The sequence below is a fragment of the Pseudomonas sp. 43mfcvi1.1 genome (assembly GCF_900115935.1).
GTDB classification, from domain to species: Bacteria; Pseudomonadota; Gammaproteobacteria; order Pseudomonadales; family Pseudomonadaceae; genus Aquipseudomonas; species Aquipseudomonas bijieensis.
The window spans coordinates 173015-230685 of sequence record NZ_UETT01000005.1; the positions used below are offsets into that span (position 1 = coordinate 173015).

Here is a 57671-nt window from a genome sequence, read left to right on the forward strand (position 1 = left end):
AATTGCCCGGTTTCATGGGCGCTGCGGGCCAGGTTACTGCCCAGGCCACCGGTGATCTGTGCGTCGTAGCCCTTGCTGCGCAGGTATTGCGCGGTGATTTCCGCCAGCAGCGTCTGTTCGGTGAACACCCGCGCGCCGAGGCGGATCAGCGGTTTTTCAGCGGCTTGGGCCAATCCCGCGAACAGCAGGACACAGCCCAGTATCAAGCTCAACTTCTTCATAACGATTTCCTTTATCCGGCCAGGCTTATGACGGGCGCAGGCCGCGTTCCAGCCAGAGGCGGCTGGCCAGTGTCACCAGGCCGTCGAGCAGCAACGCCAGCAGGGCGGTGCAGGCCGCGCCGAGCAGCAACTGCGGCTGGTTGTTCAAGGCAATGCCGGGGAAGATCAGGCTGCCGAGGCTGTTGGCGCCGATCAGGAACGCCAGGGGCGCGGTGCCGACGTTGATCGCCAGGGCCACGCGCACGCCACCGATGATGATCGGCACGGCATTGGGCAACTCGACTTTCCACAGCACTTGGCGCGGGGTCATGCCGATGCCGACGGCGGCTTCCTTGAGGGAGCCCTGGACATTCTTCAGGCCTTCATAGGTGTTGCGCACGATGGGCAGCAACGAGGCGAGGAACAGGGCGAAGATGGCGGGCCCGCTGCCGATGCCCAGGATGCCCAGGGCGATGGCCAGTACGGCCAGGGGCGGTACGGTGTTACCGATGTTGAACACTTGCATGAAGCGTTCGGCGCGCCCGACCAGGCTGGGGCGGCTTAAGGCGATGCCGGCGGGGATGCCGACAATCAGGGCCGCCAGCATGGAGGCCAATACAAGCATCAGGTGCGCTTGCAGGTAAAACAGCAGATCGTCTTGGTAGCGTTGGATCGTATCGATGCCGATCCAGTGGACCAACAGGGCCAGGAGCGCGACGACGACCGCCCCCCCGATAAGCCCTTTGCCATAGCGGATAGCCACAGGCGGACTCCTTTGTCTTTCAGTCGGCGCACGCTTTCCCGGGCGGCGAACCATCACTGGTTGCCGGGAAAACGTTCGCGAGAAGCAGCTCTTTGGATGCCGGTAAACGGCCGCCAAATCGAGCCATGAGCGCAGCCTCGTCAGGCTAACTTGCTGATTTTTCAGACCCTGACGAATAGCCGTAACAGGGGGGTGGACGCCTCCACGCGGCAAAAGGTTCCCATGCCAGGGAAGATCTGGCCACCCTGGATGTGCTCAACGGTTCGGTTCCTGGCGCAAGTTGAGCTATAATCGCCGCCCTTTTTTGAATCACCTGCCAGGCGATTTCCCATGACCAAACAGGCCGCCGAAGTCGCGAAACGCCGCACTTTCGCCATTATTTCCCACCCCGATGCCGGTAAGACCACCATCACCGAGAAGCTCTTGCTGATGGGCAAGGCGATTGCGGTCGCCGGCACGGTGAAATCTCGCAAGTCCGACCGCCATGCCACCTCCGACTGGATGGAAATGGAAAAACAACGGGGTATTTCCATTACCACGTCGGTCATGCAGTTCCCGTATCGCGATCACATGATCAACCTGCTCGACACCCCGGGCCACGAAGACTTCTCCGAAGACACCTACCGCACCCTGACGGCGGTGGACTCGGCGCTGATGGTCCTCGACGGCGGTAAAGGCGTCGAGCCACGGACCATCGCGCTGATGGACGTCTGCCGTCTGCGGGACACGCCGATTGTCAGCTTCATCAACAAACTCGACCGCGACATCCGCGACCCGATCGAACTGCTCGACGAGATCGAAGCGGTCCTGAAGATCAAGGCGGCGCCGATCACCTGGCCGATCGGTTGCTACCGCGACTTCAAGGGCGTGTACCACCTGGCCGACGACTACATCATCGTCTACACCGCCGGTCACGGCCATGAGCGCACCGAAGTCAAGATCATCGAGAAGCTCGACTCCGACGAGGCTCGCGCGCACTTGGGCGACGAGTACGAGCGTTTTGTCGAGCAACTGGAACTGGTGCAGGGCGCCTGCCATGAATTCGACCAGCAGGAATTCCTCGACGGCCAACTGACCCCGGTGTTCTTCGGTACCGCCCTGGGCAACTTCGGTGTCGACCATGTGCTCGACGCCGTGGTCGATTGGGCCCCGCGCCCGCTGGCCCGCGTCGCCAACGAGCGCACCGTGGAACCGGTGGAGGAGAAGTTCTCGGGCTTCGTGTTCAAGATCCAGGCGAACATGGACCCCAAGCACCGCGACCGCATCGCCTTCATGCGCATCTGCTCCGGCAAGTACGAAAAAGGCATGAAGATGCGCCACGTGCGTACCGGCAAGGACGTGCGCATCGGCGACGCCCTGACCTTCTTCTCCTCGGAACGCGAGCAACTGGAAGAGGCCTTCGCCGGCGACATCATCGGTTTGCATAACCACGGCACTATCCAGATCGGCGACACCTTCACCGAAGGCGAAGCCCTGGGTTTCACCGGCATCCCGCACTTCGCCCCGGAACTGTTCCGCCGCGTGCGCCTGAAAGACCCGCTCAAGTCCAAGCAACTGCGCCAGGGCCTGCAGCAACTGGCCGAGGAGGGCGCCACCCAGGTGTTCTTCCCGGAGCGCAGCAACGACATCATCCTCGGCGCCGTCGGTGTGCTGCAGTTCGACGTCGTCGCCAGCCGCTTGAAAGAGGAATACAAGGTCGAGTGCTCCTACGAGCCGATCACCGTGTATTCCGCCCGTTGGGTTGAATGTGGTGACAAGAAGAAACTCGAGGAGTTTTCCAACAAGGCCGTGGAAAACCTTGCTTTGGACGGCGGTGGTCACCTGACCTACCTGGCCCCGACCCGGGTCAACCTGGCGCTGATGGAAGAGCGCTGGCCGGACGTGAAATTCCGCGCGACCCGCGAGCATCACTAAACGCTGAGCTGCAAATCAAAACCCCCGTTGTGAAAACAGCGGGGGTTTTTTATGGCTTGTCCCATGTCCTGAACATAAATAACTCACTGTGGGAGCGAGCCTGCTCGCGATAGCGGTGGGTCAGTCAGCACCTATGTCGGATGTGCCGCCGTCATCGCGAGCAGGCTCGCTCCCACACTGGATCTTCATGGGCAAATACTTGTGTTCGGCACAGATCTCCTTGTGAGAGCAAACCTGCCCCCATACGGGCGTTAGTAGGTTTGGAGATAACCCTTATTCGAAACCAATCTGTCGGGCAGCGGCATTTCTGGTTGTTCTTAAGCGTCCTATCTGGTGAACCGGCCTGTTCAGAACTAGATTTTCTTGAGCGCCGTCAGGCCCCGGCTTTATCCGGAAAAGAAGGAATTGGCTATGAACAAGCTTCTACGCATGATGTTTTTGCTGAAGGTGCTGGTGATGCTGTCTCTGGGGTCTACGGCTGCGTGGGCGGAATGCGATGAGCACGAGCAGCACGCGTCGAGTGGCTCGGTGGTGCACGGTGAGTGGATGCTTGCCGCGACCGATGCGGACGCAGGTGATTCGGACGATGGCGAGGACGATGATGGTGCGCCAATCGACACGCCAGATGACGATGAGGATGCAGAGGGCGATAGCCAGACGTAGATTTCTGACCTAAAGAAAACCCCTCCAGCCCCAACTGATACTCAGTCGGGACTGGAGGGGTTTTTTAGGCCGGGCGCATGACCCCAGGCGAAGACTTACCCTTGTGGCGAGTGCTGGCTGTTACGCCGCGCCTTCGAGGAACTGCTCGGCGTAGTGACACGCTACCTGCCGGTTATCGAGCAAGCGCAGGGCCGGTTCTTCCGTCTTGCAGCGCTCGGTTGCGTACGGGCAGCGCTTGTGGAAGGCGCAGCCGGACGGTGGGTTGAGCGGGTTGGGCAGTTCGCCGACGATCTTGATCTTCGGCTTGTTCGGGTCCGGGTGGATGGTCGGGGTGGCCGACAGCAGCGCCTGGGTGTACGGGTGCAGCGGGCGACTGTAGATCGACTCGTTGGGGCCCATTTCCACCGGGCGACCGAGGTACATCACCATCACGTCGTCGGCCACGTGTTGCACCACCGCCAGGTTGTGGGAAATGAATACGTAGGCGGTGTTGAATTCCTCCTGCAAGTCCATGAACAGGTTCAGCACCTGGGCCTGGATCGACACGTCCAGCGCCGACGTCGGTTCGTCCGCCACCAGCACCTTGGGTTGCAACATCATGGCGCGGGCCAGGGCGATGCGCTGGCGCTGGCCGCCGGAGAACATGTGCGGGTAGCGCTGGTAATGCTCGGGGCGCAGGCCCACCTGCTTCATCATCGCCTGGACTTTTTCCCGCCGCTCGGTGGCCGACAGGCTGGTGTTGATCAGCAACGGCTCGGCCAGCTGATCACCGATTTTCTGCCGCGGGTTGAGGGACGCATACGGGCTCTGGAAGACCATCTGCACGTCTTTACGCAATTGCTTGCGCTCGGCCTTGTTGGCACCGGTCACTTCCTGGCCGGCGATTTTCAAGGAGCCGGAGGACGGTTCTTCGATCAGCGTCAGGGCCCGGGCGAGGGTGGATTTGCCGCAGCCGGATTCACCCACCACGGCCAGGGTCTTGCCAGCTTCCAGTTCGAATGACACACCGTTGAGGGCGCGCACGGTCGCATGGCCCTTGAACATGCCACGGGACACTTCGTAATGACGGGTCAGGTCACGGGCGGTAAGTACGACGGCCATCACGCCACCTCCTGGTTCAACGGGTAGAAGCAGCGGGCGAGGCTGTTGGATTTCGGATCAAGGGCCGGGCGTTGCTGGCGGCAGTTGTCCTGCACATAGGGGCAGCGCGGTGACAGCAGGCAGCCTTGCGGACGGTCGTAGCGACCGGGGACGATGCCGGGCAAGGTCGCCAGGCGCTCGGCGCCCATGCTGTGCTCCGGAATCGCCGCCAGCAACGCTTCGCTGTACGGGTGGGCGGGGATGTCGAACAGCTCCGGCACCTTGCCCACTTCCACCGCTTGGCCGGCGTACATCACGCACACGCGCTGGGCGGTTTCAGCCACCACGGCCAGGTCGTGGGTGATCAGCACCAGGCCCATGTCCTGCTCTTTTTGCAGGGCCAGCAGCAGGTCCATGATCTGCGCCTGGATGGTCACGTCCAGGGCGGTGGTCGGTTCGTCGGCGATCAACAGTTTCGGCTCGCCGGCAATCGCCATGGCAATCGCCACGCGCTGGCTCATGCCGCCGGACAGTTGATGCGGGTAGGCGTCCATGCGGCTGGCCGCGCCGGGGATCTCGACCTTTTCCAGCAGCTCGATGGCGCGCTTGCGGGCGGCCTTGCCGGACATCTTCAGGTGCAGGCGCAGCACTTCTTCAATCTGGAAACCCACGGTGTAGCTGGGGTTGAGCGCGGTCATCGGGTCCTGGAAGACCATCGCCAGGTCCTTGCCGACGATCTGCCGGCGCTGGCGGCTGCTCAGCTTGAGCATGTTCTTGCCGTCGAAGTTCAGTGCATCGGCGGTGACGATGCCGGGGTGCTCGATCAGGCCCATCAGCGCCATCATGGTCACGGATTTGCCCGAGCCCGATTCGCCGACGATGGCCAGTACTTCGCCCTTTTCCACGGTCAGGTCCAGGCCGTCGACCACCGGCACGGCGGTGGCGTCGCCGAAGCGAACGTTGAGATTCTTGATTTCTAGCAGTGACATGGGAATCTCCTCAGGCGGCATTCTTGAGTTTCGGGTCCAGCGCATCGCGCAAACCGTCGCCCATCAGGTTGATTGCCAGCACGCTGAGCAAAATGGTCAAGCCAGGCAGGCTCACGACCCACCAGGCGCGTTCGATGTAGTCGCGGGCCGAGGCCAGCATGGTGCCCCACTCCGGGGTTGGCGGTTGTACGCCGAGGCCGAGGAAGCCCAGGGCGGCGGCGTCGAGGATCGCCGAGGAAAAGCTCAGGGTCGCCTGCACGATCAGCGGCGCCATGCAGTTGGGCAGCACGGTGATGAACATCAGGCGTGGCAGGCCGGCACCGGCGAGGCGGGCGGCGGTCACGTAGTCGCGGTTCAGCTCGCCCATCACGGCGGCGCGGGTCAGGCGCACGTAGGACGGCAGCGAGACGATGGCGATGGCGATCACGGTGTTGATCAGGCCTGGGCCGAGGATGGCGACGATCGCCACGGCCAGCAGCAGCGAGGGCAGGGCCAGCATGATGTCCATCAAGCGCATGATGGTCGGGCCGAGCAGGCGCGGGAAGAACCCGGCGAACAGCCCCAGCAGGATGCCCGGGATCAGCGACATCACCACCGACGACAAGCCGATCAGCAGCGACAGGCGCGAGCCCTGGATCAGGCGCGAGAGCAAATCGCGGCCCAGCTCGTCGGTGCCCAGCAGGAACTGGATCTGCCCGCCCTCGAGCCACGCCGGCGGCGTCAGCAGGAAGTCGCGGTATTGCTCGCTCGGGTCGTGAGGCGCGACCCACGGCGCGAAGATCGCACAGAACACCACCAGGATCATGAACAGCAGCCCGGCCACGGCGCCCTTGTTACGGGAAAACGCCTGCCAGAATTCTTTGTACGGGGACGGATACAGCAGGCTTTGATCGACTGCTACCGCGGTAGTTGGAGTACTCATGGTTTTGATCTCAGCGCTGGTGACGGATGCGTGGGTTGGCAAAGCCGTAGAGGATGTCCACGACGAAGTTGACCAGAATCACCAGGCAGGCGATTAACAGGATGCCGTTCTGCACCACGGGGTAGTCCCGGGCGCCGATGGCTTCGATCAGCCACTTGCCGATGCCCGGCCAGGAGAAGATCGTTTCAGTCAGGACCGCACCGGCCAGCAGCGTGCCGACTTGCAGGCCGACCACGGTCAGCACCGGGATCAGCGCGTTGCGCAGGCCATGCACGAATACCACGCGCGAAGGCGACAGGCCCTTGGCTCGGGCGGTACGGATGTAGTCTTCGCGCAGCACTTCGAGCATCGAGGAGCGGGTCATGCGGGCGATTACCGCCAGCGGAATGGTGCCCAGCACGATGGCCGGCAGGATCAGGTGGTGCAGCGCATCGAGGAACGCGCCGGGCTCATCGGCCAGCAGCGTGTCGATCAGCATGAAGCCGGTCCGCGGCTCGATGTCGTAGAGCAGGTCGATCCGCCCCGACACCGGCGTCCAGCCCAGGGACACCGAGAAGAACATGATCAGGATCAGGCCCCACCAGAAGATCGGCATCGAATACCCCGCCAGGGAGACGCCCATCACCCCATGGTCGAACAGGGATCCTCGCTTGAGTGCCGCGATCACCCCGGCCAAAAGGCCCAGGATGCCGGCGAACAACAGGGCGGCCATGGACAGTTCCAGGGTCGCGGGAAACAGAGAGCTGAACTCGGTCCATACGCTTTCACGGGTACGCAGCGATTCGCCGAGGTCGCCGTGGGCCAGTTTGCCGATGTAGTCCAGGTACTGGGCATACAGCGGTTTATTGAGGCCAAGGCGTTCCATTGCCTGTGCATGCATTTCGGGATCGACCCGACGTTCGCCCATCATCACTTCCACGGGATCGCCGGGGATCATGCGAATCAACGCGAAGGTCAGCAAGGTGATGCCGAAGAACGTGGGGATCAGTAATCCCAGTCGGCGGGCAATAAAACTAAACATCTTCAGGTGTACCTCATCAGCCGGTTAGGCGTGCCCGGCAACTCTTGGGTCAAGAGCGGCCGGGCGTTTTCTTATCTACTTCACCTGGGTGGTGGCGAAGTTGTTGGTGGTGAGCGGGCTAATCACATAACCCTCTACGTTGTTGCGCATTGCGGTGAACATGCGGGTGTGGGCCATGCTGATCCATGGCAGGTCCTGGTTGAAAAGCACCTGGGCCTGTTCATAGAGCTTGATGCGTTCCTCAGGGTTCACTGTGGCGCGAGCCTGGTCGATCAGCGCCTGGAATTTCTCATTGCACCAGCGCGCGTAGTTTTCGCCGTTCTTGGCCGCCTCGCAACTGAGCATAGGCGTCAGGAAGTTATCCGGGTCGCCGTTGTCGCCCGCCCATCCGGCGGAAACCATGTCGTGCTCGCCGTTTTTCGCGCGCTTGAGCATTTCGCCCCATTCCATCACGCGGATGTCGACCTTGATTCCGACCTTGGCCAGGTCGGCCTGCATCATCTGCGCGCCGAGCATCGGGTTGGGGTTGGTCGGGCCGCCACCGTTGCGGGTGAACAGGGTGAATACGGTGCCTTCCGGCACACCGGCTTCCTTGAGCAACTCACGGGCCTTGTCCAGGTTGCGAGGCGGGTTCTTCAGGTCGTGGTTGAAGCCCAGCAGGGTTGGCGGATACGGGTTGACGGCCACGGTGGCGTTGCCCTTGCCGAACAGCGCGTTGACGTAGGCTTCCTTGTCGAAGGCCAGGTCGATGGCTTTGCGCACCCGCACGTCGCTCATGTATTTGTGGCTGGTGTTCAGGGCGGTGTAGGAGACGGTCATCGCGTCCAGTTCAGCGACCTTCAGGTTCGGGTCTTTCTTGATGCTGGGGATGTCATCCGGTTTTGGATACAGCGCGATCTGGCACTCGTTGGTCTTGAGTTTTTGCATGCGCACGTTGTTGTCGGTGGCGATGGCCAGCACCAGGGCATCGGCCGGCGGCTTGCCACGGAAGTAGTCCGGGTTGGCCTTGAAGCGCACCTGGGCGTCCTTGTTGTAGCGCTGGAAGATGAACGGCCCGGTGCCGACCGGCTTGCTGTTGAGATCGCCGGCCTTGCCTGCCTTGAGCAACTGGTCGGCGTATTCGGCCGGGTAGATCGAGGAGAAGGCCATGGCGATGTCGGCCAGGAACGGCGCTTCGCGGCGGGTCAGGCTGAACTTGACCGTGTGCTCGTCGACTTTCTCGACGCTCTTGAGCAGCTCTTTGAAGCCCATGCTTTCAAAGTACGGGAAGCCCACGCTCGACAGCTTGTGCCATGGGTGATTCGGGTCCAGCTGGCGCTGGAAGCTCCAGACCACGTCGTCGGCGTTCATGTCGCGGGTCGGCTTGAAGTATTCGGTGGTATGGAACTTGATGCCCTTGCGCAGGTGGAAGGTGTACGTCAGGCCATCGTCACTGATGTCCCAGGATTCGGCCAGGGCCGGAATCACTTCGGTGGTGCCGGGCTTGAAGTCGGCCAGGCGGTTGAAAATGGTTTCTGCCACGGCGTCGGCAGTGACTGCAGTCGTGTACTGGACCATGTCGAAGCCTTCCGGGCTGGCTTCTGTACAAACCACCAGGGGTTTGGCCGCGGCGCCAACGGCGACACTCAGCAACGCAGCGGCGATGGCTGCGCGTAGGGGGATCATGTTCATCGTCAATCCTCTGCAATCGGGTAAATGGCAAAAGACCGGGCGGTTGACCTTGTGAGTCGACCGCCCGGTGGGAGTTTAGAGAATGTTGAACGGAATGGTGGTGACCAGGCGGAACTCGTTGAGGCTGCCGTCGGCCTGGTTTTCGCTGGCGCGGTGTGCGGTGTAGGTCGCACGGATCGCGGTGGCTTTCAAAGGACCGCTCTGTACGGCATAGGACGCGCCGACGCCGTATTCATAGTGGTGCTCACCGTCCATGGCCCGCACGTCGCTATAGCCAGTGCTGTTGTAGTGGGTACCGTCGATGCCCCAGCCGCGCGCCTGGTAGATGTTGAACTTCAGGCCAGGCACGCCGTATTCGGCCATGTTCAGGCCGTAGGCGATCTGGAAGGATTTCTCGTTCGGGCCGTTGAAGTCCGACAGCAGGGAGTTGGCCAGGTAGATGCCGTTGGTTTCGTGCAGGTAGTCGAAGTACTCGTTGCCGTTCACTTCCTGGTACGAGAAGGTCAGGCTGTGGGCTTGGTGCGTCAGGCCGAACGACAGGGAGTAGGTGTCGTTGTCGATCTCGCCGAGCTTGCTTTTGCCCGAGTCCACGGTCTTGTAGTAGTTCAGGCCGGTGGTCAGGCTCAGCACCGAGCTGTCGCCCAGTTCATGGGTGGCGCCGAAGTAGTACTGGTTCCACATGTCCTCGGCCTGGGTCGCCCAGAGGCTGGTCTTCAGGCTGGCCAGGGGCTGGTAGGTGATACCGGCGGTGTTGACGTGATCGGTTTCAACGCTGCTGTCGCCGTATTCGGAACGGAACTTGCGCAGGCTCTCTTCGGTACGCGGCGAGTTGCGGTCGAAGGTGGCGATGTCAAAGCCCAGGTTTTCGAACTCTTCGCTGTGCAGGCTCACACCCTGGAAGCTGGAAGGCAGGGCACGGTTGCCGATGACGTCGACCATCGGGCTGCTGAAGTTCTGGCGGCCAGCGGTCAGGGTGGTGTTGGAAACGCGGGCCTTGACGTTGGCCAGGCCCAGTTTGCTCCACTGGCCTACGGCGTCACCGCCTTCGCGGGTCAGGGTACGGTTGTTGCCGGCGCCAGGACGGGTGGTCGGTGCGCCGCCATTGTTGGACGCCAGGTCCTTGCGGTCCTGGTCCAGGGCGATGGCGTTGTAGGCGGCCAATTCGGTGCTGAAGCCTACGGTGCCTTCGGTGAAGCCCGAGTTGTACTTGATGATAGTGCCTTGCACCCAGTTGATACGCCGGTCGGTCTCGCGTGCTTCGCCGTTCTTGCGATAGGTGAGTTTCGCGCCGCGCTTGAATTGCTCGTTGGCGTACCAGTTGCGAGTGGTGCCACTGATGGACTGGCCTTCGATGAAGCCCTTGGCTTCGCTTTGCTCGCTGGTGGTCTTGAGGGTCACTGGAGTGACCGCCTGGCTCTGGGATTCTGCATAGGCTGTCGCGGTGATGCTGCTGATGGCCAGGGCCAGTATCGCGGTGCTGCTCAGTTTCATGGGTAAAGCTCCTTTTCTTTCTTTTTTATGCCGGTCTTTTTTGGTGATACGGCTATTGGTTTTTACAACTCATTCACAGCTGGCAAACGTTTGCATGGCGCCTGATCGGCGAATTCAGGCAAGACGTCTGCGTGAGGGCTTCCAGAGGAAACCCTAGCTGCGTGGCTATACGGTTATGGGTTCAGGCTGACGCCCGAGAACACGTTGCGACCGAAGGGGCTGACTTTGAACCCTTCGACTTTGGCACTCAGCGGCTGGTTGACCGTCGAGTGGGCAACAGGGGTGATCGGCACTTGCTGCTTGAGCAACTGCTGGGCCTGTTTGTAGAGCACGGTGCGCTGGTCGCGGTCGGTGACGACCTTGGCCTGCTTGATCAGCTTGTCGTAATCCTGGTCACACCACATGGAGTAGTTGTTGCCACCAATGGCGTCGCAGCTGTACAGCGTGCCCAGCCAGTTGTCCGGGTCGCCATTGTCGCCGGTCCAGCCGATCAGGCTGATGTCGTGCTCGCCGTTCTTGGTGCGCTTGATGTACTCGCCCCATTCGTAGCTGACGATCTTCACCTTCAGGCCGATCTTCGCCCAGTCGGCCTGGAGCATCTCGGCCATCAGTTTGGCGTTGGGGTTGTACGGGCGTTGCACGGGCATGGCCCAGAGGGTGATTTCGGTACCTTCCTTGACCCCGGCGGCCTTGAGCAATTCCTTGGCCTTTTCCGGGTTGTAGGCGGTGTCCTTGATCGTATCGTCGTAGGACCATTGGGTTGGCGGCATGGCGTTGACCGCCAGTTGCCCCGCGCCCTGGTACACGGCATTGAGAATGCCCTGCTTGTTCACCGCCATGTCCAGCGCCCGCCGCACCTCGACCTGGTCGAACGGCTTGTGGCGGGTGTTATAGGCGATGTAGCCAAGGTTGAAGCCGGGCTTCTCGATCAACTGCAGCTTGGGGTCGTTTTTCAAGGCCGGCACGTCGGCCGGGCGCGGATGCAGGGTGACCTGGCATTCGTTGGCCTTGAGCTTCTGCACCCGTACCGAGGCATCGGTGTTGATGGAGAAGATCAGGTTGTTCAGCTTGACCCGTTCCGGCGCCCAGTACTGCTTGTTGGCGACGTAGCGGATGTTGGAGTCTTTCTGGTAGCTCTTGAACTCGAATGGCCCGGTGCCGATCGGTTTCTGGTTGATGTCGCTCGGCTTGCCGTTCTTGAGCAACTGGTCGGCGTATTCGGCCGACAGGATCGCGGCGAAACTCATGGCGATGTTCTGGATGAACGCGGCGTCCACGCTGTTGAGGGTCATGACCACCGTCAACGGCCCGGTCGCTTCCACCTTGGCGATGTTCTTGTTCAGGCTCATGCCGTTGAAGTACGGGAACTCGGTGGGGTAGGCCTTGCGGAACGGATGCTGCGGATCGAGCATGCGGTTGAAGGTGAACAGCACGTCGTCGGCGTTGAAGTCCCGGGTCGGGGTGAAGTAGTCGGTGGTATGAAACTTCACGCCTTCACGCAGGTGAAAGGTGTATTTCAGGCCGTCCTCGGAAATGTCCCAGCTGGTCGCCAGGCCCGGAACGACATTGGTCGCGCCTTTTTCGAACTCGGCCAGGCGGTTGTACAGCGGTTCGGCGGCATCGTTGTCGGTGGCCGTGGTGTATTGCGCGGTGTCGAAACCGGCGGGGCTGCCTTCGGAACAGAACACCAGGCTGCCGTCAGCGGCCTGGGCTGCGGATGTCGCGGCCAGCAGGCCGGTGCCCAGCAATGCGGATAAAACCAAGGTATGGCGCATGTGGCTCCCTCTCTCGTTCGGGGTGTTTTAACAGTGAACCGGTATTTGTCCGGGGACAGGTCCGGAGCACTGAGCTCATTCCATTGCGTAGCGATGCCGCAGGGCAGGCAAGCCGTCCAGGCCTCGACGGTATGAGTCGTGGACCGGTCGGTAAATGCGTAATGCCTGAAAGACTTGTGGGAAAAGGCGATACGTCCTAAACCAACTGCTGTGGTACGCAGTGTTTTTGGATGTAGGCGATTTCCTGAGTCTTGGTCTCGGCCGATAAAGCAACGGCGACGTTGAAGACGCCGCCGTTGCCTATCTTTATTTGCTGACGCTGACGCCGTAGAAGGAGTTCAAGCCGAATGGGCTGATCTTGAAATCCTGCACGTTGGCGCGCATGGGTTGATACACCGTCGAGTGAGCGATAGGTGTCATCGGCACGGCATCCTTGAGGACGTGTTGTGCCTGTTTGTACAGTTCGGTGCGCTTGGACTGGTCGGTGGTGCGCTTGGCTTCCTTGACCAGGCCATCGAACTTCTTGTCGCACCATTTGGAGAAGTTGTTACCGGCCAGCGAGTCGCAGCCGAACAGCACGTTGAGCCAGTTGTCCGGGTCACCGTTGTCACCGCTCCAGCCGATGATCATCGCCTGGTTCTCGCCGCCTTTGGAGCGCTTGATGTACTCACCCCATTCATAGCTGACGATGTTGACGTTCAGGCCGATCTTCTTCCAGTCGGACTGCAGCATCTCGGCCATCAACTTGGCGTTCGGGTTATACGGACGCTGGACCGGCATCGCCCACAGGGTGATGTTGGTGCCTTCCTTGACGCCGGCTTCCTTGAGCAGCGCCTTGGCTTTCTCAGGGTCGTACTTGGCGTCCTTGATGGTGGTGTCGTAGGACCATTGGGTCGGTGGCATGGCGTTGACGGCCAACTGGCCGGCACCCTGGTAGACCGAATCGATGATCTGCGGCTTGTTGACCGCCATGTCCAGCGCCTGGCGGACTTTCAGGTCAGCCAGCACGTTCGGCTCGTTGCTGCCCTTGATCTTGTCCATCACGTTATAGGCGATGTAGCCCAGGTTGAAACCGGCCTGGTCAGGCATCTTCAGCGTCTTGTCTTCCTTCAGGGCCTTGAGGTCGGCCGGGCGTGGGAAGAGGGTGATCTGGCATTCGTTTTTCTTGAGTTTCTGCATGCGCACCGACGGGTCGGTGGTGATGGCGAAGATCAGGTTGTCGATCTTCACGTCCTCAGGCTTCCAGTAATCCTTGTTCCCGGTGTAGCGGATGTTGGAGTCTTTCTGGTAGCTCTTGAACACGAACGGGCCGGTGCCGACCGGCTTCTGGTTGATGTCGGGTGCCTTGCCTTCCTTGAGCAGCTGGGCAGCGTACTCGGCGGACTGGATCGAGGCGAAGCTCATGGCCATGTTCTGGATGAACGCGGCGTCGACATCCTTGAGGGTGAACTTGACGGTGTGGTCGTCGACTTTGTCGATCTTGGTGATGTTGGTGTCCATCCCCATGTCGGTGAAGTACGGGAATTCGGTCGGGTACGCCTTACGGAACGGGTCGTCCTTGTTGATCATGCGGTTGAAGGTGAACAGCACGTCGTCGGCGTTGAATTCGCGGGTCGGCTTGAAGTACGGGGTGGTGTGGAACTTGACGCCTTCACGCAGGTGGAAGGTGTAGGTCAGGCCGTCTTGGGAAATATCCCACTTGGTCGCCAGGCCAGGAATCACAGCGGTGCCGCCGCGTTCGAACTGGGTCAGGCGGTTGAACATGGTCTCTGCAGAGGCGTCGAAGTCGGTTCCGGTGGTGTACTGACCAGGGTCAAAACCGGCCGGGCTCCCTTCGGAGCAGAACACCAGGTTAGTCGCGGCTTGGGCGAAAGGTGCGCTGGCTAGTAAGCTGGCACCGACTAAAAACGGAATGACCGCTTGTTTAAGCATGTTGGCCTCATGATTTGTTGTCATTTTTGGATTTGAGGGCGACCTCGTGAGTCGTCCTGCGGATACTTATGCAGGCCCCATACCCAATGCAAGATCCAGAGCGGTCACAAGTCCGAAACAGTGGCACGAACGTACCTTAATGTCGCATCTGTGTAACTTCCGACGCATTTGATCGTTTGCGCGTGTTTTTTTGAGGAAAAACGCGCCCTTTCCCGGTGCGCTGCGCAGCCGCAATGCACCGGAAATGGGCGGGTGTTACTTCTTCAAACCCACGCCGTAGAAGGGTGTGAGGCCGAATGGGCTGAGTTTGAAATCCACCACTTGCCTGTTTATTGGCTGGAATACCGTGGAGTTGGCGATCGGGGTGATCGGCACCTGTTGCTTGAGGATTTTCTGCGCTTGTCGGTACAAATCGATACGTTGCTGGCGGTCGGTCGAGACCTTGGCTTGCTGGATCAAGCGGTCATACGCCGGGTCGCACCACTTGGCGTAGTTGCTGCCCTTGACCGCCGCGCAGCTGTACAGCACGCCCAGCCAGTTGTCGGGGTCGCCGTTGTCGCCGGTCCAGCCGTAGATCATTGCATCGTGTTCGCCATTTTTTGCACGCTTGATGTACTCGCCCCATTCATAACTGACAATGTTGGCCTTGATCCCGATCTTGGCCCAATCCTGCTGGATCATCTGCGCAGACATTCGTGCATTGGGGTTGGAGGCACGTTGCACCGTCATCGCCCATAAATCGATGGTGGTACCCGGTGCAACCCCGGCCTCCTTGAGTAGCGCCTTGGCCTTGGTCACGTCGTGGGGCGCGTCCTGGATGGTCGGGTCGAACGACCACTGGGCCGGCGGCAAGGCGTTCTGTGCCAATTGCCCGGCGCTCTGGTACACGGCCTTGATGATCGCCGGCTTGTCGATGGCCATGTCCAGCGCCTGACGGACCTTGAGCTGGTCCAGGGGCGGGTGCGTGACGTTGTAGGCCAGGAAACCCAGGTTGAAACCGGGCTGCTTGAGCACTTGCAGGTTCGGGTCTTGCTCGATCACTTCGATGTCGGCCGGGCGTGGGTAACCACTGACCTGGCATTCGCCACGCTTGAGTTTTTGCAGGCGTACGGCGGCGTCCGGGGTGATGGAGAAAATCAGGTTGTCGAGCTTCACGTCCTCGGGTTTCCAGTACGCCGGATTGGCGGCGTAGCGGATCTGCGAGTCCTTCTGGTAGCGCTTGAACACGAACGGACCGGTGCCGACGGGTTTCTGGTTGAGGTCGCTGGCCTTGCCTTCCTTCAGCAACTGCGCGGCGTACTCGGCGGATTGTACGGATGCAAAACTCATCGCCAGGTTTTGCACGAAAGCCGCGTCGACGTTGTTCAGGTTGAAGCGCACGGTGTGCTCGTCGACTTTCTCGACGCTCTTGATCGTGGTGTTCAGGCCCATGTCGGTGAAGTACGGCGACTCGGTGGGGTAGGCCTGGCGGAATGGGTGTTGCGGGTCGAGCAGGCGCTGGAAGGTGAACAGCACGTCGTCGGCGTTGAACTCGCGGGTGGGGGTGAAGTAGTCGGTGGTGTGGAATTTCACGCCTTCACGCAGGTGGAAGGTGTAGGCCAGGCCGTCGGGTGACACGTCCCAGCTCGTGGCCAACCCGGGTTCGACCTCGGTGCCGCCGCGCTTGAATTGGGTGAGGCGGTTGAAGACGGTTTCGGCCGAGGCATCGAAGTCGGTGCCGCTGGTGTATTGGCTGGGGTCGAATCCGGCGGGGCTGGCTTCGGAGCAGTAGACCAGGGTGGTGGCGGCTTGGGCTATTGGGGCGCTGCTGATCAGGGCTAGGGTGAGCAGGAGGGGCTTGAAGGTGGTTCTGTCCATGAAATCCCTTGGGGTGGTGACGGTTTTCAGGAGGGTAGCGTTGTGGGTGGGGGTGTTGGAAATATCGAAAAGTGAGGGGGACTGTTGGGTTTGGGTATAGCGCTTTGGACGAGGCGGCCTGACAGCCGGCCAGGATGTTGTTGACCGGGTACATATCCATTGCTGCGGTAACGGCCACTTATGGTTTCGCTTTTACAGCGACTCACTTTCGAAGAGCGCGAAAGTAAGCAAAGCGCTTTTGCCCCACCACTCGGCACCTCACTCCGGCATTGCTCCGTGGGCCCGCCGCGAAGGGCCATCCATGGCCCAGCGCGGCTATCCCGGCATCCATGCCGGGATGCCCACTCCACAATGCCTGCGTTCGGCCATCGTGGTTAACGGGGCGCCGAGATCAACGTCCACCGCGAGGCGGCCTAACAGCCGACCTGGTTCTTGGTGGGACCGCGTTCCCCTGTGGGAGCGAGCTTGCTCGCGATGGCGGCCTGAGGGCCAACCTCAAATTGCTGGCCGACCACAAAATCGTGGCGAGGGAGCTTGCTCCCGCTGGGGCGCGAAGCGGCCCCAACAGCAGCGACTGCATCCAGCTGATACACCGAGGTGTCAGGTTTGGGGCTGCTGCGCAGCCCAGCGGGGATAAATCCTCTCGCCACCGGGTTTCTCCTCGCAAGTTTGAGCGGTTCGGTCTGTATGGGCGTCCACCTGTCAGCTCTGACAGTAGACGGTCTCGGGGGCGTGGTTAGGATGCTGGATACGGGCGTGCTTTATTCAAAGCAGCGATGCCGTACCGATCTAACTTAACGGATGAGGTTCGATGATGGCCGCTAACGAAATCCGCATATCACTTAAAGATCTTGATCGTGATGAAAACCCTGAGGTTCGGCTCAAGTTCTACCGTGACGAACAGTGTTACCTCGATACCTTTGTGTCGTCCTCTCTGAAGGATGACCACTACGACAAGGTGGGGATAAAAACTGATTTAAACGAGGATGGCGCGCGCGACGGGCAAGATATTGAGTTGCTCACCCAACTCGCGCAGGCGGCGGTGCCTTTGCTGAAGTAAACAATGCAGCAGGCAATTTGATCGTTCCCACGCGGGCGTGGGAACGATCAGGCGGGTTACTGCATCAACACCTCAATCACCCCATCCGCCGCCATCGTCACTTGGCTGGTGCCCGCTTCCACTTCCGGCGTAACCGACTCAGCATCCATGGACGCCGCTTTCATCATCATCTGCGGGCGCATGAACGGCTGTGGATAACCGTTGGTGTTGAAGTTCAGGTTGACGATTTTGTAGCCCTTGCCGCCCAGGGCGTCGGTGGCCAGTTGGGCGCGGGCCTTGAAGGCGTTGACGGCGTCTTTGAGCAGGGCGTCTTCGCTGCTTTGGCGCACGGCGGTCGAGATGGCGAAGTCCATGCCGCCCATTTTCATATCGGTGAGCAATTCGCCGGTGAGCTTGGACAGGGCGGCGAAGTCGGCGCTTTCCAGGCGCAGTTCGGCGCGTTCGCGCCAGCCGGTGATTTTCCCGCCTTTGTTGTCGTAGATCGGGTAGCTGCTGCGGCTGCCCTGGCGCAGGGTGATGTCCTTGACTTGTTTGGCCTGGCCGATGGCTTTGTTCAGTGTGGTGCTGACGGCTGCGGCGAGTTTGGCCGGGTCGGTGTTCTGTTCCTCGGTGTAGAGGGTGACGATCATCAGGTCGCGCGCTACGTCCTTGTTGACTTCGGCGCGTAGAGAAATCTGGTTGTAATGCAGCTCATCGGCGGCCAGGGCCGGCAGGCTGGCGAGGGTGCCGAGGCTGAGGGCGAGCAGGGCGGCGGGGCGACTGAACGTGTGCATGAAAGCTCCTTGGGATGAGGCGCAGGGGTAAGGTCCGGGCCTGCGTGAACGGTAAGACTCTAGCTTTTATGGGTGGGTTCGCACAGTTACAACTTCTATACAGATTGCGGGTGGGAGGCTTTTTGTGGCGAGGGGATTTATCCCCGCTGGGCTGCGCAGCAGCCCCAATAGTGTCATGACACTGGTTCAGTGTGATGGCTGATCTTTTGGGGGCGCTTCGCGCCCCAGCGGGGATAAATCCCCTCGCCACAAGGTCATGCAGCGAGGCTGGAAGCTGTGGCGCTTTGCCGCATATCTGCCGCTGCAACCCGCGCCTTGGTTATACTCCGTGCGATCCGCCTGGAGCGCTCATCAGGAGAGCTCATGCTCGCCCCTTTGCAAATGACTTCCGCCTCTCGCCAGAACCTCTGGCGCCTGACGTTTATCCGCATTCTGGTCCTGGCGGCCCAGGCCGGCTCCGTGGGGCTCGCCTATTGGTTCGATCTGCTGCCGCTGCCTTGGCTGCAGTTGGCGATCACCCTTGCCTGTTCCAGCGTGCTCTGTGCATTGACAGCCATCCGTCTGCGCACCTCGTGGCCGGTGACCGAGCTCGAATACGCCGTGCAACTGGCCTGTGACCTGTTTATCCACAGCGCGTTGCTGTATTTCTCCGGCGGTTCCACCAACCCCTTCGTTTCCTATTACCTGGTGCCGCTGACCATCGCCGCGGTGACGTTGCCATGGCGGTTTTCGCTGATCCTTTCTGGCATCGCCCTGGCGCTGTACACCTTGCTGCTGGCGCGTTTCTACCCGCTGGAAACCTTCCCCATCGCCCGGGAAAACCTGCAGATCTACGGCATGTGGCTGAGTTTCGCCCTGGCCGCGGCGGTGATCACGTTTTTTGCCGCGCGCATGGCCGAGGAACTGCGCCGCCAGGAAGAACTGCGGGCCATCCGCCGCGAAGAGGGCCTGCGCGATGAGCAATTGCTGGCCGTGGCGACCCAGGCCGCTGGCGCCGCCCATGAATTGGGCACGCCGCTGGCGACCATGAGCGTGTTGCTCAAGGAGATGCGCCAGGATCATCACGACCCGGCACTGCAAGAGGACCTGGGCGTGTTGCAGGATCAGGTCAAGCTCTGCAAGGAAACCCTGCAGTACCTGGTGCGCGCCGCCGAGGCCAATCGCCGGCTGGCCATCGATATGCAGGACGTCACTGACTGGCTCGATGAGGCGCTGAACCGCTGGCACCTGATGCGCCCGGAAGCCAGTTACCGCTTCCAGCGCCTGGGCCAGGGCCCGGTGCCGCGCATGGCACCGCCGCCGGACCTGACCCAGGCGTTGCTGAACCTGTTGAACAACGCTGCCGATGCCTGCCCCGAAGGGCTGGAAGTGGCGCTGGACTGGAACGCCTATGAGCTGACCATCAGCATCCGCGACCACGGCGCCGGTGTCCCGTTGGCGATCGCCGAGCAGATCGGCAAGCCGTTCTACACCACCAAGGGCAAAGGCTTCGGCCTCGGCCTGTTTTTGAGCAAAGCCAGCGTGACACGCGCCGGCGGCTCGGTGAAACTCTACCCCCATGAGGAAGGCGGCACGCTCACCGAGCTGCGCTTGCCCCATGCCGACCGAGGAGACGAAACATGAGTGACGAGATCCAAGTCGACGGCGAAGAACTGCCGCACCTGTTGCTGGTGGATGACGACGCCACGTTCACCCGCGTGATGGCCCGGGCCATGTCCCGTCGCGGCTTTCGCGTGAGCACCGCCGGCTCCGCCGAGGAGGGCCTGGCCCTCGCCCAGGCCGACCTGCCGGACTACGCCGCCCTGGACCTGAAAATGGACGGCGATTCCGGCCTGGTGCTGCTGCCCAAGCTGCTGGAGCTGGACCCGGAGATGCGCGTGGTGATCCTCACCGGCTATTCGAGCATCGCCACCGCGGTCGAGGCTATCAAGCGCGGCGCCTGCAATTACCTGTGCAAACCGGCGGACGCCGATGACGTCCTGGCGGCGCTGTTGTCCGAGCATGCCGACCTCGACACCCTGGTGCCGGAAAACCCCATGTCGGTGGATCGCCTGCAATGGGAGCACATCCAGCGGGTGCTGACTGAACACGAAGGCAATATCTCCGCGACGGCCCGCGCCCTGGGCATGCACCGGCGGACCTTGCAGCGCAAATTGCAGAAGCGCCCCGTGCGTCGCTGAACCTGCGCTGAACAAATGTTGTCCACCCTCGCGATAAATCGGGCCGTTGCTCTATGATCGGCCCGAGTTCTTTTCTCTATTGAGCCTTAACCATGAATCAGAACGCTGAATATTCCGCGGTCAATGACGCGGTGCGCGGGCAGTTTTTCCGTCGTGTCTGGCAAATGACCACGCCATACTGGCGCAGTGAGGAGAAGGGCAAGGCCTGGACGTTGTTGATCGCTGTCATCGCGCTGTCGCTGTTCAGCGTGGCTATCTCGGTGTGGATCAACAGTTGGTACAAGGATTTCTACAACGCCCTGCAAGAGAAGAACAGCGCGGCGTTCTGGCAGTTGATCCTGTATTTCTGCGGCATTGCGGCGGTGGCGATCCTGGGCGCGGTGTACCGCTTGTACCTGACGCAGATGCTCACCATTCGCTGGCGGGCCTGGCTGACGGAGCAGCACTTTGCCCGTTGGCTCAATGACAAGAACTATTACCGGCTGGAGCAGGGCGGTTATACCGATAACCCGGACCAGCGGATTTCCGAAGACCTCAACAGCTTCACCACCAATACCCTGAGCCTGGGCTTGGGGCTGCTGCGGACCGTGGTCAGCCTGGTGTCGTTCTCGATCATTTTGTGGGGCGTTTCGGGCAGCATCGAAGTGTTCGGCTACACCATCCCGGGCTACATGTTCTGGTGCGCACTGGTGTACGCGGCGGTGGGCAGTTGGCTGACGCACCTGATCGGCCGTCGCCTGATCGGGCTGAACAACAACCAGCAACGCTTCGAAGCCGACCTGCGTTTCTCCATGGTGCGGGTGCGTGAAAACGCCGAGAGCATTGCGCTGTACAACGGCGAACCGAACGAGAACCGCCGCCTGAGCGGGCGTTTCGGCCTGGTCTGGCATAACTTCTGGGACATCATGCGAGTGTCCAAGCGCCTGACGTTCTTCACTTCCGGCTATGGCCAGATCGCGATCATCTTCCCGTTCATCGTCGCCGCGCCGCGTTACTTCGCCGGCAAGATCCAACTGGGCGAGCTCATGCAGATCAACTCGGCGTTCGGCAATGTGCAGGAGAATTTCAGCTGGTTCATCAGTGCCTACGCCGACCTCGCCGCGTGGCGCGCCACCTGTGATCGTCTGCTGAGCTTCCGCCAGGCCATGAGCGACAACGAAGACCGTGTGCCGGCCATCGACGTGCAAAACCAGGGCGACGCATTGAAGGTGCGCAACCTGGGGCTGGACCTGGCCGACGGCCGTCATTTGCTTGATAACGCCGACATGAGCGTGGCGCCGGGCGAGCGGGTCATGCTCAGCGGTCGTTCCGGCAGCGGCAAATCCACCCTGTTTCGTGCGATGGGGCATTTGTGGCCAGCGGGGCACGGGACGATCCGGCTTCCGGCGGCGCGTTATCTGTTCCTGCCGCAGAAACCCTATCTGCCGATTGGCAGCCTGCGCGAAGTGCTGAGTTATCCACAGGCTGGCGACGTCTACCCCAACGAACGTTATGCACAGGTGCTGGAAACCTGCCGCCTGCCGCACCTGGTCCCGCGGCTGGATGAAAGCAATCACTGGCAGCGCATGCTCTCGCCCGGTGAGCAACAGCGCCTGGCGTTTGCTCGTGCATTGCTTTATGCCCCGCAATGGTTGTACATGGACGAAGCCACGTCGGCGATGGATGAAGAAGACGAGGCGACGCTGTACCAGGCGCTGATCGACCAGTTGCCGGGCCTGAGCATTGTCAGCGTTGGCCATCGAAGCAGTTTGAAACGTTTCCACCCGCGACATGTGCGGATCGAAAATGGCCAACTGGTGGAGCGCACCGTGACCGCCTGAACACTACAAAACCTGTGGGAGCGAGCTTGCTCGCGAAGGCGGTGGGTCAGTTGATATTGATGTATCGGACAACCGCTTTCGCGAGCAAGCCCGCTCCCACACTGGATTTGTGTTGATCGTGATATTTAGCTACGCAACCGATCCAATGTGGGAGCGAGCCTGCTCGCGATGAAGGCGACTCGGTGTCAGTACCAGACTTGCCACCGCACCCACGGTGATCGTACAACCACGTTGCGCTATGATGATGCCATTCAGCCGCTTGCCGAGACACAGACCCATGGAAAACCCGATCGACGTACCACGCCTTCCCCGCAAACGCCGCAGCCTGGCGCAGGAGCTGGTGACGGTGCTGACCGAGCAGATTCGCGACGGTCTGCTCAAGCGTGGCGATAAATTGCCAACCGAGTCGGCGATCATGGAAGCCCATGGCGTCAGCCGCACCGTGGTGCGCGAGGCGATTTCCCGGTTGCAGGCGGCCGGCCAGGTGGAAACCCGCCACGGCATCGGCACCTTCGTGCTGGACACCCCGAGCCCGAGCGGTTTCCGCATCGACCCGGCCACGGTGGTCACCTTGCGGGACGTGCTGGCGATCCTGGAGTTGCGCATCAGCCTGGAAGTGGAGTCCGCTGGGCTGGCGGCGCAGCGCCGTAGCGATGAGCAACTGGCGACGATGCGCGCCGCCCTCGATGCCTTGAAGGAAAGCGCCGCCCATGCCAGCGATGCGGTGGCTTCGGACTTCGCCTTCCACCTGGAAATCGCCCTGTCCACCGGCAACCGTTATTTCACCGACATCATGACCCACCTGGGCACCAGCATCATCCCGCGCACCCGGCTGAACTCGGCGCGCCTGGCCCACGATGACCACCAGCACTACATGGATCGCCTGAGCCGCGAGCACGAGGAAATCTACGAAGCCATCGCCCGCCAGGACTCCGACGCCGCCCGGGCGGCCATGCGCTTGCACCTGACCAACAGCCGTGAGCGGCTGCGCCAGGCCCATGAAGAGGCGCAGGCGCAGGGTTAGGTTCTGCCAGTTGAGAAGAGGTGAGTCACTGTTCTGGCTGGACCGGGGCATGATTTCTGTGGCGAGGGGATTTATCCCCGCTGGGCTGCGAAGCAGCCCCAAAGCAGTCGACCCAATCCTGATATCCAGAGGTATCAGTTTGGGGGCGCTTCGCGCCCCAGCGGGGATAAATCCCCTCGCCACAAGAGAATGGTGTCTGGCTTTGTATCTGGGTGTCTGTCTGATAGTAGGCGACCAGCCTTATGCCTCAACCCGCAACATTTGCGGCTCGGATTGATCGTTGTCCCAGCCGGCCTCGTAACTGACCTCGTAACGAAGCTCAACCAATTTGCCTTCGAATGCCATCAAGTCGGCGTTGGTTAAAGTCAATGTCACATCCTTGCGTGGCGTAGACTCCTCGCCCTCAGTCAGGGTGGCAAAAGCGCCCACACGTTTGGAGTCGAGGGTCAATTGGGCTGACGAGTTCGGTTCGAAATCTGCATTCGGAATCTCTATGGTCAACGTCTCGATCTTCGACAAGCGGATCGTGACCTCTTCATTGGCTGGAAAATCCTGAAGCGTCGGCTTCGCATACGTCGTCATGATTTCACTCCCTGTGAGGCGGCCCTGGTCGTCGCGTGCGGGCGGGCTCACTAAAAGATTGAAAAAGCACACGGCCGGGCGTGGCGCGGCCATACGGGGGTTATGCCCCCCTTGCTGTGGCGATGCCTACTGGCAGAGTTGACAGTGGCGATGAATGGTCCCGGCCTCGGCCGACAAGTTTCATCCTCTTCCAATCCCCTCAAAGTCCCGATTTACAAGGCTTCGCGACAAATCCCCCAGCCCCGGCACCCGACAAAAGACGAAATGCAGTTGACGTTCACATTTTAAGTTGTACGATGACCTACAACTTCTGGCCGAAGCTTAACCATTTCATACACATCATTTGCGTCCCAGGGTGTTCGAATAATGAATCCACAAGAACTGAAGTCCATCCTCTCGTCTGGCCTGCTGTCGTTCCCGGTCACCGATTTCACTGCCCAAGGCGATTTCAATCGCGACAGCTACATCAAGCGCCTCGAGTGGCTGGCCCCGTATGGCGCCTCTGCACTGTTCGCAGCGGGCGGCACCGGTGAATTCTTCTCCCTGGCCGGCAGCGAGTATTCGCAGGTCATCAAGACCGCTGTCGATACCTGCGCCACCAGCGTGCCAATCCTTGCCGGTGTCGGCGGTGCCACCCGCCAGGCCATCGAATACGCTCAAGAAGCCGAGCGCCTGGGTGCCAAAGGCCTGTTGCTGCTGCCGCACTACCTGACCGAAGCCAGCCAGGACGGCGTTGCCGCCCACGTTGAAGCCGTGTGCAAATCGGTGAAGATCGGCGTGGTGGTGTACAACCGCAACGTCTGCCGCCTGAACGCCACTCAGTTGGAACAACTGGCCGAGCGCTGCCCGAACCTGATCGGCTACAAGGATGGCCTGGGCGATATCGAACTGATGGTGTCGATCCGTCGTCGTCTTGGCGATCGCTTCAGCTACCTGGGCGGCCTGCCGACTGCGGAAGTCTACGCCGCGGCCTACAAGGCCCTGGGCGTGCCGGTGTACTCCTCGGCGGTGTTCAACTTCATCCCGAAAACCGCGATGGACTTCTACCACGCCATTGCCCGCGACGATCACGAAACCGTGGGCAAGATCATCGACGACTTCTTCCTGCCTTACCTGGACATCCGCAACCGCAAGGCCGGTTACGCGGTGAGCATCGTCAAGGCTGGCGCGAAGATCGTTGGCTATGACGCGGGCCCTGTGCGCACCCCGCTGACCGACCTGCTGCCAGAAGAATACGAAGCCCTGGCCGCGCTGATCGACAAGCAAGGCAAGCAGTAACAAACCCGATGAGGCCGCTGAGTAATCAGCGGCTTTTTACGTAAGGTTTGTTCGTCCCCACGCTCCAGGTGGGAATGCCACCAGGGACGCTATGCGTCCCTAGACAGCTTTTGTAGAAGGAGTAGCTCCGTGGCAGATTCAAAGCGTTTCGATAACTACATCAACGGTCAGTGGGTGGCCGGTGCCGACTATTGCACCAACATCAACCCGTCTGACTTGTCCGATGTCATTGGTGAATACGCCAAGGCTGATGCAGCGCAAGTCAATGCCGCCATCGAAGCCGCCCGCGCCGCGTTCCCGGCCTGGTCGACCTCGGGCATCCAGGCCCGTCATGATGCGCTGGACAAAGTCGGCAGCGAGATCCTCGCCCGCCGTGAAGAACTCGGCCAACTGCTGGCCCGGGAAGAGGGCAAGACCCTGCCCGAAGCCATTGGCGAAGTGACCCGCGCCGGTAACATCTTCAAGTTCTTCGCCGGTGAATGCCTGCGCCTTTCGGGCGATTACGTGCCGTCGGTGCGCCCGGGCGTCAACGTCGAAGTGACCCGCGAAGCCCTCGGTGTGGTCGGTCTGATCACCCCGTGGAACTTCCCGATCGCCATCCCCGCGTGGAAAATCGCTCCGGCCCTGGCCTACGGTAACTGCGTGGTGATCAAACCCGCCGAGTTGGTGCCGGGCTGCGCCTGGGCCCTGGCCGAGATCATTTCCCGCGCCGGTTTCCCGGCCGGTGCGTTCAACCTGGTGATGGGCAGCGGCCGCGTGGTCGGCGAAGTGCTGGTCAACAGCCCGAAAGTCGACGGCATCAGCTTTACCGGTTCGGTGGGTGTGGGCCGGCAGATCGCGGTCAACTGCGTGTCGCGCCAAGCCAAGGTGCAGTTGGAGATGGGCGGCAAGAACCCGCAGATCATCCTCGACGACGCCGACCTCAAGCAGGCCGTCGAACTGGCGGTGCAGAGCGCGTTCTACTCCACCGGCCAGCGTTGCACGGCTTCGAGCCGCCTGATCGTCACCGCCGGCATCCACGACAAGTTCGTCGCGGCCATGGCCGAGCGCATGCAGTCGATCAAGGTCGGTCATGCGTTGAAGGCTGGTACTGACATTGGCCCCGTGGTTTCCGAAGCCCAGCTCAGCCAGGACTTGAAGTACATCGACATCGGCCAGAGTGAAGGCGCGCGGCTGGTCAGCGGCGGTGGCCTGGTGACGTGCGACACCGAAGGTTATTTCCTGGCGCCGACCCTGTTCGCCGACAGCGAAGCCTCTATGCGCATCAGCCGCGAAGAGATCTTCGGCCCGGTGGCAAACGTCGTGCGTGTGGCCGACTACGAGGCGGCGCTGGCGATGGCCAACGACACCGAGTTCGGTCTGTCCGCCGGTATCGCCACCACCTCGTTGAAGTATGCCAATCACTTCAAGCGCCATTCCCAGGCGGGCATGGTGATGGTCAACCTGCCGACCGCCGGCGTGGATTACCACGTGCCATTCGGCGGGCGCAAAGGTTCGTCCTATGGTTCGCGTGAGCAAGGTCGCTACGCGCAAGAGTTCTACACCGTGGTGAAGACCTCTTACATCGGATCGTAAACGCAACACCGGCCGGAGCTGGATTTCCAGCCCCGGCCGTACAATCTGCTGACCCGCATAAAAATAAATAGTGGGAGTACTTTTACATGCAAGCGACCAAGCCGACTCACGTCCGCTATTTGATCCTGCTCATGCTGTTCCTGGTGACGACGATCAACTATGCCGACCGTGCCACCATCGCCATCGCAGGCTCCAGCCTGCAAAAAGACCTCGGCATCGACGCCGTCACCCTCGGTTATATCTTCTCCGCTTTCGGCTGGGCCTACGTGGCCGGGCAGATTCCCGGCGGCTGGCTGCTCGACCGTTTCGGGTCGAAAAAAATCTATGCCTTGAGCATTTTCACCTGGTCGCTGTTCACCGTGCTGCAAGGCTATGTCGGTGAATTCGGCATGTCCACGGCTGTGGTTGCGCTGTTCATGCTGCGCTTCCTGGTAGGGCTGGCCGAAGCGCCGTCCTTCCCCGGCAACGCACGGATCGTCGCCGCCTGGTTCCCTACCGCAGAACGCGGCACCGCCTCGGCGATCTTCAACTCGGCGCAGTATTTCGCCACAGTGTTGTTCGCACCGCTGATGGGCTGGATCGTCTACCGCTTCGGCTGGCAGCACGTGTTCATCGTGATGGGTGTGATCGGCATCGTGTTCTCGCTGATCTGGCTGAAGGTGATCTACAGCCCGCGTCAGCATCCGATGATCAACGAGGCCGAGTTCAATCACATCGCTGCCAATGGTGCGATGGTCGATATGGACCAGGACAAGGGCAAGGAAAAGAAAGCCGACGGTCCGAAGTGGGATTACATCCGCCAACTGCTGACCAACCGCATGATGCTCGGCGTGTACCTGGGCCAATACTGCATCAACGGTATCACCTACTTCTTCCTGACCTGGTTCCCGGTGTACCTGGTGCAGGAACGTGGCATGACCATCCTCAAGGCCGGTTTCATTGCGTCCTTGCCGGCGATCTGCGGTTTCATCGGCGGCGTGCTGGGCGGGGTGATTTCCGATTACCTGCTGCGCAAGGGCCACTCGCTGACCTTCGCCCGCAAGACGCCGATCATCGCCGGCCTGCTGGTGTCCAGCAGCATCGTGGCGTGCAACTACGTCGACATCGAATGGATGGTAGTGGGCTTCATGGCCCTGGCCTTCTTCGGTAAAGGCGTCGGCGCACTGGGCTGGGCCGTGGTCTCCGATACGTCGCCAAAACAGATCGCTGGCCTGAGCGGTGGCCTGTTCAACACCTTCGGCAACTTGGCATCGATCACGACACCAATCGTCATCGGCTACATCATCAGCGCCACCGGTTCGTTCAAGTGGGCACTGGTGTTCGTTGGTTGCAACGCGCTGGTGGCGGTGTTCAGCTACCTGGTCATCGTTGGGCCGATCAAGCGTGTCGTGCTCAAGGAACCCACGGCCAAGGATGCCGACATCTCCAGCCTGTCTGAAGCTAAATCCTGAAGGAGCGGCGTCAATGCAACTGATTGAACATGCCGATTCGCCCCGTTACATCCGCCTGCATGAGCGGGACAACGTGGTGATCGTCGTCAATGACCAGGGCGTACCGGCCGGAACCGCGTTCCCGGACGGGCTGGTCACCGTCGACTTCGTGCCGCAGAGTCACAAGGTCACCCTGGTGGACATTCCCGAGGGCGGCGAGGTGATTCGCTACGGCCAGGTCATCGGCTATGCGCTGCAACCGATTCCCCGTGGCAGCTGGGTCAAGGAAGACCAACTGCGCATGCCCACCGCGCCGCCGCTGGACAGCTTGCCGCTGTCCACCGACGTGCCGGTGGCCGATGCGCCGCTGGAGGGCTACACCTTCGAGGGCTATCGCAACGCCGACGGTACCGTCGGCACGCGCAACATCCTGGGCATCACCACCACGGTGCAGTGCGTGACCGGGGTGCTGGACCATGCGGTCAAGCGCATCAAGGACGAATTGCTGCCCAAATACCCGAACGTCGATGACGTGGTGGCGCTGACCCACAGCTACGGCTGTGGCGTGGCGATCACCGCCACCGACGCCTACATCCCGATCCGCACCGTGCGTAACCTGGCGCGCAACCCGAACCTGGGTGGCGAAGCACTGGTGATCAGCCTGGGCTGCGAGAAATTGCAGGCCGGGCAGGTGATGCATGAGAACGACAGTTCGGTGGACCTCAGCGAGCCGTGGTTGTATCGCTTGCAGGATTCCAGTCACGGCTTCACCGAAATGATCGAACAGATCATGGAGCTGGCCGAGACTCGCTTGAAGAAGCTCGACCAGCGCCGTCGCGAAACCGTGCCAGCCTCGGAGCTGATCCTGGGCATGCAGTGCGGTGGCAGCGATGCGTTTTCCGGCATCACCGCCAACCCGGCGCTGGGCTATGCCTCGGACCTGCTGTTGCGCGCGGGGGCGACGGTGATGTTCTCCGAAGTCACCGAAGTGCGCGATGCGATCTACCTGCTGACCTCCCGGGCACAAACCCAGGAGGTGGCCCAGGAACTGGTGCGGGAAATGGACTGGTACGACCGCTACCTGGCCAAGGGCGAGGCCGATCGCAGCGCCAACACCACGCCGGGCAACAAGAAGGGCGGGCTGTCGAACATCGTCGAGAAATCCCTCGGCTCGATCGTCAAGTCGGGCAGCAGCGCGATCAATGGCGTGCTCGGCCCGGGCGAGCGGTTCAAGCAAAAGGGCCTGATCTTTTGCGCCACACCGGCCAGTGATTTCGTCTGCGGCACGCTGCAACTGGCGGCGGGGATGAACCTGCATGTCTTCACTACCGGTCGCGGCACGCCGTACGGCTTGGCCATGGCCCCAGTGGTGAAGGTCTCGACCCGCACCGAACTGGCCCAGCGCTGGCCGGACCTGATCGACATCGACGCCGGCCGGATTGCCACCGGACGCGCCACCATTGAGGAGCTGGGCTGGGAGCTATTCCACTACTACCTGGACGTGGCCAGCGGCAAGAAACAGACCTGGGCCGAGCGGCACAAGCTGTACAACGACATCACCTTGTTCAACCCGGCGCCGATTACCTGATCCGCTGCCCACTGAAGAACCAATGTGGGAGCGGGCTTGCTCGCGAAAGCGATGGATCAGCTTGCATGGATGTTGGATGTGCCGACGTCTTCGCGAGCAAGCCCGCTCCCACAGGGATGTAGGGTGAATGTGGATTCTGTGTTTGGCGCAGAATAAATGTGGGAGCGAGCCTGCTCGCGATAACGCTCTACCAGACGCCAATGCCGTGAGTGGCTTATCATTAGCCACCTAACGACACCCCTCTGAAGGTCCTCGGCATGCTGGCAATTTTCCTCGAAACCCTGAACGTCACCGCGCCGGTGTTTGCCATGCTGTTTCTGGGGGTGTTGCTCAAGCGCATCGACTGGATCAACGACAACTTCATCCACATCGCCTCGTCCCTGGTGTTCAACGTCACCATGCCGGCGCTGTTGTTCCTCGGCATCCTCCATGCCGACCTGCATGCGGCGTTGCAGCCTGACCTGCTGATCTATTTCTCCGTCGCTACCCTGGCGAGTTTCGCCATGGCCTGGGGCTGGGCGATCTGGCGATGCCCGCGGGAAGATCGCGGCATCTACACCCAAGGTGCGTTTCGCGGCAACAACGGCGTCATCGGCCTGGCGCTGGCGGCGAGCATGTACGGCGACTACGGGATTTCCCTGGGGGCGATTCTCGCGGCGCTGGTGATCCTGTTCTACAACACCTTGTCGACCATCGTGCTGGCGGTCTACAGCCCAGTGATCAAGTCCGACCCGTGGAGCATCTGCAAAAGCGTGATCAGCAACCCGCTGATCATCAGTGTGATTGTCGCCACGCCGTTCGCCTACTGGCAGATCGGCCTGCCGAACTGGTTCGAGACCTCGGCCAAGTACTTGTCGCAAATGACCTTGCCCCTGGCGCTGATCTGCATCGGCGGCACACTGTCGCTGGCGGCCTTGCGCAAGAGCGGCAAGATGGCCTTGAGTTCGAGCCTGGTGAAAATGGTCGGCTTGCCACTGTTGACCACCCTCGGCGCCTGGCTCTGGGGCTTTCGCGGGGCGGAGCTGGGGATCCTGTTCCTGTACTTCGGCAGCCCCACCGCCGCCGCCAGCTTCGTCATGGCCCGGGCAGCCGATGGCAACCATGAACTGGCGGCGGCGATCATCGTCATCACCACCTTGATGGCAGCGATTACCACCAACCTGGGGATTTTTGTGTTGCAGTGGGGTGGGTGGATCTAGGTTCGAAGGTTGTGGTGTTCTTTAGGCCCAATCGCGAGCAGGCTCGCTCCCACAGAGCAGGTGTATCGGAATTTTATGTACACCGAAAATCCACTGTGGGAGCGAGCCTGCTCGCGATAGCGATCTAACGGTCACTCAGATTTCTGATAACTATCGATCACTTCCTGCGCCGCCCGAAACGCATCGATTGCCGCCGGCACGCCCGCATACACCGCGCAATGCAGCAACGCCTCGCGAATCTCTTCCACCGTGCAGCCATTGTTCAGCGCGCCACGTACGTGGCCTTTCAATTCCTGCGGGCATTTGAGGGCGGTGAGGGCGGCCAGGGTGATCAGGCTGCGGGTCTTCAGCGGCAGGCCTTCGCGGCTCCAGACGCTGCCCCAGGCATGTTCGTTGACGAAGTCCTGCAACGGTTGGGTGAATTCGGTGGCGTTGCCCAGGGCGCGGTCGACGAACGCGTCGCCCATGACCTGGCGACGCATGTCCAGGCCGGTCTTTGGAGTGTCGGTCATGGCAAATCCCTCTTGTGGTGTTGGCGGCGCCAGGCGCGCAGGGAGGTGAACAGCAAAAACGCGAGCAGGGTCGGCAGCACATAGAACAGCATCAGCCGTTCCAGTTGGCCGGCCAGGGGCATGCCGGTGGTGAACGCCACCACATGCAGCCCATAGGCCAGGTACAAGCCCAGGAACAGCAGGCCTTCGGCACGGGTGACACGGTAACCGGAATAGAACACCGGCAGGCACAGCACAGCGACGCCGAGCATTACCGGCAGGTCGAAATCCAGGGCGTTGGGCGAGACCGACAATGGCGAGGGTGCCGCCAGGGCGGTCACCCCCAGTACACCCAGCAGGTTGAACAGGTTGCTGCCGATCACGTTGCCCACCGCGATGTCCCGCTGCCCCCGCAGGGCGGCGATCAGCGAGGTGGCGAGTTCCGGCAGTGAGGTACTGACGGCGACGATGGTCAGGCCGATGATTCGCTCCGACAGCCCCAGGTCCGTCGCCACTTCCACCGCCGCACCCAACAGCAGGTGCCCGGCGAAAACCAGCATCGTCAGGCCCGTCACGATCATCGCCAGGCTTTTGGGCCAGGACATCTGCGCCATGTCGATACCCACGGTGTGCGGTCGTGCCGAATGCCGGGACTGGCGCAGCAACAGGCCCAGGTACACCGCCAGGGCCACCAGCAGCCATACGCCGTCCAGTCGGGTCAGTTCTTCGTTCCAGGCCAGCACGAACACCAGCAGGCTGGCACCGATCATCAACGGGATGTCCAGGCGCACCAGTTGGCGCGAAACGCGCAGCGGAATGATCAGCGCCGACAGCCCGAGGGTGACGAGGATGTTGAAGATGCTGCTACCGATCACGCTGCCCACGGCGATGTCGGCGTTCTGCGCCAGGGTCGCCTGCAGGCTGACGGCCATTTGCGGCGCACTGCTGCCGAAGGCTACGACGCTCAGGCCGATGATCAGCGGCCGGATTTGCAAGCGTGCCGCCAGGCCCACGGCGGCGCGTACCAGTAGCTCGGCACCGCCGACCAGCAACAGCAGGGCGCCGAACAGTTCGATCAGGCTGAGCAGCGGTAGGGCGGTGAGTAGGGAAATGGCCGGGCTCCGTCTATCAATCGTCGAGGGCTTGCACGCGCACCCGTGCGGTTCCGCTGCGCAACATGCCCAGTTGCTCGGCTGCTTCGCGGGATACGTCGATCAGGCGGCCTCGAGAGTATGGGCCACGGTCGTTGATGCGCACCACCACGCTGTTATTGTTGCCCAGGTTGGTGATTTTCACTCGTGTGCCGAACGGCAACTGGCGATGGGCGGCGGTCAGGCCATTCTGGTTGAAACGCTCGCCGCTGGCGGTGCGCTTGCCGTGGTGTTTTGCACCGTAATAAGAGGCGACGCCGGTCTGGTCGTAGCCGTGTGGATCGACCGTCCCGCTCTGGCTGGCGCAACCGGCCAGCAGGGACAGCAGGGCGCAGGCGCCGAGGAGACGCTTCATGTTCGGGGTTCCCACATCAATGGGGTTGTGGAATGCATTGTGGCGAGGGAGCTTGCTCCCGCTGGGGCGCGCAGCGGCCCCCATTTCCGCTGCCGGATTGAGGGGCTGCTGCGCAGCCCAGCGGGAGCAAGCTCCCTCGCCACAGGTGTCCGAGCCAGATACCGGTACTGGCTCCATGGCTATCAGCCCTCGAGCTTGCTTTTGAGCAGTTCGTTGACCTGCTGCGGGTTGGCCTTGCCCTTGGAGGCTTTCATGGCCTGGCCGACGAAGAAGCCGAACATCTTGCCGCGCTTGGCTTCGTCTGCCGCACGGTACTGTTCGACCTGCTCGGCGTTGGCCGCGAGCATTTCATCGAGCACGGCGCTGATCGCACCGGTGTCGGTGACTTGCTTCAGGCCGCGCTTCTCGATGATCTCGTCGGCGCTGCCTTCACCATTGGCCATGGCTTCGAAGACCATCTTGGCGATCTTGCCGGAGATGGTGTTGTCCTTGATCCGCAGCAGCATGCCGCCCAATTGCTCGGCCGAGACCGGCGACTGGTCGATTTCCAGGCCCTGCTTGTTCAACAGGCTGCCCAGCTCCACCATCACCCAGTTGGCCGCCAGCTTGGCGTCGCCGCCGATGCTCACGACTTTCTCGAAGTAATCGGCCTGTTCGCGGCTGGTGGCCAGGACGTTGGCGTCATAGCTCGACAGCCCGAACTGCGCCTGGAAGCGCTCGCGTTTTTGCGGTGGCAGCTCCGGCAGGGTGGCGCGTACATCATTGAGGAACGAGTCCTCGATGACCACCGGCAGCAGGTCCGGATCGGGGAAGTAACGGTAGTCGTTGGCTTCTTCCTTGCTGCGCATCGGACGGGTCTCGTCCTTGTTCGGGTCGTACAGGCGGGTCTGCTGGATGACCTTGCCGCCGTCCTCGATCAGTTCGATCTGGCGCTGGATCTCGCTGTTGATCGCCTTCTCGATGAAGCGGAACGAGTTGACGTTCTTGATCTCGCAGCGGGTGCCGAACTCGGCCTGGCCCTTGGGGCGGATCGACACGTTGCAGTCGCAGCGCAGCGAGCCTTCGGCCATGTTGCCGTCGCAGATACCCAGGTAACGCACCAGCGCGTGGATCGCCTTGACGTAGGCCACGGCCTCCTTGGCGCTGCGCATGTCCGGCTCGGAGACGATTTCCAGCAGCGGCGTGCCGGCACGGTTCAGGTCGATGCCGGTGGCGCCGTTGAATTCTTCGTGCAGGCTCTTGCCGGCGTCTTCTTCCAGGTGCGCCCGGGTGATGCCGACGCGCTTGACCGTGCCGTCTTCCAGGGCGATGTCCAGGTGGCCCTTGCCAACGATCGGCAGTTCCATCTGGCTGATCTGGTAGCCCTTGGGCAGGTCCGGGTAGAAGTAGTTCTTGCGGGCGAACACGTTGTGCTGGCCGATCTCGGCGTCAATCGCCAGGCCGAACATCACCGCCATGCGCACCGCTTCGGCGTTGAGCACCGGCAGCACGCCGGGCATGCCCAGGTCGACCAGGCTGGCCTGGGTGTTGGGCTCGGAGCCGAACGTGGTGGAGCTACCGGAAAAGATTTTCGACCGGGTGGTGAGCTGGGTATGAATCTCCAGCCCGATCACGACTTCCCATTGCATGTGTTTCTCCTCAGAAGCCGGTTGGGGTGCGGGTGTGCCAGTCAGTGTTCAGCTGATACTGATGGGCAACGTTCAACAGGCGGCCTTCCTGGAAATACGGCGCGAGCAGCTGTACGCCCACCGGCAGGCCATCGACGAAGCCGGCCGGCATGGACAGGCCCGGCAAGCCGGCGAGGTTGGCGGTGATGGTGTAGACGTCTTCCAGGTACTCGGCGACCGGGTCGCTGTTCTTGGCGCCGAGTTTCCAGGCCGGGTTCGGCGTGGTCGGGCCGAGGATGATGTCGACTTCGTTGAAGGCGGCCATGAAGTCGTTCTTCACCAGGCGGCGGATTTTCTGCGCCTTGAGGTAGTAGGCATCGTAGTAGCCGGCGGACAGCGCGTAGGCGCCGACCATGATCCGGCGCTGCACTTCGGCGCCGAAGCCTTCGCCGCGGGAACGCTTGTACAGGTCGATCAGGTTTTCCGGGTTCTCGCAGCGATAGCCGAAGCGCACGCCGTCGAAGCGCGACAGGTTCGAGGACGCTTCCGCCGGGGCGATCACGTAGTACGCGGGAATTGCGTGCTGCATGTTCGGCAGGCTGATTTCCTTGATGACCGCGCCGAGCTTCTCCAGCGCCTTGACGCTGTTGTGCACCAGCTCGGCGATGCGCGGGTCGAGACCGGCGCTGAAGTATTCCTTCGGTACGCCGATGCGCAGGCCCTGCAGCGAGCCGTTTAGGCTGGCGCTGTAGTCCGGCACCGGTTCATCGATGCTGGTGGAGTCGTTCGGGTCGAAGCCAGCCATGCCTTGCAGCAGGATCGCGCAGTCTTCGGCAGTGCGCGCCAGCGGGCCACCCTGGTCGAGGCTGGAGGCGTAGGCGATCATGCCCCAGCGCGAGACGCGGCCGTAGGTGGGCTTGAGGCCTGTGAGGTTGGTGAACGCCGCTGGTTGGCGAATCGAGCCGCCGGTGTCGGTGGCGGTAGCGGCTGGCAGCAGGCGCGCGGCCACGGCGGCGGCCGAACCGCCGGACGAACCGCCCGGTACGTGTTCCCGGTTCCACGGGTTCTTGACCGCGCCGTAGTAGCTCGACTCGTTGGCCGAACCCATGGCGAATTCGTCCATGTTGGTCTTGCCCAGGGTCACGGTGCCGGCGGCGGCCAGCTTGGCGACCACGGTGGCGTCGTACGGTGCCTTGAAGTTGTCGAGCATCTTCGAGCCGCAACTGGTACGGATGCCCTGGGTGCAGAACAGGTCTTTATGGGCGATCGGCGCACCGAGCAGGGCGCCGCTCTCACCGTTGGCGCGCCGGGCGTCGGCGGCCTTGGCCTGGCCCAGGGCCAGCTCTTCGGTGAGGCTGATGAAGCTGTTGAGCTGCGGGTCGAGCTGGGCGATGCGCGCCAGCAGGACCTTGGTCAGTTCTTCGGAGGAAAACTTCTTGTCGGCGAGTCCGCGGGCGATCTCGGCCAGGGTCATGTGATGCATGAGAGGCTCTTTCCCTTTAGTCGATGACTTTCGGAACCAGGTACAGGCCGTTTTCGACCGCTGGTGCGATGGACTGGTAGGCCTCGCGGTGATTGGACTCGGTCACGACGTCGGCGCGCAGGCGCTGGCTGGCTTCCAGTGGGTGAGCCAGTGGTTCGATGCCGTCGGTATTGACCGCCTGCATCTCGTCGACCAGCCCCAGAATGCTGTTCAGGGCAGAAGTGATGTGTGGAAGATCGGCTTCATTGAGGCCCAGACAGGCCAGATGAGCGATTTTTTCCACGTCGGAGCGTTCAAGCGCCATGGGATTCTCCAGTGGAAAACAAAACGGACGCAGTCTGTCCGTGTGTTAGATTGTCGGAACACTACCGCATTTCTACGGCCTTACGGCCGCGATTGTGGGGTTTGGTGCACAGAAAAGCGGCCAATTTAACATATTGGCGCCTTGCCCAAAATCCCTGTCGTTGTTAGAGTTTGCCGCACTTTTTTACCCACGCGTTGCCTAGGGTCCCTTTCCCATGTTCAAGAAACTGCGTGGCATGTTTTCCAGCGATCTCTCCATTGACCTGGGCACTGCCAACACCCTTATTTACGTGCGCGAGCGCGGTATCGTCCTGAATGAACCCTCGGTCGTGGCCATCCGCACCCACGGTAACCAGAAGAGCGTCGTGGCTGTCGGCACCGAAGCCAAGCGCATGCTGGGCCGTACACCGGGCAACATCGCGGCCATTCGTCCGATGAAGGACGGCGTGATCGCCGACTTCAGCGTCTGCGAAAAGATGCTGCAGTACTTCATCAACAAGGTTCACGAAAACAGCTTCCTGCAGCCCAGCCCTCGCGTGCTGATCTGCGTTCCATGCAAGTCCACCCAGGTAGAGCGTCGGGCTATCCGTGAGTCGGCCCTCGGTGCCGGTGCCCGTGAAGTGTTCCTGATCGAAGAACCCATGGCCGCTGCCATCGGTGCCGGTCTGCCGGTGGAAGAAGCCCGTGGCTCGATGGTCGTTGACATCGGTGGCGGTACCACTGAAATCGCGCTGATCTCCCTCAACGGTGTGGTCTATGCCGAATCCGTGCGTGTGGGCGGCGACCGTTTCGACGAAGCGATCATCACTTATGTGCGTCGCAACTACGGCAGCCTGATCGGCGAATCCACCGCCGAGCGTATCAAGCAGGAAATCGGCACGGCCTACCCGGGCGGTGAAGTGCGTGAAGTCGACGTACGCGGCCGTAACCTGGCCGAAGGCGTTCCACGGGCCTTTACCCTCAACTCCAACGAAGTGCTCGAAGCGCTGCAAGAGTCGTTGGCGACCATCGTCCAGGCCGTCAAGAGCGCCCTGGAACAGTCGCCGCCGGAGCTGGCATCGGATATCGCCGAGCGCGGCCTGGTGCTGACCGGTGGTGGCGCACTGCTGCGTGACCTCGACAAACTGCTGGCCCAGGAAACCGGCCTGCCGGTGATCGTGGCCGAAGACCCGTTGACCTGCGTTGCCCGCGGCGGTGGCCGTGCATTGGAAATGATGGACAAGCACACCATGGACCTGCTCTCCAGCGAATAAGTTGGCTGGATCGTCTATGTTGTTCGCTCCCGGGCAGCACTTTGCAGTGCTGCCCGTTGGCGTTTATCTTCTGTCATTCGTATCCAGGCCGGTTTGATGCCGTATGAATAAAGAAAACATTTGCCTGGGAGGAGCGGCCTATTAAACCGCTTTTCGCCAAAGGCCCCTCATTGGGTGTGCGCCTGTTGGTGCTGACCGTGCTATCGGTCGCGCTGATGGTGGTCGATGCCCGTTTCACGGTGCTCAAGCCAGTGCGCAGCCAGATGTCGCTGGTGTTGATGGAATCCTACTGGATCACCGATCTACCGCAGCGGTTGTGGCAAGGTGTGGCCAGTCAGTTTGGCAGCCGGACCGAGCTGGTCGCCGAAAACGAAAAACTCAAGACCGAAAACCTGCTGTTGCAGGGACGCATGCAGAAGCTGGCGGCCCTCACCGAGCAGAACGTTCGGCTGCGCGAGTTGCTCAACTCTTCCGCGCTGGTCAACGAGAAGGTCGAAGTGGCCGAGTTGATCGGCATGGACCCCAACCCCTTCACCCACCGCATCCTGATCAACAAGGGCGAGCGTGACGGTGTGGTCCTCGGCCAGCCGGTGCTCGATGCCCGTGGCCTGATGGGCCAGGTGGTGGAGTTGATGCCTTATACCTCCCGCGTCCTGTTGCTGACCGATACCACCCACAGCATTCCGGTGCAGGTCAACCGCAACGGCCTGCGGGCGATCGCCAGCGGCACCGGCAACCCGGAACGCCTGGAGCTGCGGCACGTGGCCGATACCGCCGACATCAAGGAAGGCGACCTGCTGGTCAGCTCCGGTCTTGGCCAGCGCTTCCCGGCTGGGTATCCGGTGGCGACGGTCAAGGAAGTCATCCATGACTCCGGCCAGCCGTTCGCCATCGTGCGCGCGGTGCCGACGGCGGCCCTGAATCGCAGCCGCTACCTGTTGCTGGTCTTCAGTGACAACCGCACGCCGGAAGAGCGGGCCAACGATGCCGCCGCGGCCCAGGAGGCCCAGGACCGGCAGGGCGGTGAGTCGGCTGCCCCGGCACCAGCCGCTCCGGCGCCAGTCCCTGCCACCGTGCCCAAGCCACAAGTGCCTGCATCGGCTGCACCGGCGGCACCGGCGGCACCGACACCCGCGCCGGCCGCTGCACCGGCTACGCCCGCTGCGAAACCGACCCGTTCGAGCACTCACGCGCCGGCGTTCCAGCCTGCCCGGCCCGCCGCCAAGCCGCCAGCCTCCACGCCGGACACCGCGCCAGCCACCAGGGGAGCACGAGAAGAATGAGCAGTACCCAATCCGGTAACGGCTGGATGGTCTGGCTGACCTTCGCCATCGGCCTGTTGCTCAGCGTTTCGCCGCTGCCGCAGTTCATGGAAATCCTGCGCCCACTGTGGCTGGCCCTGTTGCTGGCCTTCTGGGCACTGGCCTTGCCGCACAAGGTCGGCATGGTCACCGCCTGGTGTCTGGGCCTGGCCGAGGATGTGCTCTATGGCACGCTGCTGGGGCAGAACGCGCTGATCCTGACGTTGATCACCTTCCTGGTGCTGTCGCTGCAACAACGCCTGCGAATGTTCCCCATGTGGCAACAGTGCCTGGTGATCCTGGTGATCTTTGGCCTGGCGCAACTGGTGCAACTGTGGCTCAGCGCACTGACCGGCAATCGCCAGCCGACCCTGGCCCTGGTGCTGCCGGCTCTGGTCAGCGCCTTGCTCTGGCCTTGGGTGAGCTTCGGTTTGCGTGGCCTGCGTTTGCGTTTCAAAATCAACTGATTCGGTCAGGCATTGGCCTTGATAGGGAGATGTCTTGATGAAGCCGCTTTACCTCGCCTCAGGCTCACCGCGTCGGCGTGAGCTGCTCACGCAGATCGGCGTACCGTTTACCGCCGTCAGCGCGGACATCGACGAAACTCCCCTGGCTCACGAAACCCCATCGGCCTATGTCGAGCGCTTGGCGCGCGGCAAGGCCGAGGCTGGGCGACGGGCCCTGCGCGCCGATGTGGATGGCTGCGTGCTGGGCGCCGACACCGCCGTGGTGCTGGATGGGCGGATTCTCGGCAAGCCACTGGACCAGGCCGACGCCATGACGATGCTCTTGAGCCTGTCCGGTCGCGAACATGAAGTACTGACCGCCATCGCCATACTGGATGGGCAGCATTGCGAATCTCGCGTGGTGCGCAGCCTGGTGCGCTTTCGTTCGATCACGGAGCAGGAAGCGGCGGCCTACTGGGCCAGTGGCGAACCCCGGGACAAGGCCGGCGGCTATGGCATCCAGGGTTTGGGGGCGGTTTTTGTCGCCGGGCTTGAGGGCAGTTATTCGGCCGTGGTCGGCCTGCCGCTGTGCGAAACCGCAGAACTACTGGGCCATTTCGGCATACCCTGTTGGCAAACCTTGAGCGCGCGCTGAGCGCCGTCTGACTGATGCGGCCATAATCGTGAACATGCCTGAACGAGACCCTGCCATGAGTGAAGAGATCCTGATCAACATCACGCCGATGGAATCGCGCGTGGCGGTGGTTGAAAACGGTGTGCTGCAAGAGGTCCACGTCGAGCGCACGCAAAAGCGTGGCATCGTCGGCAATATCTATAAAGGCAAGGTGGTGCGGGTGCTGCCGGGCATGCAGGCGGCCTTCGTCGATATAGGCCTGGACCGCGCGGCGTTCATCCATGCGTCGGAAATTTCCATGCGCGAAGGGCCGGCCGTGGAGAGCATCAGCGCGCTGGTCCATGAAGGCCAGAGCCTGGTAGTGCAGGTCACCAAGGACCCCATCGGCTCCAAGGGCGCGCGCCTGACCACGCAACTGTCGATTCCGTCACGCTACCTGGTGTACATGCCGCGCACCGCCCACGTCGGCATTTCCCTGAAAATCGAAGACGAAGCCGAGCGCGAGCGCCTCAAGCAGGTGGTCAGCGACTGCGTGGAAAAAGAAGGCATCAAGGAAGCCGGTGGTTTCATCCTGCGTACCGCCGCCGAAGGGGCCGGGGCCGATGAAATCCTCATGGACATCCGCTACCTGCGCAGGCTCTGGGACCAGATCGCCGCGCAGATCAAGACCATCGCCACCCCCAGCGTGATCTACGAAGACCTGGGCCTGGCGCTACGTACGCTGCGGGATCTGGTCAGCCCCAAGATCGAGAAAATTCGCATCGACTCCCGGGAAACCTTCCAGAAAACCACCCAGTTCGTCGCCGAGCTGATGCCGGAAATCGCCGACCGCCTCGAGCATTACCCTGGCGAGCGACCGATTTTCGATCTGTATGGCGTCGAAGATGAAATCCAGAAGGCCCTGGAACGCAAGGTGCCGCTCAAGTCCGGCGGTTACCTGGTGGTCGATCCGGCCGAAGCCATGAGCACCATCGACGTCAACACCGGAGCGTTCGTCGGCCATCGCAACCTGGAAGAAACTATCTTCAAGACCAACCTGGAAGCCGCCACCGCCATCGCCCGGCAACTGCGCCTGCGTAACCTGGGCGGGATCATCATCATCGACTTCATCGACATGGAAGATGAAGAGCACCAGCGCCAGGTGCTGCGGACCCTGGAAAAACAACTCGAACGCGATCACGCCAAGACCAACATCATCGGGATCACCGAGTTGGGCTTGGTGCAGATGACCCGCAAGCGCACCCGCGAAAGCCTTGAGCAGGTGCTGTGCGAACCGTGCAGCAGTTGCCAGGGCCGCGGCAAGCTCAAGACTCCGGAAACCGTGTGTTACGAAATCTTCCGCGAAATCCTCCGGGAGGCGCGCGCCTACCAGGCGACCGGCTATAGAGTGTTGGCCAACCAGAAAGTGGTCGATCGCCTGCTCGACGAGGAGTCAGGTAATGTCGCGGAGTTGGAAGCATTTATCGGGCGCACGATTCGCTTCCAGGTGGAAACCATGTATTCCCAGGAACAATACGACGTGGTGTTGCTCTGAAGAGCTTGGGAAGCGGCGGGCCCGCGGATTTGATTGTCTTTGCCAGGGGAGCCCACTGACATGGAGCGTCTGACACGCATGATGGCGACGCTGACCCGTTGGGGGCTGGGTCTGTGCGCGCTGCTGTTGGTGCTGCTGGCGTTGTACGTCAGCCTCGGTCGCGAGCTGGTCCCGCTGGTAGCCGAATACCGTGCCGAGGTCGAGACCCGGGCCGGCGCAGCCCTGGGCATGCCCGTGCACATCGGCAGCCTCGACGGTAGCTGGAGCGGCCTGGCGCCGATCCTGGCGGCGCGCGACGTGGTGGTTGGCGAAGGCCCCAACGCCCTGCACCTGGACCAGGTGCGGGCCGTACCTGACCTGTGGGACAGCCTGTTGGCACGTCAGGTGCGCATCGCCCACCTGGAAGTCAGCGGTCTGAAGATCAGCCTCAAGGAGAGCGCCGACGGCAAGTGGGCCCTGGAAGGCTTGCCGGTGCAGGGCGATCAGCCCCTCGATCCGCAGCAATTGCTCGAACGCATGCAAATGGTTTCCAAGCTCTCGGTGCTCGATAGCCAGGTGACCTTGCAACCCGTCGAGCAACCACCGCTGACCCTGACCTACGTCGGCTTGAGCCTGCGCATCGGCGCCACCCGCCAGCGCCTGGATGCCCGCCTGACCCTGCCGGACGGCCAGCCGGTGGCGATCAACCTGCGTACCCGCCTGCGTGCCAGCGACTGGAAGAATGGTCAGGCCGATGCCTACTTGAGCCTGCCGCAAAGCGACTGGTCCAAATGGCTGCCGAAACGCCTGACCCAGCAATGGAATTTCTCCCAGATCAAGGCCGGCGGTGAGTTCTGGCTCAGTTGGGGCGAGGGCACGGTGCAAAGCGCGGCCATGCGCTTGAACGCACCGCAGCTCCAGGGCGCCTACGGCGAACGCAAGCCTGTGCAGATCCACAACCTGGCCCTCAACGGCTATTTCCAGCGCGGCAGCCAAGGGTTCACCGCAACCTTCGATTCCCTGGCGATGAACCTGGGCGAGACCCGCTGGGAATCGCGCCTGCAGCTGCAACAGAGTGCCGCCAGCGAAAAGACCGAGGAGCGCTGGCATCTGCAGGCCGACCGCCTCGACTTGACCCCGCTCACGCCTTTGCTCAATGCCCTGGCACCGCTGCCCGAGGGCCTGGCGACGACCATTGACCGTCTCAAGGTCACCGGTGGCCTGCGCAACGTGTTGCTGGACTACCGGCCGCAGAACACCGGTGACCAGAAAATCAGCTTCGCCACCAACCTGGACACCGTGGGCTTTGATGCCTATCGCGGTGCTCCGGCGGCGCGCAACGTCTCCGGGAGCTTGAGCGGTGACCTGGGCGGCGGCGAGCTGCGCATGGACAGCAAGGATTTTTCCCTGCACCTGGACCCGATCTTCGCCAAGCCCTGGCAGTACCTGCAGGCCAACGCCCGGCTGACCTGGAAGCTCGACAAGCAAGGATTCACCCTGATCGCGCCGTATCTGAAGGTGCTGGGCGAGGAGGGCCGGATTGCCGGCGACTTCCTGATCCGCCTGCATTTCGACCACAGCCAGGAAGACTACATGGACCTGCGGGTCGGCCTGGTGGACGGTGACGGACGCTACACCGCCAAGTACCTGCCGGCGGTCCTCAGCCCGGCGCTGGATGAGTGGCTGCGCACGGCCATCGTCAAGGGCGCGGTGGACGAGGGCTTTTTCCAGTACCAAGGCTCGCTGAATAAAGGTGCCGGGGACGCGGACCGCAGCATCAGCCTGTTTTTCAAGGTGCATGACGCCGAGCTGGCGTTCCAGCCGGGCTGGCCTTCGGTCAGCAAGGTCAGCGGCGATGTCTTCGTCGAAGACAGCGGCGTGCGCATCTTCGCCAGCCAAGGGCAACTGCTCGATACCCAGGTCAAGGATGTGTCGGTGAACATTCCCCATGTGCCGACCGGGCAGAGTTCTCATCTGCTGCTGGACGGCGGGTTCGCCGGAGGGCTGGGCGACGGCCTGAAAATCCTCCAGACGGCACCGATCGGGACCGCCGAGACGTTCGCCGGCTGGGAAGGCGAGGGCGACCTGCAAGGCGGCGTGAAGCTCGATATCCCGCTGGTCAAAGGCGAGCAACCGAAGATCCTGGTGGACTTCGCCACCGACAAGGCCCGCCTCAAGCTCAGCGAACCGGCGTTGGAGCTGACTCAGCTCAAGGGCGATTTCCGCTTCGACAGCAACAAGGGCTTGAGCGGCAAGGGCATCAGCGCCCGGGCATTCGACCGGCCTGTGACCGCGCAGATTTTCGCTGAGGGCCGTGCCGGCGCGCTCAATACGCGGGTCGCTGCGTCCGGGCAGGTGGAGATCAAGAAACTCAGCAGTTGGCTGAATGTCACCCAGCCGTTGCCGGTATCCGGTGTCGTGCCCTACCAGTTGCAAGTAATCCTCGACGGTGCCGACAGCCAGTTGTCGGTCAGTTCCAACCTCAAGGGCGTGGCCGTCGACCTGCCGGCACCTTTTGGCATGGCCGCCGATGTCGGGCGTGACACGGTGTTTCGCATGACCCTGCAAGGGCCGGAGCGGCGTTATTGGGTCGATTATGGCGACCTGGCCAGCTTCACTTACGCTGCACCGAGCGGGAAAATCGCCGACGGTCGCGGCGAGTTGTTGCTGGGTGCCGGTGATGCGGTCCTGCCTGGGGCCAAGGGGTTGCGACTGCGCGGCAAACTGTCGGAACTGGACGTAAGCCCGTGGCAGGACCTGGTGAACAAGTACGCCGGTCAGGATCCGGGCGGCAGCGCCAAGCAACTGCTCAGCAGCGTCGATCTGAGCGTCGGCAAGCTCACGGCCATGGGCACCACCCTGGACCAGGCGTCGGTGCAACTGGACCGCAAGCCGGACGCCTGGGCCTTGCGCCTCGACAGCCAGCAGGCCAAGGGCAACGTCAGCCTGCCGGATGCGAAGGCCGCCCCGATTGGTATCAAGCTTGATTATGTTCGCCTGCCAGCCACGGACCCGACGGTCCAGGCGGATGAAAACGCACCGGACCCGTTGGCGTCGGTCGATCCCGGGAAAATCCCGGCCATGGATATTGCCATCGACCAATTGTTCCAGGGCCCCGATCTTATCGGTGCGTGGTCGTTGAAAGTGCGCCCGACCGCCAAGGGCATCGCGCTGAACAATCTGGACATGGGCCTCAAGGGCATGGTGTTGAACGGCAGTGGCGGCTGGGAAGGCGTGCCCGGTTCCACCAGCAGTTGGTACAAGGGCCGTATCAGCGGCAAGAACCTGGGCGATGTGCTCAAGGGCTGGGGCTTTGCCCCGAGCGTGACCAGCCAGGAATTCCGCCTGGATGTCGATGGTCGCTGGCCCGGTTCGCCGGCGTGGGTTGCCACCAAGCGCTTTTCCGGCAGCCTCGACGCGTCGCTGAGCAAGGGCCAGTTCGTCGAAGTCGAAGGCAGCGCCCAGGCGTTGCGGGTATTTGGACTGCTGAACTTCAACTCCATCGGCCGACGCTTGCGCCTGGACTTCTCCGACCTGTTCGGCAAGGGCTTGAGCTACGATCGGGTCAAGGGGCTGCTGGTGGCGAGCGACGGTGTATACGTAACCCGCGAACCCATTACCCTGACCGGGCCGTCGAGCAACCTGGAACTCAACGGCACGCTGGACATGGTGGCCGACCGGGTCGACGCCAAGCTGCTGGTGACACTGCCGGTGACCAACAACCTGCCGATCGCCGCGCTGATCGTTGGCGCACCGGCGGTGGGTGGGGCGCTGTTTCTGATCGACAAACTGATCGGTGACCGCGTCGCGCGATTTGCCAGCGTAAGATACGACGTCAAGGGGCCGTGGAAAGAGCCGAAGATCACCTTCGACAAGCCGTTCTGACAGTTCGACGCCAACCCCCTTGTGGGAGCGGGCCTGTGGGAGAAAAGTTTGCTCGCGATTGCGGTGTATCAACCAGCCTATATGTTGGATGTACCTGCCTCATCGCGAGCAAGCTTTGCTCCCACACCCGCCTTGGGCGAGGACAAAAATGAGGGATGCACCATGCCAGTCGCAGTGATTCAAATGGTCAGCCAAAGCGATGTGCTCGCCAACCTGGCGCGCGCCCGTGTGCTGCTGGAGCAGGCTGCCGCCGGCGGCGCGAGGCTGGCAGTGCTGCCCGAGAATTTTGCCGCGATGGGACGCCGGGACATCGCCGAGATCGGTCGTGCCGAAGCCTTTGGTCAGGGACCGATCCTGCCCTGGTTGAAACAGGTCGCCCGTGACCTCAAGTTATGGATTGTGGCCGGCACGTTGCCGTTACCGCCGGTGGATCAGCCCGAGGCCAGGTCCCATGCCTGTTCGTTGCTGGTGGACGACCAAGGCCAGATCGTCGCGCGCTACGACAAGCTGCACCTGTTCGATGTGGATGTGGCGGACAATCGCGGGCGCTATCGCGAGTCGGATGACTATGCTTATGGTGCCAACGTGGTGGTTGCCGATACTCCAGTGGGGCGGGTGGGCCTGACGGTCTGTTATGACTTGCGGTTCCCGGAGCTCTACAGCGAGCTGCGAGCTGCCGGGGCCGAGCTGATCACGGCGCCCTCGGCGTTCACCGCGGTGACTGGCGCCGCCCATTGGGACGTGCTGATCCGCGCCCGGGCGATCGAGACCCAGTGCTATGTGCTGGCGGCTGCCCAGGGCGGCCTGCATCCGGGGCCACGGGAAACCTTTGGCCATGCCGCGATTGTCGACCCGTGGGGCCGCGTGCTGGCACAACAGGATCAAGGCGAGGCCGTGCTGCTGGCCGAGCGCGACAACAATGAACAGGCGTCCATCCGGGCGCGCATGCCGGTGGCTAGCCATCGGCGCTTTTTCTCGCAGGGCGCTCGACAGCGACCTGTCCAAGACGACGAATTCAAGGCGTAAATCATATGAGCGGGTTGTTGTCCTCAGTCAGTGAACACCTTTTAGCCCCCGGCGGCGTAACCCTCGAAAGCCTGCAAGGCGTGCTGGGCGACCTGGCCGGCCCGGGCATCGATGCCGCCGACCTGTATTTCCAGGGGCAGATCTCCGAGTCCTGGTCGCTGGAAGACGGCATCGTCAAGGAAGGCAGTTTCAACCTTGACCAGGGCGTGGGCGTGCGCGCCCAGTCCGGGGAAAAGACCGGTTTTGCCTATAGCAACGCCATCACCCTCGAAGCCCTCGGTGCGGCTGCCCGTGCGGCCCGCTCGATCTCCCGGGCCGGGCAGAATGGCACGGTCCAGGCGTTCAGCAGCCAGGACGTGGCGCAGTTGTATGCGCCGGACAACCCGCTGGAAGTCATGAGCCGCGCCGAAAAAGTCGAGTTGCTCAAGCGCATCGACGTCGCGACCCGGGCCCTCGACCCGCGCATCCAGCAAGTGACGGTGAGCATGGCCGGGGTCTGGGAACGGATCCTCGTGGCCTCCACCGACGGCGGCCTGGCGGCGGACGTGCGGCCCCTGGTGCGGTTCAACGTCAGCGTGATCGTCGAGCAGAACGGTCGTCGTGAGCGTGGCGGCCATGGCGGCGGTGGACGCACCGACTACCGTTATTTCCTCAGCGAAGACCGCGCCATGGGTTACGCCCGCGAAGCGCTGCGCCAGGCGCTGGTCAACCTGGAGGCGATCCCGGCCCCGGCCGGTACATTGCAGGTGGTATTGGGTTCCGGCTGGTCCGGCGTGCTCCTGCACGAAGCGGTGGGGCACGGCCTGGAAGGCGATTTCAACCGCAAGGGCAGCTCGGCCTACAGCGGGCGCATGGGTGAAATGGTCGCCTCGAAACTCTGCACCATTGTCGATGACGGCACCCTGGCCGGACGTCGCGGTTCCCTGAGCGTCGATGACGAAGGCACGCCGACCGAGTGCACCACGCTGATCGAGAACGGCGTGCTCAAGGGCTACATGCAAGACAAGCTCAACGCCCGCCTGATGGGCGTGGCCCGTACCGGCAACGGTCGCCGCGAATCCTACGCGCACCTGCCGATGCCGCGCATGACCAACACCTACATGCTGGGTGGCCAAAGCGATCCGGCGGAAATCATTGCCTCGGTGAAAAAAGGCATCTATTGCGCCAACCTCGGCGGTGGCCAAGTGGACATCACCAGCGGCAAGTTCGTGTTCTCCACCAGCGAGGCCTACCTGATCGAGGACGGCAAGATCACCGCGCCGGTCAAGGGCGCGACCCTGATCGGCAATGGGCCGGAGGCGATGAGCAAGGTGTCGATGGTCGGTAACGACCTGGCGCTGGACAGTGGCGTGGGGACGTGTGGCAAGGATGGGCAATCGGTGCCGGTAGGCGTCGGCCAACCGACCCTGAAGATCGATGCGATTACCGTGGGTGGCACGGGCGCATGAAAATGCTCAGGGGCTTGCGCGAGTCATCGTGGCGAGGGAGCTTGCTCCCGCTGGGCTACGCAGTAGCCCCGATGCGGTTGCTGCGCAACCGAGCGGGAGCAAGCTCCCTCGCCACGGAAACCTCTTGCAGGAGGGTAAAGCTGTTAGTGATCAGCGCAAGCCGCGTTGAGTCTCGTCCAGCTCACGGATGTATTTGAAGATTTTACGGCTCGAGGCTGGTGGCTTGTTTTGCGCCAGTTCGTGCTGGGCCTGACGGATCAGGGAGCGCAATTGCTGGCGATCGGCCTCCGGGTAGTCGATGACGAATTTTTCCAGCACACCGTCATCGCCGGCGATCAAGCGATCGCGCCAGCGTTCCAGGTTATGGAAGCGTTCGTTGTACTGCCGGGTGGAGGCATCGAGTTGATCGAGCAGAACCAGGATGGCGTCAGTGTCCTGATCGCGCATCAGTTTGCCGATGAATTGCAGGTGCCGTTTACGCGCGATATTCGCGGTGTGCTTGGGCGCATCGGCCAGGGCCCGGCGCAAGGCGTCGGTCAAAGGCAGTTTGGCCAGCAAGTCAGGCTTGAGTGTTGTCAGGCGCTCGCCGAGGTCAACCAGAGCATGCAGCTCGCGTTTGACCTGGGATTTGCTTTTTTCACCCTCGTAGAGGGAGTCGTCGTAAGAATCAACCATGGTGGCAGTCCGCAAAGAAACGCCGCCATGATAACCAGTCGGGGGCCGCTTGTCCGGCCCGGTCGCTCGAAGGCCATTACCGAGAGCAGAATTTGAGTGGAGAACACCATGAGTGCAGTTCAGAGCGTCGGCCCGCAAGCATTGCCGGCACTGCAGGAACAAGTCGAGCAGATCCTTGCCGAAGCCAAGCGACAGGGCGCCAGTGCCTGTGAGGTGGCGGTGTCCCTGGAGCAGGGGCTGTCGACCTCGGTGCGCCAGCGCGAGGTGGAAACCGTCGAATTCAATCGCGACCAGGGCTTTGGCATCACCTTGTACGTGGGCCAGCGCAAGGGCTCGGCCAGCACCTCGGCCAGCGGTCCGGAGGCCATTCGTGAAACCGTCGCCGCGGCACTGGCGATTGCCAAGCACACCTCCGAAGACGAAGCCTCGGGCCTGGCCGACGCCGCACTGATGTGCAAGGAGCAGCGAGACTTCGACCTGTTCCACGCCTGGGACATCACCCCTGAACAGGCCATCGAGCAGGCACTGCGCTGCGAAGCGGCAGCATTCGATGCCGACTCGCGGATCAAGAACGCCGACGGCACGACGCTCAATACTCACCAGGGCTGCCGGGTCTACGGTAACAGCCACGGCTTCATCGGCGGTTATGCGTCGACCCGCCACAGCCTCAGTTGCGTCATGATCGCTGAAGCCGACGGCCAGATGCAGCGCGATTACTGGTATGACGTGAACCGCCAGGGCACCCTGCTGGCGGACCCGGTAAGCATCGGCCAGAAAGCCGCGCAACGGGCGGCCAGCCGCCTGGGCGCGCGGCCGGTGCCGACCTGCGAAGTGCCGGTGCTGTTTGCCGCCGAGCTGGCCGGTGGCTTGTTTGGCAGCTTCCTGTCGGCGGTGTCCGGCGGCAACCTGTACCGCAAGTCGTCGTTCCTCGAAGGCGCGCTGGGCCAGAAACTGTTTCCGGAATGGATGACCATCGACGAACGTCCGCACCTGATGCAGGCCATGGGCAGCTCGGCGTTCGACGGCGATGGCCTGGCCACCTACGCCAAGCCGTTCGTGGAAAACGGCGAACTGGTGTCCTACATCCTCGGTACCTATTCGGGCCGCAAGCTCGGCATGCCGAGCACGGCCAATGCCGGTGGCGTGCATAACCTGTTCGTGACCCATGGCGAAGAAGACCAGGCGGTCTTGCTGCGACGCATGGGGCGTGGCCTGCTGGTGACCGAACTGATGGGCCACGGCCTGAACATGGTCACCGGGGACTATTCCCGTGGCGCGGCGGGTTTCTGGGTCGAGAATGGCGAGATCCAGTTCCCGGTCCAGGAAGTGACCATCGCCGGGAACATGCGCGATATGTTCAAGCAGATCCTGGCCGTGGGCAACGACCTGGAACTGCGCAGCAACATCCGCACCGGTTCGGTACTGATCGAGCGGATGACGGTGGCGGGGAGCTGATACCCATCCCACAAAAAAGGGCGCGTCATCCGCTGGGTGACGCGCCTTTTTTGTGTCCGCGGAAATCCTTGTGGCGAGGGGATTTATCCCCGCTGGGGTGCGAAGCGCCCCCAAAAAACTGACACAGCGGTGCGTCTGGAAGATTGTTGGGGGGCCGCTACGCGCCCCAGCGGGGATAAATCCCCTCGCCACAATGCGATCTTCATCAGGCTTGTGTTGCTTCTTATTATCATCTAATAATGAATCTCATTCGCCGAGCGAGCCCCCGGTCATGAGTTCTGCCCTGCACGAACAACCCTACCTTGAAAGCTGGCGCTGGATGAGTCGCCAGATCCGTTGCGCGCTGAACCCTGACGAGCCGCGGCTGATCGAGCACTACCTGGCTGAGGGCCGCTATCTGGCCTGCTGCACCACGACATCGCCGTGGATGATTTCCGAAACCGCCTTGCGCTTGTTGCTCGACACCGCCTCCGACGTCGCGCTGCCCTGGCATTGGCGCAATCTCTGCCTCGACCAGGCCTGGCGCCCCTTGCGCGACCTCGAACGACAATCACTGTGCCGCTGCCGCCTCGAGCGCTGGCAGCGCCATGCCTGGGCGCTGGCGACCTGCGCCCTGGAGCCGTCGATTTCTCTTATTGAACTGGTGCAAGGATCTCCCGATGAGTAATACCCGTATCGAACGCGACAGCATGGGCGAACTGCAAGTCCCGGTGGACACCCTCTACGGTGCACAGACCCAGCGTGCCGTGGATAACTTCCCGGTCAGCGGCCAGCGTATGCCGGCGCAGTTCATCCGCGCCCTGATCCTGGCCAAGGCGGCGGCCGCCCGGGCCAACGTAGAGCTGGAGCAAATCAGTCCAGCCCAGGGCAAGGCCATCGTCGATGCGTCCCTGGGGCTGCTCGAAGGCCGGTTCATGGACCATTTTCCGGTGGACATCTTCCAGACCGGCTCCGGCACCAGCTCCAACATGAACGCCAACGAAGTGATCGCCACCCTCGCCAGTCGCCTGCTGGGAGAAGCGATCAATCCGAACGACCACGTCAATTGCGGCCAGAGCAGCAACGACATCATCCCCACCAGCATTCATGTCAGCGCTGCGCTGGCCTTGCATGAGCAGTTGCTGCCGGCACTGTTGCACCTGGTGCAGGTGATCGAGCGCAAGGCCGAGCAGGTCCACCCGTTCATCAAGACCGGCCGCACCCACCTGATGGATGCCATGCCGGTGCGCCTGAGCCAGGTGCTCGACGGTTGGGCGCAGCAGCTCAAGGCCAATATCGGTCACTTGCAGGATTTGCTCCCGAGCCTGCAATCCCTGGCCCAGGGCGGCACGGCGGTCGGTACCGGGGTCAACGCCCATCCACGCTTCGCCGAACTGTTCAGCCAACAACTGACGCAATTAACCCAGGTGCAATTCACCCCGGGCAAGAACCTGTTCGCGCTGATCGGTTCCCAGGACACCGCCGTCGCGGTTTCCGGGCAGCTCAAGACCACCGCCGTGTCGCTGATGAAAATCGCCAACGACCTGCGCTGGATGAATTCCGGACCGTTGGCGGGCCTGGGGGAGATCGAACTCGAAGGCTTGCAACCGGGTTCCTCGATCATGCCCGGCAAGGTCAATCCGGTGATTCCGGAGGCCACCGCGATGGTTGCGGCCCAGGTGATCGGCAACGACACGGTGATCACTATCGCCGGTCAATCGGGCAACTTCGAATTGAACGTGATGCTGCCGATCATTGCCCAGAACCTGCTGAGCAGCATCGCCCTGATGTCCACCGCCAGCCGCTTGCTGGCGGACAAGGCCATCGCCACATTCAAGGTCAACGAGGCCAGGCTCAAGGAAGCGTTGTCACGCAACCCGATCCTGGTGACCGCCCTGAATCCGATCATCGGTTACCAGAAGGCCGCTGAAATCGCCAAGAAGGCTTACCAGCAAGGCCGGCCGGTCATCGATGTCGCCCTGGAACACACCGACCTGACACGCAGCGAACTCGAAGTCCTGCTGGACCCGGAGAAGCTCACCGCCGGCGGCGTGTAATCCCGACACCTGTGTGGAGGACTCATCATGGAACACTGGAAACGTACGATCGAACGGGCCAATCGCTGTTTCATGCAGGGTGAGCTGGTAGATGCCCGCGAAGCCTACCTGCAAGCCCTGGCCCTGGCACAGGTGCTGTTCGAGCGCTGGGCGGATGCCGACGAAGCCGTGGCCGCCTGCGTCGTCTCCCACCACAACCTGGCGGACCTGCACTTGCGCCTGAACCAGCCGGAGGAGAGCGCCGAGTACTTGTGTGCGATCCACCAACGGTTGTTGCAGACGATCCAGGACGAACGTCTGGCGCCGGCCCTGCGCGCCGCCGCGCTGCGCCAGAGCCACAAGACCTATGTCGAACTGCTGAGTTTCATCAGCGAGCACGGTGAATACCCTCGCACCCAGCGCCTGCTGCACTGCAACGCCGCCGCGCCCCGGCAGCGCAATGCCCCTCTTCACCATGGAGTTCATTGAAAATGGCTTTTACCTTGCCTGCATTGCCCTACGCCTACGACGCCCTGGAACCGCACATCGATGCGCAAACCATGGAGATCCACTACACCAAGCATCACCAGACCTATATCAATAACCTCAACGCGGCGATGGACGGCACTGAATACGCCGGGTGGCCCATCGAAAAGCTGGTGTCCAGCGTGGAACAGTTGCCGCCAAGCCTGCGGGCTGCGGTGATCAACCAGGGCGGTGGTCATGCCAACCATTCGTTGTTCTGGGAAGTGATGACGCCCCGAGGCGGCGGCCAGCCCGATGGTGCCCTGGCGGCGGCGATCGAAGCGCAACTGGGCGGTATCGAGCGTTTCAAGGAAGCCTTCACCAAAGCGGCGCTGACCCGTTTCGGCAGCGGCTGGGCCTGGTTGAGCGTGACTGCGCAAAAGACCCTGGTGGTAGAAAGCAGCGGCAACCAGGACAGCCCGCTGATGAACGGCAACACACCGATTCTTGGCCTGGACGTCTGGGAGCACGCCTATTACCTGCGCTACCAGAACCGTCGTCCGGAATACATCAGCGCCTTCTACAACGTGATCAACTGGCCTGAGGTCGCCCGGCGCTACCAGGCTGCGCTGGCTACGAGCCCTTCCTGAAAATAACCCAAGGCTGACTATGGATACTCAAACACTGGCGATTGGAAGCGGACGGATGTTCCGCTATGCCTTGGGATCGTTGTTGCTGTTGGCCGGGATGACGTTGTTGGCGGCACAGGGCCTGGCATGGCTGGACCTGGAGCCAAGGCTGTTGCGTGCGCTCGAGGGTGGCGGGCTGTGCGCCTTGGGCACCGCGCTGGGGGCCGTGCCGGTGTTGGTCATCCGGCGCATGCCCCAGGCCGTCAGCGATTTGTTGCTGGGCTTCGGTGCCGGGGTGATGCTCGCCGCCACGGCATTTTCGCTGATTGTGCCGGGCATTGCGGCGGCCGAGCAGTTGGGGCTAACCCCTTGGGCCGCCAGCGGTCTCATCAGTTTCGGCATTCTATTGGGCGCGTTCGGGCTGTACCTGGTGGACCGCAAGGTCTCGGCCAGCCCCGAAAGGCTTGTCGCGGTATCAGGACGGCCGATCATTGCGCCGAGGATATGGTTATTCGTGTTTGCCATCATCGCCCACAATATTCCCGAGGGCATGGCGGTGGGTGTGTCGGCGGGTGGCGGTATGCCGGATGCCGACAGCCTGGCGATGGGTATCGCCTTGCAGGATGTACCCGAGGGGCTGGTGATCGCCCTGGTGCTGGCTGCGGCGGGAATGTCGCGGGTCAAGGCATTCCTGATTGGCGCGGCGTCAGGGCTGGTCGAACCAGCGTTCGCGCTGCTGTGCGCCTGGTTGGTGAGCCTGGCCGAGATGCTCTTGCCCTTGGGGCTGGCGTTGGCAGCCGGGGCGATGCTCTTGGTGGTGACTCACGAGGTCATTCCCGAATCCCGTCGCAATGGCCACGAGAAACTGGCAAGCCTGGGGCTGTTGGTGGGGTTTTGTTTGATGATGGTGCTGGATACGGCGTTGGCGTGACAAGCGACGGGGCGTGAACACCGGCATCTGTGCTGGCGTGGTTTATCCGTGGCGAAGGGATCTGTGGGAGCAAGGCTTGCCCGCGATGCAGGCGCTGCGATTGTGCAGGTCGGCCGAGTTATCGTTCATCGCGAGCAAGCTTTGCTCCCACAAGAAATCCTCTCGTCACAATGAGTCTGCCCTGAGCTTGGGTCGGTTACTCGCCTTCGTCGAAGTACCTGTTGATCAAGTCCACCAGGGCATCCATCGCTTCTTGCGCTTGCTCCCCTTCAGTGCTCAGGTGGATCTTGGTGCCCTTGCCGGCGGCGAGCATCATCATCGCCATAATGCTTTTACCGTCGACCGCCGTCTCGGGTGTGCGGCCAACCCTGATGGTGGTGTCCTGGAACTGGCCGGCAACCCCGACGAACTTGGCCGACGCTCGGGCATGCAAACCCAGCTTGTTGATGATTTCAATTTCCCGAGCAGGCATCGCGATGTGAATCCTTTAGCTGAGGTCGCGGTGGCGAACCTGGACATTCTTCAGGGATTGTTGCAGGAGTTGACCCAGGCGTTCGGTCAGGTAGACGGAGCGGTGATGGCCGCCGGTGCAACCGATGGCGATCGTGACATAGGCCCGGTTGCTCGCGGCAAAGCGGGGCAGCCATTTGAGCAGGTAGCTGGAGATGTCCTGGTACATTTCCTCGACATCCGGCTGTGCGGCCAGGTAGTCGATCACCGGCTGGTCGAGCCCGGACTGCTCGCGCAATTCCGGTTTCCAATAAGGGTTGGGCAGGCAGCGCACATCGAATACCAGGTCGGCGTCTACTGGCATGCCACGCTTGAAGCCGAACGACTCCACCAGGAACGCCGTGCCCGGCTCCGGCTGGTTGAGCAGGCGCAGCTTGATCGTGTCGCGCAACTGATACAGGTTCAGGTGCGTGGTGTTGACCTTCAGGTCCGCCAGGTCGGCGATTGGCCCCAACAGCTGGCTTTCATCCTCGATGGCTTCGGCCAGGGAGCGGTTGGCATTGCTCAGCGGATGGCGCCGACGGGTTTCGGAAAAGCGCTTGAGCAGTGTCTCTTCATCGGCATCCAGGTACAGCACGTCGCACTGGATATGCCGGCTGCGCACTTCCTCGAGCAGTTCAGGAAAACGCGACAGGTGGCTTGGCAGGTTGCGCGCATCGATGGACACCGCCACCAGCGGCTGCGCCAGCTCGGTGTGGATCAGGGCGCGCTCGGCCAGTTCCGGCAGCAGGCCGGCGGGCAGGTTGTCGATGCAATAGTAGCCGCTGTCCTCAAGCACATTGAGGGCAGTGCTTTTACCGGAGCCGGAGCGGCCACTGACGATGATCATGCGCATTTTTAATGACCGTTCTGCTCGTCCAGGACCACCTGGTACAAAGCTTCGTTACTCGGTGCGCTGCGCAGTTTTTCGCGCACTTCCTTGCGGTCCAGCATGCTGGCAATCTGGCGCAGCAGCTCGAGGTGCGCATCGGTCGCCGCTTCCGGTACCAGCAATACAAACAGCAGGTCGACCGGGGCGCCGTCGATGGCGTCGAAATCTATGGCGGCTTCAAGGTGCAGCAGCGCGCTGATCGGTGCGGCACAACCCTTGAGGCGGCAGTGGGGAATGGCGATACCGTTGCCAAAACCGGTGGAACCGAGTTTTTCACGGGCAACCAGGGCCTCGAAGACGTCCTGCATTTCCAGATCCGGCACTTCGCGGTGGATCAGGTTGGCAATTTGTTCGAGGGCTTTCTTTTTACTGCCACCCGGCGCGTTCACCAGGGAACGGCCGGGGGTCAGGATGGATTCTAGTCGGATCATGGATTGGGGGGGTTAACGACCGGTTGCGCCCTGGAGGAGGCTCTGGGTCTTTTCCTTATGCTTTTTGAGTTGGCGATCCAGCTTGTCGGTCAGCAGGTCAATCGCGGCATACATGTCTGTGTGCTCTGCGTTGGCAACCACTTCTCCGCCGGGGATATGCAGCGTGGCTTCGATTTTCTGCAGCAGCTTCTCGACGTTCATCGTGACCTGCACGTTGGTGATCTTGTCGAAATGCCTCTCCAATCGGTCGAGTTTTTCGCCGATGTAGGTGCGCAGGGGTTCGGTCACTTCCAGTTGGTGTCCACTGATGTTGACTTGCATACAGCTTCTCCTTCGTTGCCAGTGCATAAAGCGGCAGGCAGAAATGCCTGCCACTGGAACGCTGTGGCGTGGCCCGTTACATCAACCGCTTGCGTTCGCTCGAAGGCGCGATCCCGAGGGATTCGCGGTATTTGGCGACGGTGCGGCGGGCCACCTGAATGCCTTGTGCCTCCAGTAAACCAGCGATCTTGCTGTCACTCAACGGCTTTTTCTGATTTTCCGCGGCCACCAGTTTTTTGATGATCGCGCGGATGGCTGTGGACGAGCATTCGCCGCCTTCGGAGGTGCTGACGTGGCTGGAGAAAAAGTATTTCAATTCATAGATGCCCCGAGGGGTATGCATGAATTTCTGGGTGGTTACCCGGGAAATCGTCGACTCGTGCATGCCCACTGCCTCGGCAATGTCATGCAGGACCAACGGTTTCATCGCTTCGTCGCCATACTCCAGGAAGCCGCGCTGATGCTCGACGATCTGGGTGGCCACTTTCATCAGGGTTTCGTTGCGGCTTTGCAGGCTCTTGATGAACCAGCGCGCTTCCTGCAACTGGTTGCGCATGAAGGTGTTGTCGGCGCTGGTGTCGGCGCGTTTCACGAATCCGGCGTACTGGGCGTTGACCCGCAGCTTGGGCACCGACTCCTGGTTGAGCTCCACCAGCCAGCGATCGTTGTGCTTGCGCACGATCACGTCGGGGACCACGTATTCGGGTTCGGTGGATTCGATCTGCGAGCCGGGGCGTGGGTTGAGGCTCTGCACCAGTTCGATGACCTGGCGCAGCTCATCTTCCTTGAGCTTCATGCGCCGCATCAGTTGGCTGTAGTCGCGGCCACCCAGCAGGTCGATGTAATCGGTGACCAGTCGCTTGGCTTCGGTCAGCCAGGGTGTCTTGGCGGACAACTGGCGCAGTTGCAGCAACAGGCACTCGCCCAGGTTGCGGGCGCCGATGCCGGCTGGCTCGAACTGCTGGATGCGATGCAGGACAGCTTCGATCTCGTCCAGCTCGATGTCGAGCTCGGGATCGAAGGCTTCGAGGATTTCCTCGAGGGTCTCGTCCAGGTAGCCCTGGTTGTTGATGCAATCGATCAGGGTCACGGCGATCAGGCGATCGGTGTCGGACATCGGCGCCAGGTTCAGTTGCCACAGCAGGTGACTTTGCAGGCTCTCGCCGGCCGAGGTGCGGGTGGTGAAGTCCCACTCGTCGTCATCGCTGCTCGGCAGGTTGCTGGCGCTGGTCTGGTAGACGTCTTCCCAGGCCGTGTCCACGGGTAGTTCGTTGGGGATGCGTTCGTTCCATTCGCCATCCTCGAGGTTATCCACCGTCGGGGCGGCTTCCTGGTAGGACGGTTCCGGGATTTCGGTGTTGGTCTTCTGCTCGACGTTGTCGGCCAGCGGATCGGTGTTGTCGAAGTCGTCGCCTTCTTCCTGGCGTTCGAGCATCGGATTGGACTCCAGGGCCTCCTGGATTTCCTGTTGCAGGTCCAGGGTCGACAATTGGAGCAGGCGGATGGCCTGTTGCAGCTGCGGTGTCATCGTCAGCTGCTGGCCCATTCTCAAGACTAGCGATGGTTTCATGGCAGGGGCTTAACACCTTATTCGCCGGCGCACATGCGCCATCCACTACAGGGCGCCGAGGCGCCAAACTTAAGCAAATTATATGCCTGAAACTGAAGTGTTTGCCTAGAGCGTC

General features: G+C 61.9%; 51 protein-coding genes (1 of these 51 cut by a window edge). 26 read left to right on the forward strand and 25 right to left on the reverse strand.

Annotated elements, in window-relative coordinates:
• Both DTP52_RS11670 and DTP52_RS11675 read right to left on the reverse strand, forming a co-directional pair.
• Positions 1-221 carry the start of a glycine betaine ABC transporter substrate-binding protein gene (locus tag DTP52_RS11670; RefSeq protein ID WP_109753510.1) on the reverse strand. Its footprint begins 682 nt before the window's first position, so only the first 221 of its 903 coding nucleotides appear in the window; its start codon is at positions 219-221; the stop codon falls past the left edge of the window.
• Positions 222-246: 25 nt separating this feature from the next.
• Entirely contained in the window at positions 247-963 is a 717-nt protein-coding gene (locus DTP52_RS11675; RefSeq protein WP_109753511.1) for an ABC transporter permease, read from the reverse strand.
• A 330-nt stretch (positions 964-1293) separates the two neighbouring features.
• On the opposite strand from DTP52_RS11675, the gene DTP52_RS11680 reads away from it, so the two are divergent.
• Together DTP52_RS11680 and DTP52_RS11685 are read left to right on the forward strand one after the other, a co-directional pair.
• Positions 1294-2877: a peptide chain release factor 3 gene (locus DTP52_RS11680; RefSeq protein ID WP_109753512.1), complete on the forward strand. Its 1584-nt coding sequence runs from the start codon at positions 1294-1296 to the stop codon at positions 2875-2877.
• 411 nt (positions 2878-3288) lie between these two features.
• Positions 3289-3540: a hypothetical protein gene (locus tag DTP52_RS11685; protein WP_109753513.1), complete on the forward strand. Its 252-nt coding sequence runs from the start codon at positions 3289-3291 to the stop codon at positions 3538-3540.
• A 120-nt stretch (positions 3541-3660) separates the two neighbouring features.
• Here DTP52_RS11685 and DTP52_RS11690 read toward each other — a convergent pair whose 3' ends face one another.
• The 9 genes from DTP52_RS11690 to DTP52_RS11730 form a co-directional block, all read right to left on the reverse strand.
• A complete protein-coding gene (locus tag DTP52_RS11690) occupies positions 3661-4641 on the reverse strand; it encodes a peptide ABC transporter ATP-binding protein (protein ID WP_109753514.1) in 981 nt (326 codons plus the stop codon).
• On the reverse strand, positions 4641-5609 hold the full coding sequence (locus DTP52_RS11695) for an ABC transporter ATP-binding protein (protein WP_109753515.1): 969 nt from the start codon (positions 5607-5609) through the stop codon (positions 4641-4643). The genes DTP52_RS11690 and DTP52_RS11695 overlap by 1 nt, the downstream gene beginning before the upstream one ends.
• A gap of 10 nt (positions 5610-5619) precedes the next feature.
• Positions 5620-6531: an ABC transporter permease subunit gene (locus DTP52_RS11700; RefSeq protein WP_109753516.1), complete on the reverse strand. Its 912-nt coding sequence runs from the start codon at positions 6529-6531 to the stop codon at positions 5620-5622.
• Positions 6532-6541: 10 nt separating this feature from the next.
• Positions 6542-7552 (reverse strand): ABC transporter permease subunit, encoded by a 1011-nt coding sequence (locus DTP52_RS11705; protein WP_109753517.1) that lies wholly within the window; start codon positions 7550-7552, stop codon positions 6542-6544.
• Positions 7553-7627: 75 nt separating this feature from the next.
• Complete coding sequence (locus DTP52_RS11710) at positions 7628-9223, reverse strand: ABC transporter substrate-binding protein (protein WP_109753518.1); 1596 nt, start codon at positions 9221-9223, stop codon at positions 7628-7630.
• Positions 9224-9298: 75 nt separating this feature from the next.
• Positions 9299-10714, reverse strand: a complete 1416-nt coding sequence (locus DTP52_RS11715; protein ID WP_109753519.1) for an OprD family porin — start codon at positions 10712-10714, stop codon at positions 9299-9301.
• 173 nt (positions 10715-10887) lie between these two features.
• Entirely contained in the window at positions 10888-12489 is a 1602-nt protein-coding gene (locus tag DTP52_RS11720) for an ABC transporter substrate-binding protein (protein WP_109753520.1), read from the reverse strand.
• A 306-nt stretch (positions 12490-12795) separates the two neighbouring features.
• Entirely contained in the window at positions 12796-14421 is a 1626-nt protein-coding gene (locus DTP52_RS11725; RefSeq protein WP_109753521.1) for an ABC transporter substrate-binding protein, read from the reverse strand.
• 255 nt (positions 14422-14676) lie between these two features.
• Complete coding sequence (locus DTP52_RS11730; RefSeq protein WP_109753522.1) at positions 14677-16278, reverse strand: ABC transporter substrate-binding protein; 1602 nt, start codon at positions 16276-16278, stop codon at positions 14677-14679.
• An 814-nt stretch (positions 16279-17092) separates the two neighbouring features.
• Between DTP52_RS11730 and DTP52_RS11740 the strand changes: the two genes are divergently transcribed.
• Positions 17093-17338 (forward strand): hypothetical protein, encoded by a 246-nt coding sequence (locus DTP52_RS11740; protein ID WP_146206850.1) that lies wholly within the window; start codon positions 17093-17095, stop codon positions 17336-17338.
• A gap of 56 nt (positions 17339-17394) precedes the next feature.
• On the opposite strand, the gene DTP52_RS11745 is transcribed toward DTP52_RS11740, so the two are convergent.
• On the reverse strand, positions 17395-18111 hold the full coding sequence (locus DTP52_RS11745) for an SIMPL domain-containing protein (RefSeq protein ID WP_109753525.1): 717 nt from the start codon (positions 18109-18111) through the stop codon (positions 17395-17397).
• A gap of 363 nt (positions 18112-18474) precedes the next feature.
• Here DTP52_RS11745 and DTP52_RS11750 point away from each other — a divergent pair, with 363 nt between their 5' ends.
• From DTP52_RS11750 to DTP52_RS11765, 4 genes are all read left to right on the forward strand, one after another.
• On the forward strand, positions 18475-19734 hold the full coding sequence (locus DTP52_RS11750) for an ATP-binding protein (RefSeq protein ID WP_109753526.1): 1260 nt from the start codon (positions 18475-18477) through the stop codon (positions 19732-19734).
• Positions 19731-20291, forward strand: coding sequence for a response regulator transcription factor (locus DTP52_RS11755; protein ID WP_042732380.1), 561 nt, complete (start codon positions 19731-19733; stop codon positions 20289-20291). Before DTP52_RS11750 ends, DTP52_RS11755 begins: the two co-directional genes overlap by 4 nt.
• 92 nt (positions 20292-20383) lie before the next feature.
• Positions 20384-22111, forward strand: coding sequence for an ABC transporter ATP-binding protein/permease (locus DTP52_RS11760; RefSeq protein ID WP_109753527.1), 1728 nt, complete (start codon positions 20384-20386; stop codon positions 22109-22111).
• A gap of 277 nt (positions 22112-22388) precedes the next feature.
• Positions 22389-23135: a FadR/GntR family transcriptional regulator gene (locus DTP52_RS11765; protein ID WP_072410832.1), complete on the forward strand. Its 747-nt coding sequence runs from the start codon at positions 22389-22391 to the stop codon at positions 23133-23135.
• Positions 23136-23375: 240 nt separating this feature from the next.
• Here the strand turns inward: DTP52_RS11765 and DTP52_RS11770 are convergent, their stop codons facing one another.
• The gene (locus DTP52_RS11770; protein ID WP_109753528.1) at positions 23376-23717 is read right to left on the reverse strand and encodes a hypothetical protein; all 342 of its coding nucleotides are present in this window, start codon (positions 23715-23717) and stop codon (positions 23376-23378) included.
• A 366-nt stretch (positions 23718-24083) separates the two neighbouring features.
• Here DTP52_RS11770 and kdgD point away from each other — a divergent pair, with 366 nt between their 5' ends.
• The 5 genes from kdgD (at position 24084) to DTP52_RS11800 (ending at position 30787) form a co-directional block, all read left to right on the forward strand.
• Entirely contained in the window at positions 24084-24995 is a 912-nt protein-coding gene (gene kdgD / locus DTP52_RS11775) for a 5-dehydro-4-deoxyglucarate dehydratase (RefSeq protein WP_109753529.1), read from the forward strand.
• A gap of 129 nt (positions 24996-25124) precedes the next feature.
• The gene (locus DTP52_RS11780) at positions 25125-26570 is read left to right on the forward strand and encodes an aldehyde dehydrogenase family protein (protein ID WP_060739176.1); all 1446 of its coding nucleotides are present in this window, start codon (positions 25125-25127) and stop codon (positions 26568-26570) included.
• An 86-nt stretch (positions 26571-26656) separates the two neighbouring features.
• On the forward strand, positions 26657-28021 hold the full coding sequence (locus DTP52_RS11785) for an MFS transporter (protein WP_109753530.1): 1365 nt from the start codon (positions 26657-26659) through the stop codon (positions 28019-28021).
• Between the two features lie 13 nt (positions 28022-28034).
• On the forward strand, positions 28035-29588 hold the full coding sequence (garD, locus tag DTP52_RS11790) for a galactarate dehydratase (protein WP_109753531.1): 1554 nt from the start codon (positions 28035-28037) through the stop codon (positions 29586-29588).
• 257 nt (positions 29589-29845) lie between these two features.
• Positions 29846-30787, forward strand: a complete 942-nt coding sequence (locus DTP52_RS11800; protein ID WP_109753533.1) for an AEC family transporter — start codon at positions 29846-29848, stop codon at positions 30785-30787.
• A 131-nt stretch (positions 30788-30918) separates the two neighbouring features.
• Here DTP52_RS11800 and DTP52_RS11805 read toward each other — a convergent pair whose 3' ends face one another.
• The 6 genes from DTP52_RS11805 to gatC all read right to left on the reverse strand — a co-directional run bounded on the left by DTP52_RS11805 (position 30919) and on the right by gatC (position 36178).
• Positions 30919-31299, reverse strand: a complete 381-nt coding sequence (locus DTP52_RS11805; RefSeq protein WP_076383558.1) for a carboxymuconolactone decarboxylase family protein — start codon at positions 31297-31299, stop codon at positions 30919-30921.
• The gene (locus DTP52_RS11810; protein WP_109753534.1) at positions 31296-32357 is read right to left on the reverse strand and encodes a calcium/sodium antiporter; all 1062 of its coding nucleotides are present in this window, start codon (positions 32355-32357) and stop codon (positions 31296-31298) included. The genes DTP52_RS11805 and DTP52_RS11810 overlap by 4 nt, the downstream gene beginning before the upstream one ends.
• A 49-nt stretch (positions 32358-32406) precedes the next feature.
• Positions 32407-32784 (reverse strand): septal ring lytic transglycosylase RlpA family protein, encoded by a 378-nt coding sequence (locus DTP52_RS11815; RefSeq protein WP_109753719.1) that lies wholly within the window; start codon positions 32782-32784, stop codon positions 32407-32409.
• Between the two features lie 182 nt (positions 32785-32966).
• On the reverse strand, positions 32967-34412 hold the full coding sequence (gene gatB, locus DTP52_RS11820) for an Asp-tRNA(Asn)/Glu-tRNA(Gln) amidotransferase subunit GatB (protein ID WP_109753535.1): 1446 nt from the start codon (positions 34410-34412) through the stop codon (positions 32967-32969).
• A 10-nt stretch (positions 34413-34422) separates the two neighbouring features.
• Complete coding sequence (gene gatA, locus DTP52_RS11825) at positions 34423-35874, reverse strand: Asp-tRNA(Asn)/Glu-tRNA(Gln) amidotransferase subunit GatA (RefSeq protein WP_109753536.1); 1452 nt, start codon at positions 35872-35874, stop codon at positions 34423-34425.
• 16 nt (positions 35875-35890) lie between these two features.
• The gene (gatC, locus tag DTP52_RS11830; protein ID WP_003197816.1) at positions 35891-36178 is read right to left on the reverse strand and encodes an Asp-tRNA(Asn)/Glu-tRNA(Gln) amidotransferase subunit GatC; all 288 of its coding nucleotides are present in this window, start codon (positions 36176-36178) and stop codon (positions 35891-35893) included.
• A gap of 214 nt (positions 36179-36392) precedes the next feature.
• Here gatC and mreB point away from each other — a divergent pair, with 214 nt between their 5' ends.
• From mreB to tldD, 8 genes are all read left to right on the forward strand, one after another.
• Positions 36393-37430 (forward strand): rod shape-determining protein MreB, encoded by a 1038-nt coding sequence (gene mreB, locus DTP52_RS11835; protein ID WP_002555108.1) that lies wholly within the window; start codon positions 36393-36395, stop codon positions 37428-37430.
• Between the two features lie 140 nt (positions 37431-37570).
• Positions 37571-38713, forward strand: coding sequence for a rod shape-determining protein MreC (gene mreC, locus DTP52_RS11840; protein WP_109753537.1), 1143 nt, complete (start codon positions 37571-37573; stop codon positions 38711-38713).
• Entirely contained in the window at positions 38710-39198 is a 489-nt protein-coding gene (mreD, locus tag DTP52_RS11845; RefSeq protein ID WP_003197820.1) for a rod shape-determining protein MreD, read from the forward strand. The genes mreC and mreD overlap by 4 nt, the downstream gene beginning before the upstream one ends.
• A 37-nt stretch (positions 39199-39235) precedes the next feature.
• Entirely contained in the window at positions 39236-39832 is a 597-nt protein-coding gene (locus tag DTP52_RS11850; protein WP_109753538.1) for a nucleoside triphosphate pyrophosphatase, read from the forward strand.
• 55 nt (positions 39833-39887) lie between these two features.
• Entirely contained in the window at positions 39888-41345 is a 1458-nt protein-coding gene (gene rng, locus DTP52_RS11855; RefSeq protein ID WP_018613976.1) for a ribonuclease G, read from the forward strand.
• Between the two features lie 60 nt (positions 41346-41405).
• Positions 41406-45209 carry a YhdP family protein gene (locus DTP52_RS11860; RefSeq protein ID WP_109753539.1) on the forward strand — a complete coding sequence of 1268 codons (3804 nt, stop codon included), beginning with the start codon at positions 41406-41408 and terminating at the stop codon, positions 45207-45209.
• Between the two features lie 162 nt (positions 45210-45371).
• Positions 45372-46235 (forward strand): carbon-nitrogen hydrolase family protein, encoded by an 864-nt coding sequence (locus tag DTP52_RS11865; RefSeq protein ID WP_109753540.1) that lies wholly within the window; start codon positions 45372-45374, stop codon positions 46233-46235.
• 5 nt (positions 46236-46240) lie between these two features.
• Positions 46241-47683 carry a metalloprotease TldD gene (tldD, locus tag DTP52_RS11870; RefSeq protein WP_109753541.1) on the forward strand — a complete coding sequence of 481 codons (1443 nt, stop codon included), beginning with the start codon at positions 46241-46243 and terminating at the stop codon, positions 47681-47683.
• A 150-nt stretch (positions 47684-47833) separates the two neighbouring features.
• On the opposite strand, the gene yjgA is transcribed toward tldD, so the two are convergent.
• Positions 47834-48358 carry a ribosome biogenesis factor YjgA gene (gene yjgA / locus DTP52_RS11880; protein ID WP_003197830.1) on the reverse strand — a complete coding sequence of 175 codons (525 nt, stop codon included), beginning with the start codon at positions 48356-48358 and terminating at the stop codon, positions 47834-47836.
• A gap of 108 nt (positions 48359-48466) precedes the next feature.
• On the opposite strand from yjgA, the gene pmbA reads away from it, so the two are divergent.
• The 6 genes from pmbA to DTP52_RS11910 all read left to right on the forward strand — a co-directional run bounded on the left by pmbA (position 48467) and on the right by DTP52_RS11910 (position 53853).
• Entirely contained in the window at positions 48467-49813 is a 1347-nt protein-coding gene (gene pmbA / locus DTP52_RS11885; protein ID WP_109753543.1) for a metalloprotease PmbA, read from the forward strand.
• A 271-nt stretch (positions 49814-50084) separates the two neighbouring features.
• Complete coding sequence (locus tag DTP52_RS11890) at positions 50085-50480, forward strand: FagA protein (RefSeq protein WP_109753544.1); 396 nt, start codon at positions 50085-50087, stop codon at positions 50478-50480.
• Positions 50473-51849, forward strand: coding sequence for an aspartate ammonia-lyase (locus DTP52_RS11895; protein ID WP_109753545.1), 1377 nt, complete (start codon positions 50473-50475; stop codon positions 51847-51849). The genes DTP52_RS11890 and DTP52_RS11895 overlap by 8 nt, the downstream gene beginning before the upstream one ends.
• A gap of 27 nt (positions 51850-51876) precedes the next feature.
• On the forward strand, positions 51877-52317 hold the full coding sequence (locus DTP52_RS11900) for a hypothetical protein (RefSeq protein WP_109753546.1): 441 nt from the start codon (positions 51877-51879) through the stop codon (positions 52315-52317).
• A gap of 2 nt (positions 52318-52319) precedes the next feature.
• A complete protein-coding gene (locus DTP52_RS11905) occupies positions 52320-52943 on the forward strand; it encodes a superoxide dismutase (protein ID WP_109753547.1) in 624 nt (207 codons plus the stop codon).
• 19 nt (positions 52944-52962) lie between these two features.
• Positions 52963-53853 carry a ZIP family metal transporter gene (locus tag DTP52_RS11910; protein WP_109753548.1) on the forward strand — a complete coding sequence of 297 codons (891 nt, stop codon included), beginning with the start codon at positions 52963-52965 and terminating at the stop codon, positions 53851-53853.
• A gap of 196 nt (positions 53854-54049) precedes the next feature.
• Here the strand turns inward: DTP52_RS11910 and DTP52_RS11915 are convergent, their stop codons facing one another.
• The 5 genes from DTP52_RS11915 to DTP52_RS11935 form a co-directional block, all read right to left on the reverse strand.
• Positions 54050-54325 carry an HPr family phosphocarrier protein gene (locus DTP52_RS11915; protein ID WP_109753549.1) on the reverse strand — a complete coding sequence of 92 codons (276 nt, stop codon included), beginning with the start codon at positions 54323-54325 and terminating at the stop codon, positions 54050-54052.
• 15 nt (positions 54326-54340) lie between these two features.
• Positions 54341-55198 carry an RNase adapter RapZ gene (rapZ, locus tag DTP52_RS11920; RefSeq protein WP_018613998.1) on the reverse strand — a complete coding sequence of 286 codons (858 nt, stop codon included), beginning with the start codon at positions 55196-55198 and terminating at the stop codon, positions 54341-54343.
• Positions 55199-55200: 2 nt separating this feature from the next.
• Positions 55201-55665, reverse strand: a complete 465-nt coding sequence (gene ptsN, locus DTP52_RS11925; protein ID WP_109753550.1) for a PTS IIA-like nitrogen regulatory protein PtsN — start codon at positions 55663-55665, stop codon at positions 55201-55203.
• 12 nt (positions 55666-55677) lie between these two features.
• Positions 55678-55986: a ribosome hibernation-promoting factor, HPF/YfiA family gene (gene hpf / locus DTP52_RS11930; RefSeq protein WP_003178005.1), complete on the reverse strand. Its 309-nt coding sequence runs from the start codon at positions 55984-55986 to the stop codon at positions 55678-55680.
• 76 nt (positions 55987-56062) lie between these two features.
• Positions 56063-57556 (reverse strand): RNA polymerase factor sigma-54, encoded by a 1494-nt coding sequence (locus tag DTP52_RS11935; RefSeq protein ID WP_109753551.1) that lies wholly within the window; start codon positions 57554-57556, stop codon positions 56063-56065.
• Between the last annotated feature and the right edge of the window lie 115 nt (positions 57557-57671).

Excerpts from the sequence above, each read along its gene's own strand:
- DTP52_RS11860 (WP_109753539.1), top strand. The coding sequence starts at position 41,406 with ATGGAGCGTCTGACACGCATGATGGCGACGCTGACCCGTTGGGGGCTG.
- DTP52_RS11765 (WP_072410832.1), top strand. The coding sequence starts at position 22,389 with ATGGAAAACCCGATCGACGTACCACGCCTTCCCCGCAAACGCCGCAGC.
- DTP52_RS11705 (WP_109753517.1), bottom strand. The coding sequence starts at position 7,552 with ATGTTTAGTTTTATTGCCCGCCGACTGGGATTACTGATCCCCACGTTC.
- ptsN (WP_109753550.1), bottom strand. The coding sequence starts at position 55,665 with ATGATCCGACTAGAATCCATCCTGACCCCCGGCCGTTCCCTGGTGAAC.
- rapZ (WP_018613998.1), bottom strand. The coding sequence starts at position 55,198 with ATGCGCATGATCATCGTCAGTGGCCGCTCCGGCTCCGGTAAAAGCACT.
- gatC (WP_003197816.1), bottom strand. The coding sequence starts at position 36,178 with ATGGCGCTTGAACGCTCCGACGTGGAAAAAATCGCTCATCTGGCCTGT.
- DTP52_RS11715 (WP_109753519.1), bottom strand. The coding sequence starts at position 10,714 with ATGAAACTGAGCAGCACCGCGATACTGGCCCTGGCCATCAGCAGCATC.
- DTP52_RS11740 (WP_146206850.1), top strand. The coding sequence starts at position 17,093 with ATGGCCGCTAACGAAATCCGCATATCACTTAAAGATCTTGATCGTGAT.
- DTP52_RS11815 (WP_109753719.1), bottom strand. The coding sequence starts at position 32,784 with ATGAAGCGTCTCCTCGGCGCCTGCGCCCTGCTGTCCCTGCTGGCCGGT.
- DTP52_RS11800 (WP_109753533.1), top strand. The coding sequence starts at position 29,846 with ATGCTGGCAATTTTCCTCGAAACCCTGAACGTCACCGCGCCGGTGTTT.
- rng (WP_018613976.1), top strand. The coding sequence starts at position 39,888 with ATGAGTGAAGAGATCCTGATCAACATCACGCCGATGGAATCGCGCGTG.
- DTP52_RS11770 (WP_109753528.1), bottom strand. The coding sequence starts at position 23,717 with ATGACGACGTATGCGAAGCCGACGCTTCAGGATTTTCCAGCCAATGAA.
- DTP52_RS11695 (WP_109753515.1), bottom strand. The coding sequence starts at position 5,609 with ATGTCACTGCTAGAAATCAAGAATCTCAACGTTCGCTTCGGCGACGCC.
- mreB (WP_002555108.1), top strand. The coding sequence starts at position 36,393 with ATGTTCAAGAAACTGCGTGGCATGTTTTCCAGCGATCTCTCCATTGAC.
- DTP52_RS11865 (WP_109753540.1), top strand. The coding sequence starts at position 45,372 with ATGCCAGTCGCAGTGATTCAAATGGTCAGCCAAAGCGATGTGCTCGCC.
- DTP52_RS11805 (WP_076383558.1), bottom strand. The coding sequence starts at position 31,299 with ATGACCGACACTCCAAAGACCGGCCTGGACATGCGTCGCCAGGTCATG.
- DTP52_RS11685 (WP_109753513.1), top strand. The coding sequence starts at position 3,289 with ATGAACAAGCTTCTACGCATGATGTTTTTGCTGAAGGTGCTGGTGATG.
- DTP52_RS11935 (WP_109753551.1), bottom strand. The coding sequence starts at position 57,556 with ATGAAACCATCGCTAGTCTTGAGAATGGGCCAGCAGCTGACGATGACA.
- DTP52_RS11710 (WP_109753518.1), bottom strand. The coding sequence starts at position 9,223 with ATGAACATGATCCCCCTACGCGCAGCCATCGCCGCTGCGTTGCTGAGT.
- hpf (WP_003178005.1), bottom strand. The coding sequence starts at position 55,986 with ATGCAAGTCAACATCAGTGGACACCAACTGGAAGTGACCGAACCCCTG.
- DTP52_RS11730 (WP_109753522.1), bottom strand. The coding sequence starts at position 16,278 with ATGGACAGAACCACCTTCAAGCCCCTCCTGCTCACCCTAGCCCTGATC.
- DTP52_RS11760 (WP_109753527.1), top strand. The coding sequence starts at position 20,384 with ATGAATCAGAACGCTGAATATTCCGCGGTCAATGACGCGGTGCGCGGG.
- gatA (WP_109753536.1), bottom strand. The coding sequence starts at position 35,874 with ATGCATCACATGACCCTGGCCGAGATCGCCCGCGGACTCGCCGACAAG.
- tldD (WP_109753541.1), top strand. The coding sequence starts at position 46,241 with ATGAGCGGGTTGTTGTCCTCAGTCAGTGAACACCTTTTAGCCCCCGGC.
- DTP52_RS11915 (WP_109753549.1), bottom strand. The coding sequence starts at position 54,325 with ATGCCTGCTCGGGAAATTGAAATCATCAACAAGCTGGGTTTGCATGCC.
- DTP52_RS11900 (WP_109753546.1), top strand. The coding sequence starts at position 51,877 with ATGGAACACTGGAAACGTACGATCGAACGGGCCAATCGCTGTTTCATG.
- DTP52_RS11910 (WP_109753548.1), top strand. The coding sequence starts at position 52,963 with ATGGATACTCAAACACTGGCGATTGGAAGCGGACGGATGTTCCGCTAT.
- kdgD (WP_109753529.1), top strand. The coding sequence starts at position 24,084 with ATGAATCCACAAGAACTGAAGTCCATCCTCTCGTCTGGCCTGCTGTCG.
- mreD (WP_003197820.1), top strand. The coding sequence starts at position 38,710 with ATGAGCAGTACCCAATCCGGTAACGGCTGGATGGTCTGGCTGACCTTC.
- DTP52_RS11785 (WP_109753530.1), top strand. The coding sequence starts at position 26,657 with ATGCAAGCGACCAAGCCGACTCACGTCCGCTATTTGATCCTGCTCATG.
- DTP52_RS11725 (WP_109753521.1), bottom strand. The coding sequence starts at position 14,421 with ATGCTTAAACAAGCGGTCATTCCGTTTTTAGTCGGTGCCAGCTTACTA.
- DTP52_RS11905 (WP_109753547.1), top strand. The coding sequence starts at position 52,320 with ATGGCTTTTACCTTGCCTGCATTGCCCTACGCCTACGACGCCCTGGAA.
- gatB (WP_109753535.1), bottom strand. The coding sequence starts at position 34,412 with ATGCAATGGGAAGTCGTGATCGGGCTGGAGATTCATACCCAGCTCACC.
- DTP52_RS11890 (WP_109753544.1), top strand. The coding sequence starts at position 50,085 with ATGAGTTCTGCCCTGCACGAACAACCCTACCTTGAAAGCTGGCGCTGG.
- DTP52_RS11690 (WP_109753514.1), bottom strand. The coding sequence starts at position 4,641 with ATGGCCGTCGTACTTACCGCCCGTGACCTGACCCGTCATTACGAAGTG.
- DTP52_RS11720 (WP_109753520.1), bottom strand. The coding sequence starts at position 12,489 with ATGCGCCATACCTTGGTTTTATCCGCATTGCTGGGCACCGGCCTGCTG.
- DTP52_RS11895 (WP_109753545.1), top strand. The coding sequence starts at position 50,473 with ATGAGTAATACCCGTATCGAACGCGACAGCATGGGCGAACTGCAAGTC.
- DTP52_RS11700 (WP_109753516.1), bottom strand. The coding sequence starts at position 6,531 with ATGAGTACTCCAACTACCGCGGTAGCAGTCGATCAAAGCCTGCTGTAT.
- DTP52_RS11745 (WP_109753525.1), bottom strand. The coding sequence starts at position 18,111 with ATGCACACGTTCAGTCGCCCCGCCGCCCTGCTCGCCCTCAGCCTCGGC.
- DTP52_RS11750 (WP_109753526.1), top strand. The coding sequence starts at position 18,475 with ATGCTCGCCCCTTTGCAAATGACTTCCGCCTCTCGCCAGAACCTCTGG.
- DTP52_RS11755 (WP_042732380.1), top strand. The coding sequence starts at position 19,731 with ATGAGTGACGAGATCCAAGTCGACGGCGAAGAACTGCCGCACCTGTTG.
- yjgA (WP_003197830.1), bottom strand. The coding sequence starts at position 48,358 with ATGGTTGATTCTTACGACGACTCCCTCTACGAGGGTGAAAAAAGCAAA.
- pmbA (WP_109753543.1), top strand. The coding sequence starts at position 48,467 with ATGAGTGCAGTTCAGAGCGTCGGCCCGCAAGCATTGCCGGCACTGCAG.
- garD (WP_109753531.1), top strand. The coding sequence starts at position 28,035 with ATGCAACTGATTGAACATGCCGATTCGCCCCGTTACATCCGCCTGCAT.
- DTP52_RS11850 (WP_109753538.1), top strand. The coding sequence starts at position 39,236 with ATGAAGCCGCTTTACCTCGCCTCAGGCTCACCGCGTCGGCGTGAGCTG.
- DTP52_RS11680 (WP_109753512.1), top strand. The coding sequence starts at position 1,294 with ATGACCAAACAGGCCGCCGAAGTCGCGAAACGCCGCACTTTCGCCATT.